We start from the raw sequence: 57,671 nt of genomic DNA, 5'->3' as shown, positions 1-57,671 counted from the left end.
TTCAATGATATATCTGTCTCCGCCGCCAATACCGTCCACCACATCAACAAGGAAAAGGACAGCATCTACCTCTCCAAGGGTGCCATGAGCAACTTTACTCATATAATCACCTAATTTGGAAGTCGGTTTATGAATACCCGGAGTATCCAAGAAGACGATCTGACCATTAGCTGACGTATACACACCATGAATCTTGTTTCTTGTTGTTTGAGGCTTGTCTGACATGATAGCGATTTTTTGTCCAATGATTTGATTCATCAACGTTGATTTCCCAACATTCGGACGTCCGATGATTGCGACAAAGCCTGATTTAAATTCTTTTTTAGCCACTTCTAATTATCCTCCATTTGAATGCAAATCTTTCGTTGTAAAAGCGCCTGGCAATAGAGCGGAAACTGTCGTTTCTGCGAAATCACCTTTGAGATTGCCAAGATAAACGGGCATATCCGGACCACATAGCTCAACCAATACCTGCCGACATACGCCACAAGGCGAAATTGGACCTTCCGTATCGCCCATGACAGCGATCGCCCGGAAGGAACCTGCTTTGTGCCCGTCTGCAATTGCGCGGAAGAGCGCAGTTCTCTCCGCACAGTTCGTAGGACCGTATGCGGCATTCTCCACATTACAGCCGTAATGAACATGACCATCTGCATCCAGAAGAGCCGCGCCTACGTTAAAATGGGAATATGGCGTATAGGCTCTCTTCATCGCTTCTTTAGCGTGTTGAATGAGTTCTTGTTGATTCATGGCCATCATCCTTCTTTCTGTATTAGTAACGTTATAACATGTTTAGACAGGATAAAGCGAGAATTGTGACAACTGTGCCAATGAGTGCACCTAGAAAAAGCGCAGGGAATGGACGAGTCTTTTTGTCGTACAGCATAATAAATATAAGTGCAGCAAGCGTATATGCAAGCAGCGCGACAATCGTCTGTGAGACGAATATAACAATAACCGTCGATATCGAGAAAGCTATTGCCGTCAACAAGCTTGGGCGCACTAACTTCCCTTTGTCCGAGAACCGCGTTTCGATAACAATGACGGTTAAGATAACCAAGGCGATGAGTATCCAAATCGTTCCTGCGGATACCTGCGTATCCTGCGTCCTCGATTCACGCAGAAGCTGATCAATCGGTTCATAGAAAACAATCATCCCAACAATGACTGCAAAACCAGCAGACACCAAGACGGACGCCGCGGCGACGTCCTTTGCGATTTTGGCTAACGGATGGCGGTCCGGCATTGCCAGGTCCACCGTCTTTTCCACAGCCGTATTGATTAGCTCTGTAACAATCATTAAGGTTACGGCTAACAAGATAAACAGGATATCCGTTTTGGGCAATCGTGCAAACAAAGCAGCCAACAAAACAAGAAAAGCAACGCAAAAATGGAATTTCATATTGCGCTGCGTATCTAAAGCATATTTGATTCCTTCGTAGGCATACCGGAAGCTTCTGCGCCATTTACGGAAGCCGTTTGTCATTAGCGCGTTAAACCTGCTTTCTGCAAAATGTCCTCCTGCTTAGCAAACATAATCTTCTCTTCGTCTTCGCTTTGGTGATCGTATCCGACTAAATGTAAAAATCCGTGAACGAACAAGAAACCAAGTTCCCGTTCTACAGAGTGCCCGTAGTCTTCAGCCTGAGCAATTGCGCGCGGAACCGAAATAATAATATCCCCAAGCGGTTCAATGAATGCTTCTGACACCGTCTCATCATCCTGGGGTCCTTCAGCACCATCCTGCTCGTTATCTTCATAGTTAATCTGAATCTCATCTTCGCCGAACTCGCTCATGGAAAAAGACAGCACATCGGTAGGTTTATCCAGATCGCGGTACTGCTTATTTAACTCTTGGATCGCTTCATCATCGACGAACGTAAGGGCAACTTCACCAGCCGTAACGCCTTCAAGCTCGCCGGCTAACTTCAGCAGCTCCTCGATTTTCTCTATAAAAGCAGGTGTAATCTCCTTCACTTCCTGCTCACTGCTCCACTCTAGCGTTAAATCTATACTTGCCATATGCGGCACCCTCCTGTCATTTCGCTATGTCCCTGTTTTCTTAGGGGTCAGTTCGTTTGGATACTCGATCCTTGCATGGAAAATGCCCAGCAAAGTCTCATTCAATGTTTTGGCGATTTTATCCAGTTCCTTCAGAGTGATGTCACATTCATTGAATTGACCATCATCTAACCTGGATTTGATGATTTTGTGCACCATGGAATCAATCTGCTCTAAGGTCGGATTCCGCAATGAACGAACGGCTGCCTCTACACTGTCAGCAATTCCCACAATAGCGGCTTCCTTCGACTGCGCTTTGGGTCCTGTGTAACGGAAGTCCTCTTCGCGTATCTCCTTCTCACTGCCTTCTTCTTCGGCTTGCTTGACCGCTTTATGATAGAAAAAGTGGAGCAACGTTGTTCCGTGATGCTGCTCGGCAATATCTCTGATCGCTTTGGGCATTTTGTAATCCTTAAGCATCTCAACGCCATCACGCGGATGGGCGATAATGATGGATTTACTTAAATTCGGATCAATGCGATCATGCGGGTTCTCAATATTGGTCTGATTTTCGATAAAGTAGCTTGGCCGTTTCGTCTTCCCGATATCGTGATAATAAGAGCCGACTCTGCAGAGAAGTCCGTCTGCGCCGATGGACTCAGCAGCCGCCTCAGATAAATTACCAACCATGACGCTGTGATGGTACGTACCCGGTGTCTCCGTAAGAAGCTTCCGCAGCAAAGGATGATTCGGGTTCGAAAGCTCCACCAGTTTGAGCGGAGAAAGAATCCCGAAGGCTACCTCGAAGAAGGGCAGCAAACCAATCACAAAAACAACCGTTAATAATCCGCCCGCCGCCGCGAAGGAAAGGGACATGATCGCTTCGCGCTGCTGAAAATGATCTTCCATAAGCAGCATGGATGTGATCGTAAGCATTGCGAAAAAAGCGATCATTAAGCCCGCTTTCAAAATTGTAGCGCGCTGACTTGCTCGTTGAATTGTAAATACCGCACTGAAACAAATAACCAGGGACACCAATCCGTAACGGAAATCAAAAAGAAGCGTATGCTCCGCATTAAAGATAATACTTGCCATTAGTGAAAATAAGACCGATGAGATAAAAGCCAGCGGTGCATCCAATAAAATGGCAATGAGAATACTTCCTAATGCAGTTGGAGCCAGATATCCGATAAACGGATAGTCCAAGTTTTGGACAAGTGAGATGATTTTCATACACGTGATATTAATTAAAAAAATCAAGATCAGCATCAGAAGCTGAGAATTATTATATTTAATCGCAAGCAGGCTCTGCCGGACGAACATAGAAACGACAAAAGACAATAAGGCGGAGAGAATCCCAAGACCAATTTGCGGTAAATGATTCGCTTTGCTCTTGAGCAATTCCAGTTTGTCTAATCTTGCATAGATCTCTTCGGTGATGACATCTCCGACCTTGACGAGCACATCATTTTTGTTAATGTACACCGGTTTAACATTTTCTCTAGCTTGTCCTTTGGCATCATCGGTACCTTTCTGATCAAAGAACTTATTCGGCGTGATGACGGCGCGCGCAATCTCAGTAACCATTTCACGCATCGTATTTTTCGCTAGGTTCGAAGTATTCACCATCTCGGCAACTTTAGCCCTTGCTGTCTGAGCATCAAGAATTTGATCGTTCATCAGCTTCGTAACGATATCTTTGGTTACAGGGCGCATAGCCGTCAAGTCTTCTTTGGTCAATCGAGGAAGCTTAAAGTAAGACTCCTCGGGCAGCGGATACTGCTGTTCAGCTAGACCCTGTTGGATCTGCTCAATCAGCGTTTCATTGTACTGAGCGCTAGTGCTGAGCGATTTGATTGATTGATTCTCCAAATCACTGATTAGCTGAGGAATCACTCGACGGAAAATGCTTACTTTGTCATCGAACTTCACTTCTTCATCTGCATTAATTTGTAATAATTTATCATAAATAGCGTCAATCATCGTATCATTTTTGAGATTTACGATGCGATAAACAGGCTGAACCCTCTTGGCCGCATCTTCTTTCGCTTGTTCTGTCGCAATCGCGTTCTCAATTTGTCTTGGCGCATAAATGGTTGTTTCACTAGTTGTTCCTAACTCAATGTCATAAACCTGGGGAACGAGCTTTGCATAAAGAGATATATAGAAAACTAAAGCCAGCAAGAGAAACAACAGTATCCGAATACCCGTACTGTATTTCCATCCGTTCAGCTGGTAATGAAATTTACCTTTCATTTGCACTTCATTTTTCATCACGGAAGGTCATTCCTCTCTACCTGACAAACCAGCACAGTTACTTATCCTTTTCAGCATTGTAGGCCACAATGATTTTCTGAACGAGTGAATGTCTCACAACGTCCTGCTCGTCAAAGTGGATAAAGCCAAGCTCCTCAATTTCATCGAGAATTCGAGCAGCTTCTACAAGTCCTGACGACTTGCCCCGCGGCAAATCAATTTGCGTCACGTCACCGGTAATGACCATTTTGGATCCGAAACCGAGCCGTGTCAGAAACATTTTCATTTGTTCAGGTGTCGTATTTTGGGCTTCATCTAGAATAATAAATGAATCGTCCAGGGTTCTCCCACGCATATACGCTAGAGGAGCAATCTCAATCAGACCGCGTTCTAAAGACTTCGCTACCTGATCAGGTCCCAAGACATCATTAAGAGCATCATACAATGGGCGCAAATAGGGGTCAACTTTTTCCTGTAGATCGCCAGGCAAAAAGCCTAGGCTTTCTCCTGCCTCAACAGCCGGCCGCGTTAAAACAATCCTTTTGACAGCGCCTTCTTTCAGACGCGTAACCGCGAGAACGACAGCCAGATACGTTTTGCCTGTGCCGGCAGGTCCAATACCAAAAACGATATCTTTCTTCTTAATCGTCTCCACGTATTTCCGCTGTCCAATCGTTTTGACGCGAATCGGTTTACCGCGATGTGTTGTCGTAATCTCGCCTTTGAACAAATCCAGCAATTGATCCGCTTTCATCTGCTTAGCGAGTTCAACGGCATATAGCACATCCCTCTCTGTCAACGTGTAATTATTGCGGATGAGCTGCAACAGAACCTCAAAAAGCTGCTGAAGCGAATTCACTTCCGCAGCCGGACCTTGAATCGTTATTTCGGCTTCACGCGTAAAAATTTGCGCGTTAATCTCTCTCTCAATCACATGCAGAAACTTGTCCTGGGGACCAAACAATGCCAGCCCTTCAGCTGGGTTTTTCAATGTTAGCTTTACGGATTGTGCGTTTTCTACCAACAGGTCTCATTCTCCTCGTATGACAATTGGTTGCTCTTCGGCGATATTCTCTTCGACTTCAAAATGCACGTCTATATAAATTTTACCATTCTCTGATTTTTCATGCAAAATTTTTTCACCTACGAGTCTAGCATCAGACCCTAAAGCTCCGAGTAGCTTCACTCTAGCCTGCTCCAGGCCTGTCTTTTTGGCAATCGCGGGATCAATAGGCTCCTGTACGACTTCAACTTCCATAACCTTCTCGTGCAGCCAGCCGATAGGCAGTGTAAAAGAACGCCAGGCCAGTGTTTTACGCTCTGGAATCGTTTCAAAATGCTCGTAACCTAGCTTCCCATAACCGCTTACTTGCAAAGCTCTCGTACCGAAAACAATATAATTGCGATTGGTTGCTTCTCCCGTATATGCTTTATAGGTTTTCGTAAGCGGGGATTCAATTCGGGAGGTGTACCAGACAATACCTCTTACCTTGCCACTCGCAACGACCACTTGGCTGTTCTGCTCATCTCCGATCGTACCTGAGATAAGCACGTCCCCTTTTTTCACATACGTATTGGGCTTCACCATCGGTTTTCCTTTGTCGGATAAAATCTCAGTTACAAGCGCATTTTTGGCTGCAACTAGATTCCGTGGATTCTTGAGATCCTGTCTATCCGGTATTGTCGCTTCAACGACTTTAATCGTAATATGGGTACCGCGAATCTCAACGCCAACCCACGCCGTTCCTGGGAGCATACCTTGAATGTCCCGTGATAGATCCTCAGCCTTTTTCAGTCTGAATTTCCACTGGTACACATGTATGCCTTGTTTGGAGGCAGCCTGTAATATTTCCGCTTCGGAGATGCGGTCATTGCCCTCCACCGTGATTTGCCAAACGAGGGATGTCAATATGTATATTCCGATAATAAAGGCAGCGATCCCACCCAGAAAAACTTTCCTACGCCCCAATCTTTCCATAAAAAAAGGAAGCCCGTACCGCTCTAGAACATGCACCCGGCAGCCTGTCCGTTTGAGCAGCGGCTTAAGTTTGAAGAAATCTTTAATCAACATATTAAGCTCTAGCTTGCCATCCTCGGCAGCTTGAATATCCCAAATGGAGAACGCCTTCTCCATCATGGGATTAATCAACCTTTCACACCCATTTCCCCGAATTTGAATACGCACGTACCCGCGCAAACGGGCAATGAACATCGATTGTTTCATAACCCAGCACCCCTTCCCACACTTTCATCTATGGCATGTATCTGACATCGTCGATCAAGCCTTCAATAAAAACTTCCTCCGAGAGAATTGCTCGAATGACCAAGTTTTTACCGAACACTTCTAGCGTCCCTTTTGTTAATTCAAGCTTTAAGTTTTCACTGGAAAAATGGAGTACGCCCCGGTGATTCTCCACATAAAGCTGTACGTTGCCGATCATCGTGATGCGCGGCAAGTCCTGCACCACATCCTGGGGAAGATCCAGAATTTTGGCCGTGAACTGGTTCCATTTGCGGCTCAAGCGACGCATAGCTGGGCACTACCCCCTCTAACTAGATGATCATAACGACAGAAAAGTCGCATAGCTTTCTATCAAATTATGCGGTTTGCACCGGATTTATGTGAAAAAACTGGAAAACAAAAAGCGCCCTTCCCGATTGCTCGAGGAGGCGCCTGTTTCTTCATGTGTTATCTGCGATAAGGCTTTTTTGACTTGGGAGGACCAAGAATCTCAGCCCACACAACGCCTTGCAGAAGCTGGTCTTGACTAGGTGACTCTGGAAATGGGCGTGCGAGTGTAAGATCGCCTGCGTAGATAGATGAACTATCTAAATTTGTCTGCTTAGAGGAATTGAATGGAGAGACTTTCGCCTTTGGAGTAGAGGTTGCCTTGTACTCCGCGCTAGGACGGCCAAACTCGTCTCGTAAGCCTCCTGATGGTTGGGATGGCTCAACTGTCTTCCGTTCCAGTTCCCCTGCTTCAGGATGCCGCTGAGCTTGGCTAGGCGACTCACCGAATGTTGGCATGCCCATTCGCTGCGCTTTTTGACTCGCTCGGCGCCCTTTGTTCTGAAGTTGATACAAAAAGGTTATGGCTATAATCACTAAATACCAATGTTTAAATAGAAATGCAATAAGCTGTTCCACGCAATCACCTCATGGGCTAGGAGTCTTTCTCGCTCTTACCGTCGTTAGCTTTACCGAGCGTTGAGCGCATTTGAGTGTCCGCTTCAATATTTTTGAGATTCATATAGTCCATGACGCCGAGTTTGCCGCTGCGAAGTGCTTCTGACATGGCAAGAGGCACTTGTGATTCCGATTCAACAACTTTAGCGCGCATCTCTACGACCTTAGCTTTCATCTCTTGCTCCGCCGCAACCGCCATGGCCCGTCTTTCTTCGGCTTTCGCCTGAGCGATGCGCTTGTCAGCCTCCGCTTGTTCCGTTTGCAGATGTGCGCCGATATTCTTCCCAACATCTACGTCGGCAATATCGATGGACAGGATTTCAAAAGCCGTTCCGGCATCCAAGCCTTTGCCTAGAACAGTTCGGGAGATCAAATCTGGATTCTCCAGAACGTCCTTATGCGAGTCGCTGGATCCAACCGTGGTGACGATCCCCTCGCCGACACGGGCAATAATCGTTTCTTCCCCGGCGCCCCCGACTAAACGCTCGATATTAGCGCGTACTGTCACTCTTGCAATAACCTTGACTTCAATACCGTTCTTAGCAACCGCAGATACGTTCGGAGTTTCAATCACTCGCGGGTTGACGCTCATTTGTACGGCAAGCAGCACATCACGGCCAGCCAAATCGATCGCTGCCGCTCGTTCAAACTCCAAATGGATTTTGGCCCGGTGGGCAGCGATCAAGGCATTAACGACTCTGTCGACATTACCGCCGGCAAGGAAGTGGCTTTCCAATTGATTAATACTTAAATCAAGGCCGGCTTTGGTCGCTTTAATCATCGGGTTCACGATTCTGCTTGGCGTAACACGGCGCAGCCTCATTGCGATTAAAGTGATAATGCTGATACGCACTCCTGACGCAAGCGCTGAAATCCACAACATGACCGGAACAACACTGAGCAGTATCGAAAGCACAATAATGATGATAGCAGCAAGAAGTACCAAATATAAACCTGGTTCAATATTCATTCATTTTTCCTCCTAAGAATTATTAGCGCGATTAGCTTCAATCTCTCTCACAACTACACGGGCCCCTTCAACGTCTACAACAATAATTTCTTTCGCGTTCGAAATAAAACTCCCGTTCGTCACGACATCCACGCGTTCTCCCTGAATGATTGCTGTGCCAGCAGGCCTTAATGGCGTTATCGATTGTCCTGTGAGGCCGATTAAATGCGTTCTGTCGGGGCTGGAGGTAAAACCCTTGTCCGTTGTCAGCTGCTCCTTCAAAATAAATCGATTCCACACTCCGCGGTGCTTAAACGTTTTAATGGCAAAAGCAATGACAACAATGGCTACTAATAACGCTATCCCCAGCATGACCGCGGCATCCATCGGGTTCGAAGAAGCGAGCAGCACCCCTCCAAATAGGCATATGGCCCCCAGCACACTAAGAATCCCAAAACTTGGAACGACCAGTTCCAAGATAAGGAGCACTAAACCGATGCTAAACACGGCCAAATCGCCGAACCCAGCAAATCCCGCCAAATAATACCCAAGAAAATATAGTGCAAAACCAGCGACGCCTGCTAATGCTAGTAAACCACCGCTGAAAAAAAGAAGCTCTAAAGCGATTCCAATAATGCCAACCATCAATAACACGGTCGCTGTAATTGGATGGGTCAGAAAGGCCGATAAGTTTTCTGCAAACATCATCTTTCACTCCTTTCCTGATTCTTCCTTATCATTAATATGTACGTCATTCCAAATAAACTGTTTCGTTTTGGAAAGAAAATAAAAAGACCGAGAGGATATCATATCCGCTCGGTCTTGTCATACTAACATATTTAAGTATTATCCCAATAATTGTTGGACCAACTGATTAATAAGTTTACCATCAGCGCGTCCTTTAACCTGAGGCAACAATGCCGTCATCACTTTGCCCATATCCGCTTTGGAAGAAGCACCAATTTGCTGGATGGTCTGCGTTACAATGGCTTTCACTTCTTCCTCAGAAAGCTGTTGCGGCATGTACTCAGCTAGAATGACAAGTTCAGCCTTCAGGCTCTCGGCCAGATCATCTCTGCCGGCCTTCGTAAATTCTTGGAGGGAATCCTTACGCTGTTTGATTTCACGAGTTAGTACGTCAAGCACTTCATTGTCATCTAAGGATCTTTTCAGATCAATCTCAGAATTCTTAATTGTTGATCTAACCATTCGAATTACAGAGAGTTTGAACTTGTCCTGACTCTTCATCGCTTGCTTCATATCTTCGTTCAATCGATCGCTTAAGCTCATATTGCCTCCTAGAACTTTCTCTTGCGAGCAGCCTCAGATTTAAGCTTACGCTTAACGCTAGGCTTGTCATAATGTTTACGTTTCTTAACTTCTGCTAGAATGCCATCCTTAGCGATGGAACGCTTAAAGCGACGAAGTGCAGCATCTATAGTTTCGTTCTTACGAACTCGAGTTTCTGACAACAGATTTCCCTCCCTCCGAACAGACCATCTAGGATCAAACGGTTCATCAAATCTCATTATAGGTGATAGTAATTAGGGTGTCAATCGAATAGTTAGGTTTCCAGAAAGTTAACCCTAATTATGTACGCCTAAAGGAGCTAAACGCGCCCCGCCCATCAAGTGATAATGGATATGGTGAACAATTTGTCCTGCATTTGCACCAACATTCGTGATGACCCGATAACCTGACTCTTCAATGTCTAGTTCTCTAGCAATTTGCGCGGCAGCTGCTTGCACTTGCCCAAGAGTAGCCCAGTCTTCCGCTTTGGCGTCTGCTAATGATGCAATGTGTTTCTTCGGAATGATAAGGACATGAATCGGCGAGGCTGGTTGGATGTCATGGAATGCTAGAATCTCGTCATTCTCGAACACTTTTTTGGAGGGGAGTTCCCCCGCAACAATTTTGCAAAAAATACAATCACTCATAAATGGGCTAGTCACTCACTTTCTAATAAAATCTCTATTTCTAATTTTATCGGAAACGCGTGAAAAAATCCAACCCATTCCGTCCTAATCCAAGGAGCAATGACAAAAAAAAGAAACCCCACACCTAAACAGAGAGGTTTCTTAACAAAAAATTGGATTTCTATTAATAATAAGGTAGTAATGACAAAGCTAGTAAACCTGCTAATGGCAGTACTTGCCTTGCAAACCTGCGGCGTCCAAATCCATATCCATACCCAGGATACGGGTAGCCATAATACGGGTACGGATAACCTCCATAGGGCAGGAACGCTCTCATCTGTTCATGATCCATACCGCCGATTGGCACAGCTAAGTATAAGTTGTCATCATCCACATTTTCGACAATGCCGTCATAAACAGCTCCGTTCGTCATCGTTACACTGACATACCGGTACATATGTTTTTTGCAAATCTCATGAATTTCGGGATGCTTCATGGGCTCATGCCTCCTTTTTTCTACAGCATATTCAGCTCTAGGCAAAAGGCTACTTCAAAAGCACGATTGATTTACAAAGTCATATTAACGATTGATCTGGCTTTTCAAAGACTGATGAATTTTCTTCCACTTCGCCTTCTCGGCAGCTTGAAGACCTTTATCTTCTTTGCGCGCCAAATAAGCGAGCTCCTTCTGCAATTTTACGTAGCTATAAAATCGTTCTTGCGGAAGTGTACCGTTCTCCAACGCGCCTTTGACCGCGCATCGCGGTTCATTCTCATGCTTGCAGTCATGGAAATAGCACTGTGCTGCCAGCTCTTCGATGTCTTGGAAGGACGTGCTCAAGCCTTCAGACGCATCCCAAAGCTGCAGTTCGCGCATACCAGGCGTGTCAATGAGGATACCTCCTCCGGGCAGCGTGATCAACTCACGGTGTGTCGTCGTATGCTTCCCTTTGTCATCGCCTTCACGGATATCTCCCGTTTCTAAAATGTCTTTCCCGTAAATGCGGTTCACCAAAGTTGATTTCCCCACACCTGAAGATCCGAGCAATGCCACAGTTTGACCTGGCGCTACATAGGCAGCCAGGTCTTCTAGCCCTCTGTTTTCGGCAGAGCTGATGATATGAATAGGTACGCCCACTGCAACAGCCGCGACTTCCGCCGCAAGTGCTTCCGGATCCTCACATAAGTCCGCTTTACTGAGGACAATAACAGGATTGGCCCCGCTTTCCCAAGCCAACACCAAGTACCGTTCTATACGCCGAACATTAAAATCCAGATTTAAGGCAGTAACCAGAAATACAGTATCTACGTTTGTAGCTACAATTTGTTCTTCTGTGACTTGACCGGCAACTTTCCGGGAAAACTTACTTTTACGCGGCAAGACAGCATGGATGGTTGCTCGTTGTTCCTCTTCGCGCACAGAGACAACAACCCAATCGCCTACAGCAGGATAGTCTTCGCGGCGAATTGCAAGATGACGCATCTTCCCGGAAACCTCTGCTAGTGCTTCACCAGATTCCGTTTGAACGCGGTACATATGTTTATGTTCCAAGGATACACGTCCAGCCTGGTACCCTTCTTCAAGATAAGGTTCGAATGCTTTTTCGAAAAACAAATTCCAGCCTAATTCTTTTCTAGTCAAGTGTAAAATTCATCCTCTCATGTGGTTCTTATAAGAAGTATAGACTACGTATACCGCCATCACACGGTAAACAATCATTTAGATTATTTTTTCCTACAAACAATTTATACATCGGTCAATTCACTTGTAGACTATCGGTCTAATTTTGCATATAATAGGAATAAATCGATGGTTGGAATGGAGTGAGCGGATGAGCCAATTCATGAGGGCCACCACCCGCAAAAAGCGTGATGTCATGATGGACGTCGCTTTATCGATGTTTATGGAAAAAGGCTACGAGAACGTGTCTGTTGACGACATTATCACAGCAACGGGAACATCGAAAGGAACTTTTTACCACTATTTCAAAAGTAAAGACGCCATCATTGCTGACCTTTACAGCAAACAGATCCAACTGATTCAAGAATGGGTAAAAATGACGCCTTCCAAGGTGCAATCGCTTGAAGGACATATCAACCGCTTATTTTTAGACTTAGCGTCTAACATTCGCTTGATACCTCTTCTAATACGAAGCTTACAAGCCTTATCCTTGCAAAATGAAACCGTAAAAACGGAAGAACTGCGCCACTTGAACGTACTCTCTGAGAGCTTGCTGCATTGGCTGCCTGAACCGAAGAAAGTAGAACTCCTCGTGTGTATGTATAACGGCACGATTCGAACATGGTGCAATCAAGAACACTCAGATTTAGTGGATATGATGAAAAACAACTTAGCTTGGATGTGGGTAGGCATTCGTGGAAACGAGCCTAATGCACCACTGCAAGTAGAACCAGTCCCCAAGGAGGAACACAAAATGAAAGTAGCTATTATTGGTGGAGGCTTAGCCGGATTAACCGCGGCCGCTTATTTATCGGAGAACCCGCATATTGAAGGTATACTTTTTGAGCGCAGTCCGCAGCTTGGCGGCCGTGCATTTACTTATGAAAAAGCAGGATTCACACTTAACTACGGCGCACATGCCATCTATGGAATAGATCGTCATACCATCACGAACATGGAGCGAGAATTGGGATTGTCCTTCTCATCCAAGCAAGTAGATAAACGGAAAGTCGTTTATGCGAAGCACAATCAACTTACGACCGCTCCACTAGATGCCATCAACCTCCTAAAAACGGATTTACTTAGCACAGCGCAAAAAGTCCGATTCGTTGGTGAAATTGCCGCCATTATCGCAAACATCCATAACCTGAAAAATTATGCTACACTAGCTGATTATCTGGCTGAATCCAATGCGGACGAGGATGTTAAGGAACTGTGGGAGCATCTCGTATGCTCCAACTTTTTCATCACCCCTGAAGATGCACGCAATGTATCCGGTGCAGTGATCAGCGAATACTACCATAACCTGTTCCTCTCTTCCAAGCCCGTTAACTATATCCTTGGAAGCTGGGCCGTCATCACCAACCAACTCAAGCAAAAGCTTACAACATCAGGCAGATGGGAAATCGCTATTCAAGAAGGCGTGGAAAGCTTGCGTTATGCAGACCGGAAATTCGTTCTTCAAACGAAGAATCGTGAAGAATCCTTTGATAAAGTGATTTTCGCAATGCCGGTACAACAAGTCGTTAAATTACTCAAAGGCACTGCATGGGAGCCATTCCTAGCACCATATGAATCCAACACGGCTACTGAGGTTATGGTATACGACGTAGGACTTAGCAAAGTGGTTGCAAGACCGTTTAGCTACATTAGCGACATGGACAACAAACTCTTCATCAGTGATGTTTCCGCAACGGATCACACGCTAGTGCCTGAAGGCGGACAGCTGCTGCAGGGTATCGCTTACTTGAGCGATCAATTCGAAAGCGACGAACAACGCAAATCCTATCTCGAAAATAAAAACACGCAGATGGAAGCTTTGTTCGATAAACATTACCCAGGCTGGCGCGACGTAACCGCGGTGAAAAGGGTGTCCAAGAAAGCGATGGTATCCAGCGTGAAAAACATTTCGACGAACCATCTCCTCCCTATCCGCGTCGAGAATGTGCCTTTCTACTTCTGCGGCGACGGTTGCACAGGCAAAGGCGAGCTCGCAGAACGCGCATTCTCAAGCGCACGTACCGCTGCCCTGTCGGTTGTTCAAGAAGTGCAGCAAGCTCTTCAAAGTGTATAAGTTTATATAATTAAAAACGGCTCCAACTTTGACGAAAAGTCAAGGTTGGAGCCGTTTTTGCTGTCTAAAACTATTTGGTTGAAATCGTGACGGTTCGGCTGCTGCCTTCCCAAGCCACTTTGCCGCCAAACGTTTCCCCGACGAACCTGGCAGGAGCAAGTGTGTAACCATTAACGAGCCGGGCTGGCTCTTCCAGCTGCATGGCATTACCATTTACATACACGGTTTTCTGATCAAGCGTTAAGCGCACGGTTGTGTTCCCTTTTTTCGCAGTCACCGTTCTTGTCGCTGCTTCGTACTCCACCTTCGCTCCCATGGCTTCAAAGATGGCGCGAAGCGGTGTTAGTGTTGATCCGTTTACGATGGCTGGAGCTTGTTCGAAAACCTGGTCTTTCCCGTCAATTTCCACGGACACCTGAGACGATACGCCAAAGGTTCGCAGCGAGACTTGCTTGCCGGATTTGTTCAACACACGTATCTGAAGAACAGAGCCTTCAGGAACTTCTCCTGCACGCAGTTCTAGTCCATAGGGCAGTTCAGTCTGAGTCGCAATGACTCGTCCATTCAGGATATACTCGACTTTGCCAATGTACACCTCAGGTATTTTTATAAAAGGAATGAATTTGGTTTTCTTCGTAAATGATTGATGATCTGCATTGACCGGCACATATCCAATGCCATCTGCTGGCTCGGCTGAATCGCTCACTTTCGAGTGCAAATACGGATTTGCAATCAGTTTGGTATAGTAATTTTGGATATCAGACGAGCTGGACAGGGAATAATCGTTTTTGGCGTTATTCATTCCTTGATTCACATTGAAGTAAGTAATCGCTTTTAACCTCGGATATTTGTAGGGCATGATTTCATAAAGACGCTGCAGATTCAGTTTTGCCCATTCTGTAAAATCTTCCCCAGCCGTATGCTGGTAGTGAGGAACTCCCGTTTCGCTTAGCATTAACGGTTTACGATCGGAATACGTTTTGTAGAGCCTTGTCAGCCGCTCTACATTACTAGTAGCTAACATGGATGGCAGCGATGGGTCCCCGTTTTCATAGGGCTCAATATATAAGCTGACGCCAACCCAGTCTACATAGTTATCACCGGGGTAGTACTGGTCGATATCATTCGCAGGTACATCCCCAGGGCTCCATACCATAGCCACATTCGGCGCTTCCACCGCAAATACATCATGCAGCATACGAAATTTGGCGATATATTGAGTAGGGTTCCCGTGCCAATTGACCCAAGCGCCATTCATTTCTCCTGCAAAACGCAAAAAGATTGGGATCCCCGCGGCCTTCGCTTCTTGCGCCCATTTCCGCAAGTACGCGCCGTCAGACACCGGGTCTAAGCCATCATCAGGTTCCCATGCGATTTGCAGCGCACCGCCTGAATCTCTGGCTCTACTCGCATACATTGCCGGAAAACTTTGCCCCCAATGTGCATAGGCCAAATAGATCGCGTGCTTTTTACCGTAAACAGATTCCATCTTGGTAAACATGTTGCCTACTTTGGGATCCTGTTCCGAATAAATCCCCAGATAGGTACCGTATGCAGGTTCAAACTTGGCCAGTTTACCTGTTGGAGGTAAAGCTAGCTCTCGAATGGAGGACTGATCACGCTCCTGCCTATAGAGTTCAACGGTTGTCCGGATTTGATCGGCACGTTGCAGCTTAACAGCCCCCCAATCTCGCCCAGCTTTGACCCAGTACTCATTTTCCAGCTCGTAATAGTGAATGGCTTGCTCATAATCTCCGATCGCATCGAAATAAGCATCTAACTTCCCGTAAAATAGGGCTGCATTCTCCCATTCTCCGATGCTCACATAATGATTCGCAAGAAATTGCCAATGAGTTACAGCCTCCGCTTTATTGCCGCTGGCAGTCAGCGATTCTGCCTTTTGCCAGTGATCCCATACGATATCTGCATGTGCAGGCGCAGGCAAACTAGCCAAACTGGCGGTTAAAAGGCTAACAGCGAGCGATATGATTCCGATTCTTTTATTTATTTTTTTCAAGAAAAAATGACTCCCTTCAGCCATGTGGTAAGTGGTGTGCTTATACTTGATACGTACACATGACCGGAAAGTAGCACCTATTGGCAAAAAAATAAAAAGAGCCGGGTAGGACTTACATCCTGTCCAGCTCTTTTCACCGTAATCTTGGTCTTACTTCGAATTGGCACGCACCGCGCCCTTGCGAAGCCCTTTAATTACGCCAGCTTTGAATGTACCTTTGGCCGCAGGAACAGCTGTATGCACCCCATAGCGGGACATGACGACATCGATTGGGTTACTGATCGAAATCATGCCATTCTCACTCCCGGCGAAATTCAGCCCCGCAGCAAAGCGGTCACTGGAGCGCAGCCATACTGAGCCGGAATCTCCCGGAAGCGAAACAGGTCCTTTCGTACCGCGAATGATCAATTGATTACGGAACGTCAGATCGCCCAATGATCCTCCATAAGTCACACGCACATCCGCATGATTAGCTTCAATCGTTCCTCTGACAAATCCGCTTGTACGGCCTGACTTCATTAATTTTAGCCCGACAGGGTACGTCGACACATGACCTGGAACCGTAATAAGCCGACCGGATGCGCTAATTAAATATCTTGGATTAAGCAAGCTGTTCGAAGTTGGCTTTGCAAGCGCAGAATCCTGGAAATTGATCCCGTTAGGGACTAATTTGTTGTAATCAAAGAGGCTTCCTAATGTATCTCCTGGCGCTTGACCTCCGTCCGCTGGTCCTGATTGTACAATTGAGACCTTCGCTGACGAATTATTTTTGACAAGAACATGGTTATTACTCAGGATATAGAGCTGATTGTTCTTCGTTACGATAAGGCCGCCTGTTCCTGTGGAATCCGGGTCTAATTTACCTAAGCTCACACCTCCGGGTACAGGCCGATGCTTGCCTTGAAAGCCGCCCATTTTCACAGCTTTCGGTTTTGGAGCTGCATCATGCCGCTTGAACCCTCCAGAAGAAACAAAACGAATGGGTATTGCCGAACCCGCTTTGGCGAGCACACCTTTGAGGCTAGTCATACTAGAGGGAACGACTTTCTTCTGGGTGTACACAATGACACCTGAGCCTAGCGCAGGCTTGTTTGGGTCCATATAACCAACACCAACAGCGACAACCTCTGCGCGCTTCAATAAAACAGGTGAAATTCTATTCTTGTGTTTCAGAGCCTCATGAAATGTAGCCATTCACCATTCTCCTCTTCGTAAAAGATGTAGCAGTTTATGCCAACTTGTACGAATCGGCTTGATGATTTTACCCAACACAATGGATTCGGGGCTAAAAAAAACAATGGGCGCAGTGGCCTCTCACCTAAACACTTATAAACACTTAAAAAGGGTTCGTTCGCTATTGCTCCTCGAGCACAATACGGCTCCCACGGCCGGACGGCTCCGCTGGCTGAACAATTAATTTGCGAGCTAGACGAGCACGCAGTTCCGGTACGTGAGAAATGACGCCAACCGCTAAGCTGTCCATATGAAGCTTTTCCAGTGCGCCAATGACCATATCCAGCAATTCCTGGTCCAAAGTGCCGAAACCTTCATCAAGGAAGAAGAATTCCAACGGATATTCACCTTTGAGCTGAATTTGCGCGGAGAGCGCGAGGGCTAGGGCTAAAGAAGTCAGGAAGGTTTCGCCGCCAGATAACGTGCTAACCGGTCGCTTGACGCCTCCATTGGCATCATCACGGATGACGAACCCGCCACCAGAGTCGACTTCAATCGCATAACGTCGCCGCGTTAATTCACCCAGCCGCTCCGAAGCAGCGCGGCTGACCTGCATCAGCTGCTCTTCGGCCAAATACTCGACGAAGGCATTCGCCTTAAGCACGGCTTGCAGCTTGCCAAGCCGCTCCAGCTGCTTCGCCTGCTCGGCGCGCTGCGCCTCGAGCTCGCACCACCGCGCGTGCCGCGCCGCAAGCTCGCCTGCGGCCTGGGCCGCCTTGGCGCGCGACTCGAGCGCAGCCTCCGCGGCGGCCTTCGCGGCGCTCAGCAGCGCCTGCGTCTGCGCCCACGCGTCCGCGCTCAGCACGCGGCCCTGCAGCTTCGCTGCCAGCTGCGCCAGCTGGGCGCGCAGCGCCTGCTCGCGCTCGCGGTGCTCCGCCGCGAGCTGAGCCCACTGGCGGCGCTGCTCAGGCGCCAGCGCCGCAGCTTCTGCGGCTTCGCGCGATGCGAAGCCGTTCTCCGCGAGCGAGCTATGCAGCGCGCGCTCCGTCTGTGCCAGCTGCCGCGCGGCGGCGGCAGCGGCTTCGGCGGCGGCGCTGTAGCGCTGCGCCGCCAGGGACTGCTCGCGCTGCGCCGCAGCGTGCGCGAGCTTGGTTTGCTGCGCGGCGAGACGCAGCAGCTCAAGCGCGGAGGTCGCCTCCGCGATGAGCTGCGGCACAGCCGCGCCGGGCGCGCGCTGCGCCAGCTGCCGCGACTTGTCGGCGGCGAGCTGCGCGAGGCCCTGCAGACGCTCGTGCAGCTGCAGGGCGGTCCGATCTTGCTCCACTGCGGCACGTTGGAGCTCATCGATCTTCGCGATCAGCTCATCCAGAAAGGGGATGCTCTTCTCGATCCGCCCGCGAAGCTCCTCAGCCAGCCTTTCTTTGGCCAGCAATTGTTCCAACTGATTGTCTACCTCATCCCAAGAAAGCTCGGTATACCTAGCTTTCCACTGCTTCATTTGTTCGTTCATTGTTAATTGAACGGCTGTTAGTCTAGCTTCCGCTTCAGTCAATAAACTCGCAGCTGCTTGCTGCTGAGCGGCTGCTTGCACAATCTGTTGTTCATGTGCGTTATGCTCTTTTAATAAGGATTGAAACGACTGTTCGTGCTCATCGGCACGGACATTGATCGCGTCCCAGTCTTTTTCCATATCCATCCATTTCTGCTGTAAATCAGAGAACCCTGATCCTCCATGCGACTCAGTCAAAAGTAAGGGGCCGGCTTCTTCTAGACCTGCCGCTGCTTCCTGCCAAGCTTGAACTATTTCAGGCTCAGCCTGCGGATATCGTGATTGTTCCGACGCCAGTTCAACAGCCTGCTGCCTAACAGCTGCCGTTCTATGTAAACGCTGCTGATGGGTGTAATTGCGCTCCTTCACCCGTTGAAGCAGAGCTTCCCCTTGCTGCAGATGCAGCTCGGTGTCTTCTCCATTTGCCGTTCCTGCCGATGGCGTGAGTTTGGAAGGATGCTCGGTTGCTCCACATACAGGACAATGATCTCCGTCCGCTAACTCACAGGCCAATATAGCCGCCAGAGCATGACGTTCTTGCATTTTCCACCGCAACTTCATCTGTTCTAACTCATCTTGCAAGGCAGGAATAAAGGCATTGAAAGAGGCATTCTGCCGCTGCCCCACCAAGCTAATTTCATTTGATCGTTGAAGCCATACGTGCAGCCTATCCTTCATTGCTTTCTGCTTATCTGCTAGCTGCAATTGATTATGCTCAAATGCAGCATGGGAACGAACTCTCTCTTCGAACGCCTTTTGAGCGCCTTCCATCTGCAGCTGGAGCTGTTCAATCGCCTTTTTCTCCTGAAGTGCTTTATGTAACAGCTGAGTAGTCGCCGTATTGGTTTCCGTCTGCTTGAGTTGTTCCTTCAGTTCCATTTGTTTCAAAATAGCTTTTTGCTTCGTCTCATTGCTTTTCTTAATGTCCAATTGCAGCGCTGCTAGCGCTGTTTTCACTTCATTCTCTTGCTGCTGAGCAAGCTTCACCTGTTGCCCAACGTGATCCAGTTCCTGCTGAATAACAAGCGCTTGCTGCAACTGGTCTAACCGCAGTAAAAGAGGACCTTCCTTCAACGAAAGCTCTTGCTGAGCCTGTTCAAATTGCTCCGTTGCTTGCTGATACACAGCCTCCGTTGTTTGCTGGCTCACATTCGCAGCGACTAGCTTCGATTGTCCGGTTTGTACGTCTTTGGCAGCTATCTTATGCTGTTCCAGATAGGGTTTAACCTTCTCAGCTTTCTCCGCTTGTCCCAAAAGGAGCTCTTTCTCGCGAATTTGCGGCTCTTGCTCCTGCTGTTTTTGCGCCTCCGCTTCGAGCACGGTTTGTTCCTGCTGCCAGTGATAAATCTGCTTGTGCTCCTCGTAACACTTTTCCTGTTCATTCAAATGCAGACGACTTCTTACAGCTTCACTTTCAGCTTCTTGAAGTCTCTCGTTGGCTGCTTGCAGCGCTTGCTCCGAGGCATCGCCTAAGCCCATCTGTTCAGCCGCAAGCTGTTTCACTAGGCTATCCGTTTCTTTCACTTTGGAGCTTACCTTAGCGCTGAGCTGATCCCCATATTGTTCCAGGTGAAATAATCTTTGCAGCATTTGCCTGCGATCCTTGCCTGTCAAGGTCAGAAACTCTGCGAATTTCCCTTGCGGCAGCACGACGGCTCTCGTAAAATCCTGCATGGACAATCCAAGAATGTGCAGCACCTTCTGATTGACTTCACCTGCTTTGTCCGCAAGTACAAGGGTCTCCTTCTCTTGCATATGCAGCAGTCTGGCGATCGTACCGTTAATGGACATTTCGGTGCCCCGCTTGAATTGCCGCTCTACGCGATAACGTTCTGTGCCCGCTGCATTCGTGAGCTCAAAAGTGAAAGAAACGAACAGCGTCTGCTCCGCATGATTCATGATCGCTTGCGTGCCGCCGCTGGCCCGCTCGACTTTGCCGTACAAAGATAGCGTAATAGCATCGAGAATCGACGATTTCCCGCTCCCCGTCGGTCCAAAAATACCGAATACACCCGCTCCTACCAGCCGGTTAAAATCAATCGTTTGCAGCTCTCGATAGCTCTGGAGCCCGGACATTTGCAGCTCAATTGGACGCATATTCAGGTCCTCCTAGTGATACAAGATGTAAAACATACATTAAAATTTTACTGACAGGTGCAATTAAACCGATAATCATGCAAAAAGTACAGTAAAAGTGCCAATTTCGTTGATCAAAGGGGAAAAATTCATCATTTAGATGCACAAAATACATGATCGCTACCTAACCCAGCGAAATTTCGCGAATTTGCTGTATTTTTTACATGTAAATGTCTGAGGTTGGCCCAACGCTCCTTATTCCCCTGAAGCATCCGCCAAATCCTTTGCCTCCAGCAGCTCCAAGAACAGCCGGATCAACTCCGGCTCTGGCTGAGCGCCTCCGGTTTGCCGGGAATAGAAGCGCGTGAAATGCTCCTCCATAGACAGATCCGCCTTTGGCGCTGCAGTCCTGATAGCCTCCATCTCCGGATAAATCGGCCGAATATGAATGAAGCCGTCGTAAGCTTTGCGCAGGGATTGAATTTGTTCAATCGACATGGCTTCCGTCATGTTGATCTCCAAGTCGATCCATGCCGCAGCATCGCGTTTCTCTTCCAGCCATTGATGAACCTGCCCAACACCCTCTTTGGCCTTCCAGCTGACGAGCGGGCGACCCGAGGTCAGAAAAATCTCCTTCGGCTCGGCCGCCTGCCCAGGCTTCAGATCGAGCACAGTTACGGACTTGGCTTGTCCGGCTTCCGAGAAACTATAAGCAATTGGCGATCCGCAATAGCGTATAGGCGAAGCTGCTTTTACATTTTGCGGCCTGTGCAAATGACCAAGCGCCACGTACTGCGCCCCTGCTGTCAGCGCTGTTGTATCCACGGTATACGCTCCGCCCACTTGAATGGGCCGTTCCGACTCTGTTTCGAGCCCCCCCAGCACATAGAGGTGACTCATGATTAAATTAACAGTTCCGGCCTCAAAAGAAGCGGCCTGTTTACGAATAAGCGCTCCAACGCGTTCGGAATATTTGCTCCGCAGCGCCTCCTCCTCCGCAGCTTCCGATAGAAGCTCCTTAAGACGCGATTCCGATGGATAAGGAAGTGCAATAAGACGCGCCAGCTCCCCAGTTCGAGCGATTCCTATGGACTGGATTTCTGGCACAGGCATGCCGATCAATGTAATGCTTTGTTTCCCCGCAAGCGGTGCCGCTGCAGCGACCCGGTCCGGATGATCATGGTTGCCTGCGATGATGGCAACATGACGTTTCCCTCCATCTGCGAGACGCGCAATACTTTCATAGAAAAGCTGTTCCGCAGCTGCAGGAGGATTGACACTGTCATAGATGTCGCCTGCAATTAAGACCAAATCAATCTCTTGGTCTTGTATAATACCTACCAGCTCGTCCACAAATGCAGACTGCTCCTCCAGACGGCTTCGCCCTTCCAGCGTTCGGCCAAAATGCCAATCACCTGTGTGTAATATTCGCATGCTTCATCCTCCACCTTACATTTCGAGCAGCTTCGCTCCATCAAAGAAATACAGAAACTTGCTATTGACCGGACGCTTCCAAATATGTTCCACGGCACGCGTATACAGGGAAATTTGCCGCTCATACCGCAGCTTTAGCTCCATATCGCTGTTACCTTTTGCCGCATCTGTTTTATAATCAACCAAAACGAGGCCAAGTTCATCCTCAAACAAACAATCGATGACTCCTTGAATCAGTACCGTTTCACCGCTCGTGGAACGATCAGTTCCCGTGTAAACCTCATCGGCTTGCAGCCCATAGCTGAAGGGTACCTCGCGTTGTACATTCTTAGCCTGAAGCATCCGCTGTCCAACCTCTGTCTCGAAAAAGCGCAGCACAACCGGAATATCCACAACTTCACTTTGCTCCGTAGTCAACGTTTGCTTATTTAACATATCTTGAAGTGTCCCTCGAATACTCTCTTCTGTCGGTACTTCCAGCAGGGAAAGATTCTGCATGACAGCGTGGACAACCGTTCCTTTTTCCGCTGCTGACAGCTTCTTCTCTTCCATAAATTTAGGCCTGCGCCAAATCATGGATCTTCTGTTGCTGTTGCTGGAAGATGACATCGCCACTCCTGGAGCTGCGACTTCTGTTGCTGCCGGCATTTCCATCTCATCCGCGATTCGATTCAGCTCCGACAACCTCTTCATTTCGGAAACCGTCGTCTTCGCAAAAAGTTTAGGTGCTTCCGGGTACGAGTACGACCATGACAGCCGGTCATCTAACCATTCCTGCCACTCACCCGATGTCGTAACTGTCTCAATTCGGCCAATGCTGTCCATTCGATCTCCGTCAGGGGCCAAGTTATGCTCTTCCAACGTGTCATCCGTCAGCAAGCTTTCTGGCTTAATGACAGTCAGCTTCCATGCGGAAGGATCATCCAATAATCGCACCCCGGAAGAAGCTTCGCTAATGCCGAGACGTTCTCTCCAGAGACTGGCGTGAGGATGCCGAAGCAGGGCTGGACCCACCCAATCAAGATAGCTTTTGGCTTTCGCCAGCTCAAAATCAGGTAAATACCATTCTGATCTGGACAGATGCCTGCCCCATCCGCGCAAGAGCTTATCCAATGATTTGACAGTGCCAAGCAAATAAAGCTTCTCTCTAGCTCTTGTCAGTGCTACGTAGAGGACCCGCATTTCTTCCGCAAGCAGCTCCAGCTTCATCCTTCTTTTAATCGCAAGGGAAGGCAGGGTTGGATAGCTTACACGTAGTGCCGTGTCTACAAACCGCGGACCAAATCCAAGCTCTTTATGTAGAAGAAAGGAGTCGTTCAGATCCCGCTGGTTAAACATTTTGGCCATACCAGCCACGAAAACAACGGGGAATTCCAGCCCTTTACTTTTATGAATTGACATGATCCTTACAACGTCTTCTTGCTCTCCGAGCGCACGCGCAGTACCCAGATCCCCGCCGCTTTCTTTCATTCTTTCAATAAAACGAAGGAAGCGGAATAATCCGCGCAAGGATGTGCTTTCGTATTGTCTGGCACGATCGTACAAAGCTCTTAAGTTAGCCTGTCTTTGCACTCCCCCCGGCAAACCGCCGGCGAAATCGTAATAGCCCGTTTGTCTGTATATATGCCAGATTAAATCCGCCAAAGAGCCTTGTCTGGCCTCGGTCCGCCACGTTTCGAGCAGTTCCAGGAAGTAGTTCAGCTTGTGCAACAAAGCCTCATTCTCTTCGGTCTTCTCTTCGCTAGCAGCCTGCAGCACAGAGTCGTAGAAAGGCACTGATTTATCTGCAATGCGAATCTGCGCTAAATCTTCTGCCGTTAGCTGCACCACCGGCGACCTTAACACTGCTGCAAGCGGTACATCCTGATACGGATTATCGATGACTTTCAGAAGAGATAACATGACTTCCACTTCTGTCGCGGAAAAATACCCTGTACTTAGCTCTGCGTAGGCAGGTATGCCCATCTTTTTAAGTTCTTCAATGAGGATAGGCGACCACATCTGCGTGGCGCGCAGCAGAATGACGATATCCCGGTACGTGACGGGCCGATCACCACCGGTTCTTTTATCAAATACTTGAAAAGCTTCCTTCCCACTGGTACCCATCAGTCCCTGAATTTGACGGGCAATGGTTCGCGCTTCTAATTGTGCGGTCTCCAGCTCCTGCGCTTCCAAAACGGGATCAATTACAGCACCTTCGGGTAAAGCTTCGGCATTCATTTCCTCATTCTCTTCTGAATCAGTCGAATAGGCTTCGCTTGGGTCAGGCGCATCTGTTGCGCGATCGATGACCAGCATCTCTACCGAACAATCCGAGGCAGATGGCGGATAACCCGCTCCATATACAAGCTCAGCCCGCTCATCATAAGCGACTTCGCCGACGGTTTCATTCATCATTTGTTTGAAAATAAAATTGACCGCGTCCACGACTTCGATCCGGCTGCGGAAGTTGCGCGCCAAATCTATTCTGCCGCCTGCGGACGACGCTTCTTGCGGCTCCGCTTTGTTGGAGCGGTATGCTTTATATTTCTCAAGGAAAAGACCTGGCTCCGCAAGTCGGAACCGGTAAATACTTTGCTTCACATCGCCGACCATGAACCGATTGCCAGGGTTTGCGTTCGAGATCAATTCCACAATCGCTTCTTGTACGCGATTCGTATCCTGATATTCATCGAGCAGTACTTCAGCGAATTGCTTCCGATAAGCTTGAGCTGCCTCAGATGGGACCAATTCACCAGGAATGGAGCCTGGCGCGCTCAGAATTTGTAAGCAGTAATGTTCCAAATCTGCGAAATCGATCAAGCCTTTGGATTGTTTACCTGCCTGATAACGATGTCCGAAATCCGCAACCAAATCGACTAAAGTATGCAGAAGCGGCGCCATGTCGGCAATTTCCTGATGGAACTGCTCAGGAGTTCGGCCGAACAGCTCCTCTTGCATTTTGTTAATTTGCTCTTTGACTTTATTGCGCAGTTCTTTTACTTCTTCCTGCAGCGCTTTATCGTAGTCATCGCCTTTGCATGCTTTGAGTTTGCCAAACTCGACAGTTTGAAAACCAAGATACAGAACGGACCACGGATAGGTTGTCGTTTCTAGCAAGTTATTTACGAGCAGTAAGTCCTCTCGTAAGTTGTCCAAATAAGGAGCTGGTCCGCCGGGCGAATCGGCGATTTCTATCGCCTGCCGCAGCAAGTCGGCGGCTCCTTCCAGCTCCAAAGCCAGGTCGCGAATCAGACTTTGCTCCCAGATCGCATAGTCCGCCGGCGCCGACGCAGCGGCAACATAAGGCAGCGCCTCCTGTATAACGGCCGCTGCCTCATCCGGCACCTCCTGCGGCGCAGGCTCCGGCGCCCCGAACATCGAAGCCGTCGCTCTGAGCCAATGCTCCGGCCACGGATGACTGCGCGACACATCATACAGCTTCTGAATAAGCTGCATGATGGCATCGTCGTTCCGCTCCCCGCTGAACGAATCGACCAACCGCCAGAAGGCGCTGTTCTCTCCGCTTTGCGCGTAGTATTCCTCTAACATCTCGCCAAGCAGATCTTGGCGCATGAGCTCCGCTTCCGTCTCATTCGCTATCCGGAAGCCGGGATCAAGACGAATGAGGCTGAAGTAGCGCTGCACAACTTCTAAGCAAAAGGAATGCAGCGTTGTAATCGATGCGCGCCCCATCAGCGCGATCTGCTTACGCAAATGCTGCGAGTGCGGCTGCTTCATCAGCTCTTTCTCCAGCGCTTCGCGTATGCGATGTTTCATTTCCGAGGCAGCCGCTTTGGTAAAGGTTGCGACCAGTAATCGGTCTACATCGATGGGCTCCCACTCATCGGAAATTCGCCGGATAATCCGCTCCACAAGTACGGCGGTTTTACCTGATCCGGCCGCAGCGGCAACGAGCATATTTTGACCTTTGAGAGTAATGGCGTCCCATTGATCGTCTGTCCACGTACTGCCGGGAGGCTTGGGCTGTTGTTGTTTATTCACTTCGTTACACTCCTTTCCGTCTTCATCACGGACTAACATTATGCTCCAAATCGGACCAGAGCTGGTCTTTCCCCCGCTGTTTCAGAACGTGGATTTCATTCCCTTCAAACAACGGATCAAACTGACAAATCGATTTATAAGAGCAATGCAAGCAGGCTGTTTTCTTGCCTAGTCGGTAGGGAGCAATGTCCACATGACCATCGGTAATGCTCGTTCCAATTCCTTTTACCTGCTTACGCACATATTTCCTGAGAGTATCCCACTGTTCATCTGTCGCGACGGAGGAGCTTGAATAGAAGCTTCCGTCCTTCTTCAAAGCAACTGGAATTAATTGAGAATGCCCTGCGCTTTTTAAAAGATCACTATCCATCAAACCAGCAACTTCAGCATCTGCCGTGATTAAACCTTTCATTTTAAAACGTTTCCGAAGCTCTTTCTCTACGGCGGCAGGGTCCAGCGCATTTTTTTGCTGAAGCATCGGATTATGCACATGGAAATAAAGCACGCCTGCGGGCTTCGCCGCAATACCCAGCCAACGTTCCGCATGGGTAATGATGACATCCAAATAGGTGAGCATTTGCAGGGACAGTCCGTAATACACTTCTGACAACTGCAAAGAGGTTGAACTTGATTTGTAATCAATGACTCGCAGCAATACGCCTTGCTCGCCATCCGCCCGATCCACCCGGTCGATTCGTCCAATGATTTCCATGGTGCAGCCATTCTCTAAATCAAAGGTTAGGGGCGGCAGTTCTTTGCCTGGGCCGAAGTCAATTTCCAGACCTAACGGTTCAAACTGACCCTGCTTCGCATGTTCACCTAGCACAACAGCTGCTCTACCCACAACTTGCTTCAATTTTCTCGCTATATAGGCATATCTGCTGGAACTAAGCAAAATTTCCCCTTGCAGTCTTGGCGCAAGTTCATCCACTACCTGAGCGGAACGCTCCATGCACTCCTCTGCCGACAGAGACCCCCAATCAAGCTGATCCTGCTGCAGTCTTTGAACAAACTGGTTCAATGCCGCATGAAACAACTGCCCGATATCCGGGGCATCCAGCCGGTAGACTCGCCTTTCCTGCAGCCTTAGGCCGTGGGATACGAAGTGAGAGAAAGGACACGCCACATATTTCTCCATACGAGAGACACTCGCCCGCAGATTATGTCCATATAACAGCTTGCTTGTTTTGGAAGATATTTTGTTCTCTTTATTCGTATAGCGCAGCGCTTGAACCACGGATTGCATTTTCATCTGCCACTCAGGCTTATCTGCATACCAGTTGTAGGTCTCCCACCATAGATCCGCCATGCGGCCGCCAAGCATCCAGTGCTTCATGCGTACGGCCAAATAGGAGATCGCCTGGTTCGGGTGCGCCATATAGGCTGCCTGCTCTTCTTCCGGAGATTCAGCAGCCGGCTCAGCAAGCAAAAGCGGGGTCTCCGTCCCGGGAAATAGCTGACGCATTTGTTTAATCAGCTCGGATGGGAGGAGCGATTTGCCTTCTTCATCAGCTAGCGGATAGCTCATCCACAGTCTTTTACCCGGTACAGTTAACGACGTATAGACGATAAACTGCTCATCCAGCAGCTTGCGCCGACTTCCATCCGCCATCGGGAGACCAGACTCCATCAGAACACTCCGTTCCGCTTCTGTCAGGACCCCTTTTTCCGGCATTTGTGCAGGAATAACGCCATCATTAACACCCAATATGTAAGCATAACGAATACCGCTTGAGCGAGTCCGATCCATGCTTCCGATCAATAATTGATCCATCGAGGGAGGCACTAACCCTAGCTTCATGCTCTCCATGCCCGTCTCAACGAGACTGTTAAAAATCTCAAGGGACAGCTCATCGTCCCCCATCGTCTCTACTAACTGATCCAGCATCTCCATAACACTGTTCCACATTTGGCCATGCTCACGTGCTTTTTCCGGTTTGCCGTCTTGAACTGCTTGCTGACTCCATGTTTCCAATTTCTCTGGAGCCTGTACAGCAATCAACAGTTCATAAAGGGCTTCAACTTGCTCTTTAACGGAACTTGCTTGCTGTAGACGTTTGGCAAAAGCGAGAAGCGGCCTCACCACCCACTCTTTGCTTCTATTCAATGCAGCTAATTCAGCCGTTTGCTCCTCAACACCTTCATCAGCCTGCTCCAGGTTGGCCCGGAATTTGTAGCTCCATGGCTTGCCGTCCGTCCATCTGTAGCCTTGGATACCGAATGCAAGCACATAGTTCTCCAGCTTATCGAGCTCCGTTCTCTGGTCGGCAGCTTCACTCGGCAGCAACAAATCCGTTTTGACACAGCGGAATACGGCATCATAATGCCAATTATGCTGAACAACCTCCAGCGCTGAACGAATAAATTCAATGAGCGGGTGATGCAGCACCGTCCTTTTTTGGTCAAAAAAGTGCGGAATTTCATAATCAGTCAGTACAGCTTTTAATAAATCCTGATAGCCTTCCATATTTCGAACCATGACGGCAACTTCACGCCAACGTACGCCATGCTCACGAACCAAATGCAGCATATCCCTCACTGCGCCTTCTACCTCTGCACGGCGGTGGACAGCCTCTGCAATCACGAGCTGATCGCTTATATTCTCATTTGCTGCCGGTTTATAACGCTGAGCTCCACCGCCAATTCGGCGGTCAAAATTGCGCTCCAAATACCCGAGTACCGGGCTATCGTCATAACGTGGCGAACGGTCCGGCGCCAATAGATGAACCTCAGCTGACGGCAATCCGAGCTGCCAAATAAGCTCCTGCAGCCGAACCATCGTCGTCGCAGTAGGATGAAATAAATCCAACTCATCCGGCGCATCCCCGGCTTGCAGCTCCCGGTCGAGGCACAGCGTAATTGTCACCTGTTTACAGGTCGAAAATAACGCGCCAAGCACGGCAAACTCCTGCGGCGTAAAACCGTGAAAACCATCAATCCAAACCGATGCAGACCGCAAATAAACGGAATTCGGAATCTGCTGCGCGAGCAGCGTCAAATAGTCCTCGCCATCCAAATACTGCTGGGATAGTTCAGATTCAAATTGGCGATAAATCAACTGAATGTCATGCATTTTATCTCGCAGCAGACCGCTTTCCCCTAGTACGGAAGCCCGTTTCTGCTCATGCTCTTCGAGCTGCTTAGCCGTTACGCAATACCTTTTCATCTCCGTAAAAAGCTGGTTTAACCGATCTACAAAGCCCATTTGCTCAGCCGAGTGGCCAAATAAGCGGAGCTTTTCTTTCTGTTTATGTAAAATGCTTGTAAGCAGCAGTTTCTTACCCATATCATCAATCGGCAGTCTCGCTGTGCCGCCTTCTTCTTGCATGACACGCCATGCCAAGCGGTGAAAGCTTAACACCTGAGCGCGAATCATTCCCCGAATACCGGGATCTGACACAATGGCATGTTCGGCCTGAAAGGTCGCCTGCTCCGGCACTAATAACACAAGCGGATCACCCTCTGGCTCAGCCGCCAACTGCTGTTTCATTTCTATTAAACAACGTTCACTTTTTCCGCTGCCGGCTCTGCCGATCACGAAACGAATAGACATACAGGGCCTCCTTCAAGCTGATCTCAAAAGATATCAATCCTTTCTATTCTATCATACTTTTGGTAGAAAAGAGGCGTGGCAGATGATGGGCTTAAGTTGGCATGACAAAAAGCCTATCCTCGCTAACATGAACATTCATGATAGAGAAGATGGCCTTAAATTTACAATCATTAGCTGATTAGGAACGATTTCGAAGCGACATCGGCAGCTCGCCAATGTAGACCGACTGTGGCCGAAAAATACGATTACAGCTCGATTGCTCCAACAAATGAGCTGTCCATCCTACCATTCTGCTCAGCGTGAAGCTTGGCGTGAAAAGGGGTGACGGAAGCGCAATCGCCCGCATCACGGCTGCAGCATAAAATTCCACATTTACATACAATTTCCGTCCTGGCTTATATTCATTTAACAGCTCGACAGCTACCTTGTCTACGTGGATGGCCAAATCGAACCATGGATCTTCAGCTGCTAGTTCGGTCATGAGCTGCCGAAGCGCTTCCGCTCTAGGATCGTTAGTTTTGTAAATGCGGTGACCAAAGCCCATGAGCTTTCTGCCAGCCTTCAGCTCTTCACGCAGCCATGCCTCCGCATTCCCTTTGTCTCCAATCGCATCCAGCATATGAAGCACTTCCGATGGTGCTCCTCCATGCAGTGGCCCTTTCATTGCTCCTATGGAAGCACAGAGTGCAGAAGCAATATCTGATTGTGTAGATAACACAACGCGTCCGGCAAATGTGGAAGCGTTCATCCCGTGCTCCATAGCTAGAATCAAATAAGCTGTTAATACCTTCACATGTACCTGCTGCGGCACGGAACCTGTCAGCATGTACAAATAATTGGCAACATGATCTAACTGCGGATCAGGCTCAATTGGCTGTAACCCTTGCGATCGTCGGTAATGATAAGCAATGATTGTTGGCAGCATCAGGGTATTAGCGAGAATCCCCTCCAAATGCAGGGGCCATACAGCTTCCTGATGACTGATTGTACCTAGAACTGAAGTAGCTGTGCGAAGCACGCTCATCATTTCACTTTCTTTTGGCAGCAAATCCAGTACTGCCTTCAGCGCAGCAGGTATGTTGCGCTGTTCCGCCCATTGCTTTTTGGATGCGACGAGCGTCTCCTTGGATGGAAGTTCCCCATGCCACAGTAAGTAGGCAACTTCCTCAAAGCTGTTGTGCAGGGCAAGATCCTTCGCTTCGTATCCGCGATAAACCAGAACCCCGTTTTGTCCATCGACCAAGGATAATTCTGTTTCTGCTGCTACAATGCCGTCCAAACCAGTTACGGATGCCATATCGTCATTTTCCTTTCGATGTGAAGTGTGAAAGTGCTTTTCTTCATCATATTCGGAAATGGCATAGTCATCCAATTAGCGTTTTCTTTCGTTGTGATAAGTAAAATAATTCACCGTCGGTATAGTGATTATATTTGTTTATGCAGATAGTCGTGCCGTCGCTTGGTGTTATTGGATTGATCCACTGGGTGAAATCAGATTTCGTCCAATGAGACTACGTAAATCGTACAAAAAACGTCATTCTCATACTTTGGATACATGCAGCTTAGCCTCCTAATTTTCACATGAGAACTGTGGCGAAACTGTAGAATCTTTAGTGGCTTCACTAAAGAGAACTGGAGTCCGCTATTTGGAGAAAAACAGGCTGAATTCTCTCTAAGCGGAACTACAGGCCCTTAATTGTCCTTCAGAGCCCGTTCTTCCGATAAAATCAACAAAATAACGAACTGTAGTTCCCCAACTATAGGAAAATGTGCTTTTTCAAGCAAATAACGGACTATAGTTCCCTAAAAGTCTATCCTTATAAAAAAACGAGGCCACAATGGCCCCGCTCTTCTCTACTTATTTGCTTCTCACTTCAAAAATAGCAAATTTCAAGTAATGCCCCTCATCCACGCCGAGAATGCGCGGATGATCCATACCCGCTCCGCGGAACTCAACTAAACGCAAGAGCTTGCCTGCATCTGTCGCCGCCGCATGAATCGTCTCCAGGAAAAGCTCGGGATGCATGTGATACGAGCAGCTTGCCGTAACAAGGTACCCGCCTTCATTCACAAGCTTCATGCCGTGCAGGTTAATATCTTTGTAACCACGACATGCGCCTTCAACTGCGCTTTTGGTTTTTGCAAAAGCAGGAGGATCCAGAATGACGACATCCCAAGTCCTGCCGCCCTCAGCAACCGGCTTGGACGTATCGATCTTCTTCCCTTGAGCCGCGCTGCCGGCATTGGCACGCACTTTCCGTTCATCCAAGCCTCTAACTTGGGTCCGCAAGTATTCAAAGGCATCCGCGACAACGAATTCGACACGGTCTTGGAAGCCATTCAAACCAACATTCGTTCTCGCGCTCTCAATGGCATGCTCGGAAATGTCCAGGCAGGTCACTTTCTTAGCGCCGAATTTACACGCATTGAGGGTGAAGCTGCCGGTATGGGAGAAGCACTCCAGCACAGAAGCGCCATCCCAATAAGGGAATGTCACGACTTTGCCGTTTGCATTGACTGGCAGCGTCTGTACAGCTCCCTCATGCTCAACTTCTTGAAGCTCGATGCCGCTGCGATGGCCCCAGCCTGTCATCAACGGAGCAATGGCTGCCCGATTTTCTCGCTGATCGAAGAAATAGCCGGTTTTTTGGCCTTCCTCGATATCCACTCGGATGCGCAGGCCATTTTCAAGAATATCCACATGTTTGGGACATTCGCCGTACAATAAGCCTCTGGTTTGCTCCAAACCTTCCAACTCACGGATCGACACGTCGCTGCGCTCATAAATGCCTGTAGGCTTTACAACCTGTACCAATGCAGCAACAATCTGCTCACGGCAGCGATCCATCCCCAAAGTAAGAATCTGCACAACAAGCGTATCCTCGAACTTATCTACAATAAGCCCCGGTAAAAAGTCTGCCTCACCATAGACCAGCCGGTATGATTTCGCCTCTTTCACAAAGCGGCTGCGATGCTGCAAACACCGTGTGAACCGCTCGACAAAAAAGTCCGTCGTCATTGCTTCAAGCGGCTTATACGAGACAATTCGGACCGTGATTTGCGAAGCTTCATTGAAATAGCCCGTCGCCAAATACTGGCCAAGATGCGTTTGCACGGGAACAAGCTGACCCGGCACTACTTCCCCATCTACTCGCTCAATTTCACTTTTGTACACCCATGGGTGACCTTGCTCTAAACGAGCTTTACGTTTTTTATGTAAAAATACTGCTGCCATATATCAATTAGCCGTCCTTTGTGTGATACCGTTGTGTCTCTCTGGTGCTTGTCATGCTTGTCTGTACGGTCACATATATTGAGTGATAATGAAAAGTTCATTTGCGAGGGAGAATGCTACGATGATGAATACCATTATCCTACCCGTAGTTGCAGGGTTAATTTTATTTCTCTTCGGCATGAAGCTCATGGAAACATCGCTTCAAATGTGGGCAGGCCCCCGCCTCCAGCTGTGGCTGGAGCGGTTTACCCGAACGCCGGTGCGCGGCCTCATCACCGGCACCGTGCTCACGGCGGCGCTGCAAAGCAGCACCGCCATTACAGTCATCGCCATAGGCCTTGTCGGCGCTGGCGTCCTGACCTTCCCGAGAACGCTCGGCGTCATTCTCGGCACCAACATCGGCACTTGCCTCACCACCGAGCTGATCGGACTCAGCCTCGGGGGGATCGGCGTGCCGATCCTGCTTGTGAGCGCCGCCATCTGGATGGCGAGCTGGCTGGGAGGCCACTTGCCGCCATCTGCGGCGCGAGGGCAAGAACCGGCCGCTCCTGCCAGCGGCCGCGAGTGGCTGCGCAGCGTCCGCTACGGATCGCTGGCGGTGGCGGGCTTCTCGCTCGTGCTGCTCGGCATCGAGATCATGCAAACGATCGGGCCTGCGCTGCAGTCCCGCGGGCTCTTCGCTTGGTTTGTCACGGAAGCCAGGCAAAGCTTGCTGTGGGGCATCATCGCCGGCGCAGCCGTTACGGCTCTGGTGCACAGCAGCGCTGCTGTTATCGCGATGGCCATGGGCCTGGCCGCGATTCAAGGCATCCCCGTCGAGCTGGGCATTGCCATCACAATCGGTGCCAATGTAGGCACCTGTGTGACGGCACTGATCGCCGGGATGAGTTCCTCCCGCGCCGGGCGCTACGTCGCCTGGTCGCATATCCTGCTCAATGTTGGCGGAGCGATCCTCTTTTACCCCTTCATCCATCAGCTTGTCAGCCTTTCAGCACTGCTTGCGGATGATGCTTCGTCACAAATTGCTCGCTCGCAGACGATCTTCAATGTCGCCTGTTCGCTGATCGCCTTACCTTTTTGTTATCTTAGTATGTGGAAGCGCCTTGAGTTCCGTTCACAATAGCAACGCCTGAGCTAGTGCCCAAACGAGTTGCTCCAGCTTCAATCATCGCGATTGCCGCTTGCAGATCTCTGACGCCACCCGATGCTTTGACACCAATCGTATCAGATACGTTTGCGCGCATAAGACGTACATCTTCTACCGTAGCACCGCCAGGACCGAAGCCTGTGGATGTTTTTACAAAGTGAGCGCCCGCTTCTTCCGAAAGCTTGCAAGCCGCAATCTTTTGTTCATCGTTCAAAAAGCCTGTTTCCATAATCACTTTAACAATCGCTTTTCCTTTGACAGCATCAACGACCTGTTTAATGTCCGAACGAACGGCTTCATATTGACCTTCAAGCAACAGACCAATCGGAAGTACGGTATCGATTTCCGCCGCACCGTTTTCGACTGCCTTGGCAGCCTCAAATGCTTTTACTTCGCTCAAACTTGCGCCAAGCGGGAAACCTACAACGGCTGCAATTTTCACGCCGGTTCCTTCTAGCGCCTTGCTAGCCACGCCAACAAACTGAGAGTTCACACAAACACTGAAAAACTGGTGTTGAGCTGCTTCTTCACACAGTTTGTGGATAGCTGCCGTACTTGCATCTGGTTTCAAAAGCGTGTGGTCGATATATTTGGCAATTTCTTTCGCATTCAAAGTCATTTAGATGCACCTCATCATAAAATATGTTTTTTGGTTCAGATCCTACTGCTAATAGAGAAAACCTCTATCGCGGCCATATCAGGATGAGCGACCGCGCTTAGAGGTAGATGTTATCGACTTCAAATATGGCTACAGGTTTACAACGGTTGCTGCCTCTAAAACTCGTACCAATTGACCTTTGCTTTCATTGACGCCAGCTTCCGTAACCTTCACGCGGCAAACTTGGCCAATCATGTCTTCCGAACCTTGGAAAACAAGTTGTACATAATTATCCGAATAGCCCATGTACAAACCGCTGTCAGGCGCGCCTTTGTAAGCTCGTTCTGGAATTACTTCCAGCACTTGGCCGATAAACTGCTGTGCATAAGCAAGCTGCATTTTCTCAGAAAGATCGATCAGTTCGTGAACGCGCTTATTTTTGATCTCCTCATCCACTTGATCTTCCATCCGAGCAGCTGGCGTGCCGGTCCGCTTGGAATAAGGGAAGACGTGCATCTCAGAGAATTTCATGCGTTCCATGAATTCTACGCCATTACGGAACATTTCTTCGGTTTCACCCGGGAAGCCCACAATCACGTCCGTCGTAATCGCAACATCCGGCATAATTTCGTGCAGACGCTCAATTTTGCTTGCAAACTCAGCTGTCGTATATTTTCTGCGCATACGCGCCAATACACGATCATCTCCCGCCTGCAAAGGAATGTGAAGATGACGGCACATTTTGTCCGAGGATTTCAGAACTTCAATGACTTCGTCTGTAATTTGGCTAGCTTCGATCGAAGAAATACGAATACGTTTCAAGCCTTCGACTTTGTCCAAATCCCAAAGCAGCTTAGCCAAGCTGTAATCCTCAATATCTTCGCCATAACCGCCGGTGTGAATACCCGTCAGAACAATTTCCTGATATCCAGCAGCCACTAACTGCTCCGCTTGCGCGATAACGCTTTGAGGCTCACGACTACGCATTAGCCCGCGAGACCACGGAATGATACAAAACGTACAGAAGTTGTTGCAGCCCTCTTGAATTTTCAGAAAAGCTCTCGTCCGATCGGCAAAATCAGGCACATCCAGTTCTTCGAACTGACGTGTTTTCATGATGTTGCGAACCGCATTGATCGGTTGACGATCCGTTTCAAATTGCTTCACGATCGGAATAATTTTGTCGCGGTCCTGTGTACCGATAACCATATCGACACCCGGAATCGCCATAATTTCAGCCGGAGAAGTTTGCGCGTAACAGCCTGTTACGGCAACTATCGCCTCCGGATTGCGGCGAATCGCACGGCGAATCATTTGGCGACTCTTTTTATCCCCCGTATTCGTTACCGTACAGGTATTGATAACGTAAACGTCTGCCGTTTGCTCGAAATCAACCTGTTCGTATCCCTCATTTTTGAAAAGCTGCCAAATGGCCTCTGTATCATAGAAATTAACTTTACAACCTAATGTATGAAACGCTACCGTTGCCATAACGCTTATCCTCCCATCTCTCCGGTTTCATAGAAAAGACACGTAAGACCCACCATAGCAGCAGTCTCCGTGCGTAAAATACGAGCCCCTAGCGATACGGAACGGAAGCCAGCCTCTTCGGCCTGCTTAATTTCTTGCTCCGTAAATCCGCCTTCCGGCCCTACTGCAATAACGACTTTGCTTCCTTGTCCCAATTTACCCGCGGCGAGCGCTTCCTGGATGGATGGCTTCAATTGCTGCCCATCTTCCTTTTCATAACAGATCCACGCAGCATCCGCTTCTTTGACTTGCTGCAGCAGCTGCTTCCACGAATAAACGGCTTCTACCTGCGGCACACGATTTCGATGCGCTTGCTCTGCGGCTTCTTTGGCAATCTTCTGCCAACGTTCTGTTCGCTTCGCTTCCTTCTTGGCATCATACTGTACAATCGTACGCTCCGATAAAAAAGGAAGAAACCGGGCTGCCCCGATCTCGGTCCCTTTTTGAATGATCGTTTCCATCTTATCGCCTTTGGGCAGGCTCTGAGCAATCCAGACCTGAACCGCCGATTCAGCGTTCATTGGCAGCTCCTCCACGATCTCCGCGGTCACCAGCCCTTTATCTAACTGAGAAATCCGGACGAGCACTTCGCGATCCGAGCCATTGCTGCAAATGACCTCGTCTCCGATAGCTGCCCGCATCACCCGCATCAGATGATGTGCGTCGTCTCCCTCGATGGTGACGGTCTGATTGTTAAGGTGGAACTGCTCCGGCGGGAGAAAATAACGCTGCATAGTCAAAGCCTCTCTATCTTCGTTCATTTCCATGTAAATTGGATTCCATAGTGAATCTTCCACTCACCATCATACCTTTTTTGGATCAGAAAAGCTACAAAGGGATGAAACTGGCAGCTACACCCCAAGGATAAACGCGATTGGCTTGGCAAATAGCTCGATGATGTTATTCCCTAATCCTAAATAAGGATCTAATGTAACCTGGCGCAGCGGCCTGACGAATACAACAAGCAGGAAAATCACCGATGCCCACTGCTCAAACTTTTGCAAAGACTCCGTGTATCTCAAATCCACTAAATCTTGAATAATACGGTACCCGTCAAGCGGCGGAATTGGAATGAGGTTAAACAAGAACAAGGTCAAGTTCGTACTCACCATTAATCTTAAAAAGATTAGAATGGCACTGGAGCTTCCCGTCGACATGCCTTCGAGCCAGCCGTATTTTTGAAATAACACAAATACAAATAAACTGATAAATGCAAGAATCAAGTTACTTATCGGTCCTGCGGCGGTAACGATGATCCCCATTAAACGAGGTCTTTTGAAGTTCCCGCGGTTGACAGGCACCGGTTTCGCCCAACCGAACCCGGCAATGAGCAGCATGATGGTCCCAAAGAGATCCAAATGAACCATCGGATTCAACGAAACCCTGCCGAATTGATAAGCCGTAGAGTCTCCTAATTTATAAGCGCTATACGCATGTGCGAATTCATGAATCGTAAATGAAAGCACGAGGACCAGAATAACGAAAGGCAGCGTATTCCAGTCATAAAACAATAATCCTCCCATGGATGAACACCTACAGCTTTCTAGCTACGATTACAACCCAATTCGAATCATAGTTTTTCTCTACAATTGTGAATTTGGCAGCAACCAGCGCTTTTTCGACAAGCTCTTCCTTAGCGGTAATGATACCGGACGTTATGTAATAGCCACCTTGCTGCAGAACTTCATAAACATCATCAACGAAAGTAACAATAACTTCTGCCAAAATGTTGGCGACAACCAGCTGCACAGGAATTGTGACGCCAAGCTTGTCAGCGCCTTCTGTTTCGCTTTCTTTCAGGACGCCAAGCAAATCACTCAATTTCACCGTAATATTAGTCTCGAGTCCATTTTGTTTCGTATTATCCTCAGCACTAGTAACAGCAACAGGATCTAGATCTACAGCAAGGACATGCTTAGCCCCAAGCTTTGCAGCTGCAACGGATAAAATCCCGGAGCCCGTACCAACATCAATGACATCATCCCCAGGCTTAAGCACTTTCTCCAGTGTTTTCAAGCATAGTGACGTTGTCGCGTGTGTGCCTGTTCCGAAAGCCATACCGGGGTCAAGCTCCAAAATCAGTTCACCCGGTGAAGCCGTGTACTCTTCCCATGTCGGTTTAATCGTTAAACGGTCCGTGATGCGAATTGGTTTAAAATACTGCTTCCAGGCATGCGCCCAATCCTCATCATCCACTTCTTTTAATTCATACGTTGGATTGCCTGTATCAATATCGTAATCGCTTAGCTGTTCAACTGAAGCCTTTAAATTAGCCATAACTGGCTCCATGTCTGTCCCGTGATAGAAGTAGCCTTTGATCACAGCTCTTCCTTCCGGAATATCATTAAAAGGCGTTTCGTACAGCTGGCCAAATGACGTATCCCGCTCTTTGTTTAATGTCCCTGATTCTTCAATAGAGACGCCCCCAGCGCCTAATTCATGAACAAAGTTCGTAATCATTTCTATTGCTTCTTCTGTCGTATGTACAGTTAATTCCTGCCAAAGCATCGGTAGAGCTCCTCCTATCGGTTATCACCTTCGCGAAAATAAGCCCATCAGGGCTATTTTCACAAGGATCATTGTACTACACTTCGCTTCTTGGGTAAAATAACCGAAAATGTAAACGCTATTTTTTTGTTTTCTTAACAATCTCCTAATACATCCATGATACATTAAAAGAAAAGGTGGACATCAGTCATCAATGGCCAGTACCGCCCTCATACTATCCTAGAATGGAGTCTTTCCATGGTAAGAACTTTACTTATTTTTCTTATTATTATCGGGTTGGAACTGACAGCACCTTTTGCTAGTGCCACCCTGCTGGCTGACAACTACAGCCAAGTGACCGCTCACCGCGGCAGCTCCAAGAAAGCGCCTGAGAACACGCTGAGCGCCTTCCGCCAAGCCATTGCGGATAAAGCTGGATTCGCCGAACTAGACGTGCAAGAAACGTTAGACGGAGTCGTTATGCTCATGCATGATGACAGTGTCCAACGCACGACGGGAATCAATAAAAACATGTGGGAAGTCACCTCATCTGAGCTCAAAACCGTCAGCGCCGGCAGTTGGTTCAGTCCCAAATATACAAGTGACCGCGTCCCCACCCTCGATGAAGTGATCGAGCTGGCCAAGGACCGGATCAAGCTTAATATAGAGTTAAAAAACAATGGGCACGGGGTACAACTCGCTGAGAAGACGGTTGATATCATCGGCGCTCATGGGTTTGAGAAGCAATGCACCGTGACATCCTTTGATGCCGGCTTACTTCACACCGTTAAAAAAATGAATCCTCATATTAAAACAGGTCTCATTATTAGCCAGAAATCAGAAACACCTTCCCTTTGGGAAAGTCAAGATTACGATGTTGTTTCTGCGGCATACCCGCTAGTCAATGATGAATTCATGAATGAAGCGGCTTTACACAACAAAGAAGTTTATGCTTGGACAGTCAACGACAAAGCCGTGATGAAGCGTATGCTTGCACTCGGTGTCACAAGTATTATTACAGATGCTCCAGATCAGCTCATTCGCTTAATGAACGTCCATAATTAAGTTAACTATTCAAAAAACTACAAAAGCATCTATTACTCGCGTCATACACGGGTAACAGATGCTTTTGTCAGCTTATATGGAACCGCCGGCACTCTCAATCACACGGCATGCTTGATCATACACAGAGTCGTCAATAACAGCAGCTAGAATGATATCTAGGCCTACTGATTTCATATCCCCGTCGCTTAACATACTATCCGACATGGCAGATTCAAAACCGCGTCCAATATCATTATTGAACCGGTCCACCTGAACATCAGCTGCCCTGAGTGCTTTTAGCTTGGCTGCCGCACCTTCGGCTTGTTCAGGAGAATGAAAATAAGCAAGAATTGCTTTTTCCGCCATATTAACTCTCTTCCTGTCTATGATCCGCGGCTTTTGCCCGCTCGGCAGCCTCGAAATCGTCCCTATCGGCAACCTCAGCTGCAAATTCTACATCCTCGTTCTTGGCAACTGGCAAATGACTTTGCTTCTCTTGGTTTTCCTTCGCACTCATCGTTGAACCTCCTAAAAGCTATCATAGTAAAATCCAGTTTTTAGTTTGCCAAAACGAGTCTTTATTATGCGAAGCAAGCTAGGCTATTCCTTAATTTTTTCGAATGAGGCATCATAAAGCCGGAACATCGTCTTGTAGCCTGATTCGTCTAGTTTTACACCGACATCCAACTTACCCGTAATGAGCAGCGGTCCCGACGTATATCGAAGTTTGACATCATCCGGTACAAATACGATCATGATCTTATTCCAATAGGTTTCGTCCCCATTGTCAAAAGGGCATTCTGCTCCTGGTTTTGGAATCAGCAGAAACCAATGCTTGTCAAAGGAGAGGACCTCACCCATAAAGCCTTTAATCTGCACCGTTTTACCGCTCATATCCCAGAAGCGATCCGATGGTGTATCCTGCTTCTCATTGTCAAAAAACTGGTCCCAGTTTATTAAGTTAGAAGCTGTTGAAGCTGGCTTCACAGTTTTGCTTGGCTCAGCTCCTGCAGGCTGCGGGTTGGGCGACGGAGGAGCCTCCGTTTTCACAGCGTCAACTTTGGGAGGCGCGCTTTGCACGGCTTTTGGCGACTCCGATACTTTTGGAGAAGGAAGCGGTGTAGCCTGCGTTTCTTTAACGGTTGTCGTCTCAACTGCTTCTGCAGTAGGCTTTGGCGATGCGGACGGAACTACTTTGTCAGGCGCAGAAGAAGAAACTGGCTGTGTACTTTCAACAGGAAGAGGAGAGGGCACAGTGCTTTGAATCGTTGTCTGATCTATACTGCCGAACGATTGACCTGCCGTTTCTATTTTCTTTTGACCACATCCTGCAACGAGCATGACGACAACCAAAACAGATGTGAACAGCATTTTTCTCATTTTCATCACCTCAGACTTCATGACTTAAATAATTGCAATGGGTCTACACGATAGGCCTGCAGTGCCGGGCCGGCTGAAGCAAGAACGCCAATGCCTAATGTTCCTGCAATTAATAGCCATTCTCCCTGCATGAACTGCCAGGATTGCAGCTGCAGCCCTGTGTATTCAAATACAACTTCGCGGCTCAAATAACCGCCCAAATGGCCTGCAAGCATGCCGCAAACAAGACCAATCACCGTCAGTAACAGTCCTTCTCCGATCAGCGAGGACCAGATGAATCCTTTGGATTTTCCAATTAAGCGCAGTAAAGCTACGTCTTTCTTCCGTTCATTCACAGCTGCAACAAGCGAAAGAAGGATGGTGCCAGCGGCAAGTAAAATACAGATTATCGTTACAACCGTCAGCGCCCCAGTTCCTTTATCAATGACGTTCACAACATCAGCTACCGCTTTACTCGTATAAATCGCCTGAACATTGTTCATTTGTCCGTATTTCGTTTTGATCGATTGTGCGCCAAGCAGCGTCTTTGGCTTAATAAGAATCGAGGTGACTTCCCGATGCTCAGCATCCTGCCCCTCGTGCACAGCCCAAGCATAATCCAAAGTTGTAAAAACAGCTCTATCATCAGAAGTAAATAATGGCGGCAAGATGCCAACTACGGTATATGTAAAGTTGTGATGATGCTCCTCTTCAGCCGACTCATCTTCGTGATCTTCGCCTTCTTCTTCCTCCAGCCCTTTAATCAAGCCATGTGCGCCTTGGAATTTATCTCCGATATGCAGGCCTAGCGAGCTTGCAATGTGTGATCCAACAATGGTTTCGCCAAGCTTCCCATACATTCTCCCTTCAGCCATTTGCTTCTCAGTACCATAGCGGGAAGCGAAATAGCCAGGTTCTATCCCTACGATAGGAAATCCGTTATAGTTATCCCCCGTCGTCATCGCGTACGCGCGATCAACGGACTCATCCTTTTGAAGCTCGCCCAGCAGTGTAAACGGTACATTTCCTGTAGGAGCGCCTACATGATAATAAGTGTTCAAAGCAAGCTGTGACGCGCTGCCTTTGGCGCCGATCGTTACCTCGAAGGGACCATAACCCTTCTCAGCTCCCTGCTCCAGCCCTTCGCTGCAAAGTAGCAAAAAGACGACCAAAGCTGCCGTAATCGTTACCGATAAAATGGTAAGCAGTGAGAGTGTTTTTCGGTGAAGCATATTTCTCCAGACTAAAGCTACTAATCTCATACGGCACTTCTCCTTGATACCTCATTAATCTCCCCGATATGAACACGTTTCGGGTACATTTCTGCCAAATGCAAATCATGAGTAACGGTAACAAGCGTGAGCTTCTCAGTCTCACAAATGTTCAGCAATAGCGACATAACTTCGCCGGCCGTTTCCCAGTCTAAACTGCCTGTAGGCTCATCGGCCAGCACAAGCTGCGGCTTAGTCAGGATGGCACGAATAATGGCGGTTCTCTGCTGCTGCCCCCTCGACAGCTCATAAGGCATATGATGCTGGCGATCCTTCAAGCCGACTCTTTCAAACCATTCATCAAGCTGGTCTTTTGTCTGCTTCTTAGTCCAGGTATGCGGGACAATTAACTCCACGTTTTGTCTGGCCGTCAATGACGAAATTAAATGAAAATCTTGAAAAATGTAACCGACATGCTCCGCACGGAAACGGTCTCTTTTACTTTGCGAAAACGTATGGAGCGATGAGCCGTTCACACGTATTTCACCTTCGTCAGGAACCATGACGCCGCTGAGCAAATGCAGCAAGGTGCTTTTTCCGCTCCCGCTTGGACCGAGCAAAGCAATCCGTTCTCCTTGTTCAATGCTCCACGAAGGAACGCTTAGTATCTTCAGCTGTTGCCCATGCATCGTGAATGACTTTGAAATATTATTCAACTCAATCATAGCTGTCCTCCAAATTCATAGGTCCAAGATAGGAAAAGAGGACAAGGGAAGCGTGATCCCCTGTCCTTTCTTTGCCATGGCTTTTAGTTTTTCACGATGCGCTCGTTGAATGAATCCCATGTCATTGTTTTGCCAGTCAGCTTATTGAATGCTTCCAGCGGCAGGTATAGCTTGCCATTGTCTACATTGCCAACAAGTGTGCTTGCACTGCCATTTTCTGTAATAGCACCAGTTTCAACAAGTACGGACAACTTTTGGCTGTCTTTGGAAAGTGTAACGGATTTCGTTGCCTCGTCCCAAACAACTTGAATGTCTAATGCTTCAGCAAGTGATTTCGCAGTAAACAATGTTTTGTTATCGCGAGTCACTTTGAACAATGGGTACAAGTACTTATCTTGCAATTCTTTTGTTGTTGCAGCTAAGTCAGCGCCAATTACTTTAGCACCGCTTTTTGCAATGTCCGTGTTATCGATGTCGCCTTTAACTAAAGAAGCGATTGGTCCGTATGCCCATACACCAACGTCTACGCCAGTATGTCCATGTCCCGTCCAGCCAATAGCCAAACGCTTGGATACAACAGCGTTGTAACCGCCAGCGCGTCCGTAAGAAGATCCGTCACCTTTCAAAATCAAGGCAATTTCCTCGTCAGACAAGTCTGTGAAACCAACGTTATCAGCAACGATTTTACGAACGTCGTCAGCTGTTTGAGCTGTTTTCAAGATAGCATCCAAATACTCGTATGAGTGCTTTTGCTTATTAAACAAATCTACGTTCAATTCGTACACATTGTTAATCCCCAAGGATAATCCGCCTGTTTCATGGTCAGCGGAGACAACAACGGATGTATTTCCGTCTTTTTTCGCGAAATCAACTAATGTTTTGAACGTTGCATCCAGCTCCAGCATTTCTTGAATGTTGGATGGCAGGTCGTTAGCGTGGCCCGCGTGATCGATACGTCCTTGCTCAACCAATAGCACGAAACCATCTTTATCTTGTGACAAAATATCAAGCGCTTTTTGCGTCATTTGCGGCAAGCTTGGTGTATTCGCATCGCGATCCAACACGTATGGAACTTCATTCATTGCGAAAAGTCCAAGAGCATGGTCAGCTGTAGCTGGAATTGCATCCAAGCCAGCTTTATCAAACGCTGTTTTGAAGCCTTTTGCTTCATAATCAGGAATGATATTTTTGTCAGTGCGCTTACCTTTTTCATCTTTTGTTACAAAGTTAGTTTTACCGCCACCGAAAATTACGTTAACTCCGCTAGCTAAGTATTGAGAAGCAATTGCGTTTTGGTTTCCGCGTTGGCGAACGTGGGATGCCCATACCGCTGGTGTTGCTCCAGTAATATTGTCTGTCGAAACAAGTCCAGTTGCTTTGCCTTGCTTCATTGCTGCTTCGATAATCGAACCATAAGGCTTAGCTACATCGCCGTTAGACACGCTGATTGCATTGTTGTAAGTTTTGTTACCTGTCGAGAAGGCAGTTGCTGCTGCTGCTGAGTCAGTTACAGCACCGGATTCCGACGTGTATGGACCTGGTTGCGAGTATGTAGTTGCTTTACCAACATAGTATCCGCCATCAAGCTCTAAGCGGTCTTTATTTAGGAACTTTTTGGAATAGTATCTTGCTGCTGTTACTTCAGCTGGACCCATTCCGTCACCGATAAGTACAATCAAATTTTTTGATTGCGCTTGCGTCGTTGGTTCAGTAGTTGGGGTTGTTTCAGCAGCTGATGCTACACCTGCTACGTTTAAGGCCAGTAAGGAAAGCGCTAGACCAGAACCCATGATTTGTTTTAAGCTTTTTTTCAAGGTGTATTCCCTCCAAATATTAAGTATCTCACATGATCTAGCATAACTTTCATAGATTAAGAGGAAGTCATCCTTACGTATTCGCTATGTAAAAAATTCCATATACTGTTTGCTGAATGTAAACACGCTAACAAAAAAACACTCCTCTTTGACACTTCAACAGATCAATGATCTGTGAAAACGTCAAGGGAGTGTTCTAGTTCCTATATGGGAAAATACGAATCTAGTCGCCTAAGAAGGCTCTTTTCATACGTTCGAAAATCGATTGATTCTGCTCATGCGTATGCTCACCCGTTTGCTTCCCGAATTGGCGCAGTAAATCCTTCTGATCATCGCTCAAATTCGTAGGTGTTACTACAATCACCTTCACGTGCTGGTCACCTTGACCGAAGCCGCGCAGGTGAGGAACCCCTTTTCCTTTTAGGCGGAAATAGGTATCGGTTTGAGTTCCTGCCGGAATTTTGAGCTTCACTTTCTCTGTCAGCGTCGGGATTTCGATCTCATCTCCTAGCGCCGCTTGCATAAAGGTTAATGGCACTTCGCAATAAACATCATTGCCTTCACGCTCAAAGAATTCATGAGACTTCACGCGAATAACAACATAAAGGTCACCAGACGGGCCTCCACGAGTTCCGCCTTCACCTTCGCCTGATACGCGAAGTTGTGCGCCGTCGTCCACGCCAGCTGGAATCTTGATGTGAATGGTACGTTGTTTCTTCACTTTTCCTGCACCATGACAGGTTCCGCATTTGTCTTTGATGATTTTACCAGAGCCATTACATTGTGTACATACGCGGCGATTCACAATGCGGCCGAACGCCGTATTTTGTACAACTTCCTGCTGACCGCTGCCGTGACAACCGCCGCAAGTTTCCGGCTTCGTTCCCGGCTTCGCGCCAGACCCATTACACGTATCGCAATTTTCAGTTCGCGGAATATGAATATCGGTTTCTTTGCCGAAAATTGCTTCCTTAAACTCAATTGTCATCGTGTATTGCAAGTCATTTCCGCGCTGCGGCGCATTCGGATTACGACGGTTTCCACCGCCCCCACCGCCAAAGAACATATCAAAAATATCACCAAAGCCGCCGCTGAAGTCTTGGCCTCCACCCATTCCTTGGTTCGGATCAACGTGACCAAAACGGTCATATTGCGCTTTCTTCTGATCGTCGCTCAGCACATCATAAGCATCTTTTGCTTCTTTGAATTTATCTTCCGCATCAGCAGCTTTATTCACGTCAGGGTGATACTGACGCGCCATTTTACGGTAAGCCTTTTTGATGTCTTCTTGCGAAGCATCCTTGCCGACCCCAAGCACCTCATAATAATCACGTTTACTCATTGTTCCACTCCCATGTTCAAGACTACAAACGGAAAGTCAAAGCCACGGGGAACCCCCTTGGCTTTGACTCACTCGTTTCTACACATCCAGCATTACTATAGGATATGTTTATTTTTTTGGTTCGTCAACAACTTCGTAGTCTGCGTCAACAACATTTTCTCTGCCTTTAGGAGCTTCGCCTGCGCTTCCGCCTGCTGCACCGTCGTCAGGACCTTGCCCCGCAGAAGCTTGCTCATACAGCTTCACAGAAAGCTGTTGGATCACTTCTGTAAGCTCTGCAGTTGCTGCTTTGATGGCTTCGAGATCGTTGCCAGCTAGAGCAGCTGTTACTTTCTCTTTGGCAGCATTTGCTTTATCGATCTCGCCTTGGTCTACTTTGTCGCCAAGATCTTTAATCGTTTTGTCAACGGAATATACGAGTTGGTCGGCTTCGTTGCGAGCTTCTACAAGCTCTTTACGAGCGCGGTCTTCCTCAGCGTGCGCTTCCGCGTCTTTCACCATTTGTTCAACTTCTGCATCGCTCAAGCCGCTAGAAGAAGTGATCGTGATTTTTTGGCTTTTGCCAGTTCCTTTATCCAAAGCGGACACATTCACGATACCATTGGCATCGATATCGAAGCTAACTTCGATTTGTGGAACGCCGCGCGGAGCCGGAGGAATATCACCAAGCATGAAACGGCCCAGTGTTTTGTTGCCGCTAGCCATGGAGCGCTCACCTTGAAGCACGTGAATCTCAACGCTAGTTTGATTATCTGCATAAGTGGAGTACACTTGTGATTTCGTTGTAGGGATCGTCGTGTTGCGATCGATCATTTTCGTGAACACGCCGCCTGCTGTTTCGATACCAAGGGAAAGCGGTGTTACGTCAAGAAGAACAACGTCTTTTACTTCACCAGTCAAAACACCAGCTTGAACAGCTGCTCCTAGAGCAACGACTTCGTCCGGGTTAACGCCTTTGTGAGGCTCTTTACCAGTCAACTTTTTGATTGCTTCTACAACCGCAGGAATACGCGTGGATCCACCGACAAGAACAACTTTGTCGATTTGGCTAGTGGAAAGCCCTGAATCTTGTAAAGCTTGACGAGTTGGTCCAAGCGTTCTTTCTACCAAGTGAGCGGAAAGCTCTTCGAATTTCGCGCGAGTAAGGTTAAGCTCCAAATGCTGTGGTACGCCGTCAGCTACTGTAATGAACGGTAGGGAAACCGTCGTTGTCAGTACGCCGGAAAGCTCTTTTTTCGCTTTTTCAGCAGCATCTTTCAAACGTTGAACAGCTGCTTTATCTTTGCTAAGGTCAATGCCTTGCTCTTTTTTGAATTCAGCTACGAGGTGATCGATGATAACTTGGTCGAAATCATCTCCGCCTAGCTTGTTATCACCACTTGTTGCTTTAACTTCGAAGAAGCCATCGCCGAGTTCAAGGATGGATACGTCAAACGTACCGCCCCCAAGGTCATAAACAAGAATCGTTTGATCTTCTGTTTTCTCCAAACCGTAAGCAAGCGCTGCAGCTGTTGGCTCATTGACGATACGAAGCACTTCAAGACCAGCAATTTTACCAGCATCTTTCGTAGCTTGACGTTGGCTGTCGTTGAAATAAGCCGGAACTGTGATAACAGCTTGTGTTACCGTTTGGCCCAGGTAAGCTTCTGCGTCAGCTTTCAGCTTTTGAAGAATAATAGCCGAAATTTCTTGTGGTGTGTAGTCTTTGCCATCGATGTGTTCTTTGTGGTTCGTACCGATGTGACGCTTGATGGAGCTGATTGTTTTGTCAGGGTTTGTGATCGCTTGACGCTTAGCTGTTTCACCAACAACGCGCTCGCCATCTTTCTTGAAACCTACAACGGACGGCGTCGTGCGGTTACCTTCCGGGTTAGGAATTACGACGGCTTCTCCGCCTTCCATAACAGCTACGCAAGAATTTGTAGTACCTAAGTCAATACCAATAACTTTACTCATGTTAAAGCTTCCTCCTTTTGTTCCTAGGGAACATTTGAATAGATTTAGATTGAAATATTTTTATTTTAAAAAGATAAGATCTACACGCTAACTTTCACCATTGCTGGTCGGATGACTTTGTCTTTAAGAATGTAGCCCTTTTGAAGCTCCTCAACGACAATGCCTTCCTCGTGCTCGTCAGATTCAACCTGCATAACGGCTTGGTGGAATTCCGGGTTGAACGGCTGTCCAACGGCCTCGATCGGCTTAAGCCCTTCGGCTGTAAGCAGTTGATCCATCCCGCGATACGTCATATCCAATCCTTTTGCCAATGCGTCGAAATCTTTCGTCTCTTTGCTTGACGCTAACGCGCGATCGAAGTTGTCTACAATCGGCAAAAGCTGCTCAATCAATTTAAGTGAAGCATATTTAGCAAAATCTTCCTTCTCCGCTCTAGCGCGGCGGCGGAAGTTGTCGAAGTCCGCTTGAACGCGCAATAAACGTTGGTAGTTTTCTTCGGCTTGCACACGCACCTTCTCTAGTTCACTCGCTTCCGCAGAAGCATCCGCTTGAGTGTCTTGAGCTGCCGCATCTTCTTGGTTTTCAGCGGTTTGCTCGTTGTCGGCTGCGTATGTAGTGTTCACGTCTTGCTCATCTGTTTTGTTATCAGTACTCAATTGTCCTTCACCTCCTCAACATAATACAACAAAATTCCATTATCGTCAGTTTGCCCAGCTTTACTCTTCTTCAAAAGGCTGCTTCATCTTAATAACTGTATGAATACGCAGTACAGCAGCAGCAACCTCTCCTGCAGCCTGCAACGCGTGAATTTTCACATCTGCAGGGTCGACAATGCCGGCTTCGACGAAGTCGGTGACCTGCCCGGTGTCGCAATCGATTCCGAGGCTGTCGGTTTCCAGCGCGATCTGCGCCGCTTTCAGCTCTTCAACCTTCTCAAGCGGATTGTAACCCGCGTTGACGACGATCTGAGCCAGCGGCTTGCGCAGTGCTCCCGCGACAGCGGCCACACCGAAGCCCTCCATGCCCTTCATCGTCTCGCGAACGCGCTCAAGATCATGAGCGACCGCCATCTCCGCGGCTCCGCCTCCGGGCAAGTAACCGCCGCGCACGGCGGCTTGCACGGCCGACGCGGCGTCCTTGGCGATGCGCGAGCGCTCATGCGCCGCTTCGCGCGTCGCCGCGCCGACGATCACGGTCACGTGCTGCTCACCGTGACCACCGGCTACGCGCACGCGCCCCAGGCGCTCGTCGTATGCAGCGTAGCCCGCGCGGCCTAGCGCCGCGTCAAGCTCCGGCGCGCTCTTGCACAGCGCAGTGCGACGTAGCGGCCGAGCGCCGGTGTGCTCGCTCAGGTGCTGCAAGTCCCTGCGGGACAAGCGCTGCAGCACGATGATGCCATGGTCGGAGCAGAACTGCTCCGCCTCGGGGTCAACCCCGCGGTCGGAAGCGATGAGCCCGACCCCAAGCTCCAGCAGCGACGCAAGGTTGCTGCGGAAGAGCTCTCTCAGCTGCATGTAGCGCTGGAAGCCTGCCTCGGTGACCAGCGATTCCTCGCTGACCGCCTCAGGCTCCAAAGCATCATGCAGGACAAGAATGCGGGCATCTCGCCGCTCTTGGTCGAGATGAAGGTTCATCGGCTTCTGGTTCAGCAGAATGCCGGTCCAGACCTCGCTGCTCGCCTCTTCATGGGCGATCACGCTGTCTGCGAAGCGATAGCCGTCTTCGCGAAGCTTCGCCTCGCCGACCGCTTCGGCAGCTTGAGCGATGAGCCTCGCAATATCCGTCTGCTCTCGGCCTGCCGTGATCGCGATGCGCTTCAACGCTTCATCGCTTAGCCCCGTGATCGCGCGGCTTCGGCGCTCCAGGCTTTCTACCGCCAGCTCGATGCCTTGCAGCATCCCGCTGACGACCTTGGCAACCGGTACGCCGCGCGTTACTTGCGCGACACCTTCTTGCACGAGCGCACCGGCAAGAACTGTCGCTGTCGTTGTTCCGTCGCCAATTTGCCGCTGTTGGCTCCGCGCAACCTGAATCATCAATCTGGCAGCGGGATGGGAGACGTCCATTTTTTCTAAAATGGTAACGCCGTCGTTGGTGATGATCACTTCACCCTGTCCACCAACCAACATAGTGTCAAGTCCCTTAGGACCCAGTGTGCCCTCAACCGCAGAACAAATAGCCCTAACGGCTGATGCATTATTAACTAATGTAGAGTAACGCTCTTCGCCCTCGCTGAGTCCCGTCTTGATACCGCTCATTTGCCGTACCAACGTCCCAGCACATCTTCCATTTGCTTCGATAAATGATTCATTAAACTAATGACCCTGCCGTATTCCATTCGCGTTGGCCCCAAAATGCCTATGGTACCCAGAGGCTGACCGCCTATCGAATAGGAGGCCGTAATTAAACTGCAATTATTAATGGCTTCAATACTATTTTCAGCACCGATTTTGATCTCCATGCCTTCATTTGACGGAGTAAACAATTTGATAAGTGTAGGTGCTTCTTCCAATAGATCAAAAATACTTTTCACCTTGTCAACATCTTTAAACTCAGGCTGTGTCAGCATATTGGTCATACCGCTAAGAAACACGCGATCCTTCTCATCGCTTTGAAGCACACTTTCCACAACGGAAAGAAGCTCCTGATAACCATTCACATATTTGCCCAGCTCGCTGGCAACTTCATTATACAGTCGAGATTTAAACTGAATTAACGGTACATTCTTCAATTTGGCATTCAGTATATTGACGACCTTCTCAATGTCGGACATCCGAATACCTTCAGGAATTGTAATCGTTTTGTTCTCTACATGGCCTGTATTCATGACAATGATGGCGACAGCGGACGTCTCTGTAAGAGGGATGATCTGCAAATGCTTCAGTGTCGTACTGAATACCTCTGGCCCAAGCACAATCGACGTATAATTCGTCAGAGAGGACAGCACACCAGCGACATGCTGGATGACTCCTTCCATCTCTTGAATGCGCTGCGCAAAAGTGCCCTTCATTGAATTCAAATCATTCTCATGCAAAGTTCCATGCTGGAGCAAATGATCGACATAGTAACGATAACCTTTGTGTGAGGGTATACGGCCTGCGGACGTATGGGGCTGCTCCAAGTAACCCATCTCTTCGAGATCGGACATTTCGTTACGAATCGTAGCCGGACTAAACCCGACATTGCCTCGTTTCGAAATACTTCTTGAACCAATTGGCTCTGCTGAACGAACATAATCATCTATGATAGCACTTAAAATCATGCGTTGCCGATCCGTCAACATCAAGTACCCCTCCTCTTCACAATCGCTCTATGATCACTTTCGTTAGCACTCGTATTTAGTGAGTGCTAAATCCTAATACAAAAATAACAGACCCTAAGGTCTGTTGTCAAGTCAATCCAATCGTTTGAGTACGGCGATTTCATCGCAGCAATACTGTTTTTTGCAATGCATGCAATCTTTCCAAACCTTCTCCGGAAAAATCTCTTTTGGCACAAGCGTAAAACCATTTTTCTGAAAAAAAGCAACTTCGTACGTTAGGGCCATTACTTTCACAATGCCTTGGCTTCTTGCTTCTTCGACCAAGAAATCAACCAACTTGCCGCCGATTCCTTGTCCTTTGAAGCCTGGGGTCATACCTAGTGAGCGAATCTCAACAAGATCTGGCCCAAGCCTTGTAAGGGAGCCGCAGCCTATTAATATACCATCGTGCTCAGCAACAACGAAAGAGTCAATTTGCTCCTCCAGCATTTCCTTCGTACGCGGTAACATAATGCCCTGCTTCGCATAGCCTTGTATAATTTCATAAAGCTTATCGATATCGATTATCGATGCTTTCCTAACGGACACTGTCGTTGATGAATTCACTGTCATCCCACCAATCATAACAAAAATGCACAAAACCCACGCTAGCGTCGTCACAGCCGAACCGCTGAAACGCTTGTGGATTCATGTATAAATATACAACATACCGTATATTTGCACAAGGGATTTTTTGCCCGATTCCTAGTAAAGCCCGAGAGTAACCTATGTTAAGAATGAAGCAAACACTTCATTGCCCAGCAATATGCCATGTTTGGACAATCGATACCCGTCCGGCGTTTGTTCCAGCAATTTTTTCTGTTCCCAGCCTTTAATTGTTTCTCCGAAATGCGCTTCGATCGTGTCTCCAAACTGATCTTGGAAATCGACATTCCGAACGCCTTCCAACAGACGCAGGCCGACCATCATGAAATCCTCCATAGCCTCTTGCCGCGTCACTTCAAATTGCTCTGTTATCGGCAAGCCAACTTTTGTAGCATCGATGTAAGGCTGAATCCCTTTCACATTGACATGGCGCTGTCTATTCATATAGCCATGCGCACCTGCCCCAAGCCCGTAGTAGGAGCGATTACGCCAATACATCGTATTGTGCCTGCTTTCTCGCCCCGGCTTCGCAAAATTGCTAATCTCATATTGCTTGTATCCTGCTGCTTCCAAACGCTTCATGATGAGCTCATACATATCGACTTCTTCATCTTCACTTGGCAGCGGCAGCTGATTTTTGTTAAACAGCGTATGAAACAGCGTGTTCTCTTCCACTTTTAAACTGTAAATGGAATAATGCTGAAGATCCAGCGACAAGGCTTCATCCAAGGTCGCTTGCATGATCTCGACAGTTTGTTTGGGCAAGCCAAACATTAAATCGATGGACAAGTTGTTAAACCCAAGCTTTTTAGCATTTTCAATACTTCTATGCACGTCATCTGTATTATGAATGCGGCCGATCGCCGAAAGCAGATCATTGTTAAAAGACTGCACGCCAAAGCTAATGCGGTTAACGCCGCCTTCTTTCATAACTGCAAGCTTATCTTCATCCGTCGTTCCCGGGTTGGCTTCCATCGAAAATTCGACTTCTGCCGGATCAGCCGGAAAATAGGTGCGGACCATCCGCAAGAAACGTTCCATTTGATCAGGCAGCAAAACAGTCGGTGTCCCTCCACCTACGAAGATGGTTTCTACCTTAGCTGGCGGATTATTTTTTACGGTAAGCTCCATTTCACGTTCCAGCGCATCTAAATATTCCATGACGGGCTGGCCCTTGAGCACATAGGAGTTAAAATCGCAATAATGACATTTATTTGTGCAAAACGGGATATGAATGTACACAGCAGTTGGAGCTGCATAAGAAACTAACATAGGGGTATTTCCTTTCTATCCTGGACAGACGATTTCGTCGTCCTTTTGGACGGGCACGTTTGTCTAGGTTATCAACTGATAAGAAGCCAAGGGGCAGAGTAATCTGCCACCCCAGCTTCTTATTCATTGCAAACTATTCGTCTATTTTGAGTACGGCCATGAATGCCTCTTGCGGTACTTCAACGCTGCCGACCTGCTTCATACGCTTTTTACCTTCTTTTTGTTTATCGAGCAATTTCCGCTTACGCGAAATGTCACCGCCGTAACACTTGGCAAGGACGTTTTTACGCATCGCTTTAACGGTTTCACGGGCTACGATCTTCTGTCCGATTGCCGCTTGAATCGGCACCTCGAACATTTGGCGAGGAATCAAGTCCTTCAATTTGTCGCAAATAATTTTGCCGCGGTGATACGCGGTATCACGGTGAACAATGAAGGAGAGCGCATCGACCTGCTCGGAATTGAGCAAAATGTCCATTTTCACGAGGCTCGACTTCTTGTATCCAGATAACTCGTAATCAAAGGACGCGTAACCTTTAGTTCTGGACTTCAACATATCGAAGAAGTCATATACGATTTCGGACAATGGAATATCGTAAGTCAATGTGACACGATTAGTATCTAAATACTCCATGTTCAAGTATTCGCCGCGCTTGCCTTGGCACAGCTCCATGATGGTACCTACATAATCATTCGGTACAATGACGGAAGCTTTCACGTAAGGCTCTTCAACGAAATCGATACGCTGCGGATCTGGATAATTCGATGGATTATCAATGTCCATCACATCGCCATTCGTTAATGTGATGCGGTAGATAACGCTTGGCGCCGTCGTAATGAGCGGAATGTTAAACTCTCGTTCAATACGTTCCTGAATGATCTCCATGTGCAGCAGTCCCAAGAATCCACAACGGAAGCCGAAGCCTAGCGCTGTCGATGTTTCAGGCTCGAAACGAAGTGAAGCGTCATTGAGCTCTAATTTCTGCAAAGCTTCTCGTAAGTCATTGTAATCTGTTGTTTCAATCGGATACAATCCGCAGAATACCATCGGGTTGATCCGTCGGTAACCTGGCAGCGCTTCTGGCGCTTGACGATCTGCCTCGGTTACGGTGTCCCCGACACGTGTATCTCCCACATTTTTGATGCCGGCAACGATAAATCCAACATCTCCGACTTCGAGCGATGGAACCGAGGACATTCTTGGCTTGAAAGCTCCAACCTCTATCACTTCGAAGACTTTGTTGGTTGCCATCATCTTGATTTTGGAACCCGCTTTGATCGAACCATCCACAACACGCACATACACGATAACACCTTTGTAAGCGTCATAGTGGGAGTCGAAAATCAACGCTTTGAGCGGATTGTCTGGATTGCCCTGTGGAGCAGGCACCTTTTGACAAACTTGCTCGATGATTTCCTTGATGCCAATACCTGCTTTCGCAGAAGCGAGTACTGCTTCACTAGCATCAAGCCCGATCACGTCCTCGATTTCTTTCTTCACTTTGTCAGGATCTGCGCTAGGCAAATCGATTTTATTAATAACAGGTAGTATCTCTAAATTATTTTCCAGTGCCAGGTAAACGTTAGCCAGCGTTTGAGCTTCAATTCCCTGCGCAGCATCTACCACCAGTAAAGCCCCTTCACAAGCCGCAAGGCTTCGGGATACTTCATAGGTAAAGTCGACGTGTCCTGGTGTATCAATCAGATTGAGGATATAATCTATGCCGTCATCCGCGCGGTAACTCAGCCTTACCGCCTGCAGCTTGATTGTAATCCCGCGTTCCCGCTCCAGATCCATTTGGTCAAGCACCTGTTCCTGCATCTCACGGGACGACAGAGCACCTGTATATTCCAAAATGCGGTCAGCAAGTGTTGATTTGCCGTGATCGATATGAGCGATGATAGAAAAGTTTCGAATTCTTGATTGTCTTTCGCGAATGTCAGTCATGCTAACGTAATAACCCCCACAACATGCAAATAATTTTCATTATAGCAGTTGTGGGAAGTTGCAGCAATGTACACCCTTATCCTTTGCCCAATATAGCGTCAAATATCGACACGAACAGTCTAATGCCATGATGCGATGCGATCTGCAGCAAGTCTCCGAGTTTGTTGCCCACATGATTCAGAGAATTATCGTGATCGGCTACGGGATCTGCATTCTTGTCGGTCTCAGGCTTCGCTGTTGCACCTGCATTTGTTTTTGCTCCCGACTCACCTTTGGGAGCAGCCGATGGGGTTGGCTTCCCGGCATTCGCGGCTGTCGAAGTTGTCGTAGCAGCTGCAGCAGCCCCTTTCCCAGCTGACTTCACTGGCTCTTGAGAGGCGGCTTTAGCAGAAGGCTGAGGACCTTGTATTCGTTCCATCCCGCTGGATGCTAAGCTGACACCGAATAAAATGCAGAACAGCAGCAGCAATCCGAACAAGCTCACCTTGATATAAAAGTTCCTCAGCTTCATGATAAAGCCTCCTTTAAAATTCTTTAAAATTAAGATTGCTTAGGGCTCGCAGCAGGAGCATCTACTTTCTTCGCATTCAAAATCACTTCCGAGATAGCTTCGGCCAGCCAATCCGTTGTACGGTAGCACTCCTCCAGCGAATTGTAGGGACCGCCTACCTCAATCAATATATTGTTTGGCGAAAAGTTCTGATTGTATAAGCCATTGCCTTCACTAGCTTCCTTCGCATGAATCCCTTTGGAGATGCCAGGATGTTTAGCTTCCAATACTTGATGAATTTTATTGGCAAATTCCTCATTCTTTTTCCAATTAGGATTCTTTCCCCCGATTATGAAATACACCTGTGCGTAATCCTTACCATCGATTGTAGCGGTAGTTTTATTACGGGCAGCGGAGTCGCGATGAAGATCGAAATAATACTGTAAGTCCGGATGCTGGACGACTGCTTCCTGCAAAGTCTTTAAAGAATATTTATAAGAGTATGGATATTCGAAGTTTTTAACCGTACTTGGATAAATGGTTTGTGAATGCACGGCTCCAATTCCGTCTTTTTCAAGATTCTGCGCTAGGCGTTGACCTACTGAAATGATATTGACTTTATCGCTGTAAGCTTTATCCGGATCCGTAACGCCCCTCAGCTCAGGCAGGAAAGATTCATTGCTATGGGTTTGGTAAATGAAAGCTACATTGTCACCTGCTGATTTAGGCGGTTGACCTGTTTGACTGACAACTGGCGTTGTAGTTCCAGTTGGTGTAGGTTCAGGCGTTGGGCTCGGAGGATTTATGGCCTCTGCTTCCAAATCCGAGGAAGTGGGGTTGTAATCAACCGGATCACTTGGGTTCGCTTCGCTTCCTTTGACCAGGACTGTTGATTTGTTGGCATCCATGCCTGGAACCTCACTGGCCACCAAACTCTTCGGATCGCTTGGATTAATGTCCGTCAGGAACTGGAAAGCAAAATGGAAGACATTATGCTGAGAGAACGTAAATTTCTTCTGGTCTTTATTTAGATGAGGCACTTCCATGCCGAGCATATCGATAAAAAACTGATTCGTGACAGACGCGGCTAAACTTTTCATCGACGAAACCGGCGAGGTCGTTATGGCTCTATTCTGCAGATAGCCACCTACGCCAATGAGAACAAAAATGGCTAAAGTTGATGCGCTGAGAATAAAGAACGTTTTTCCGACGGAACTGGCGCTCTGAAACGTTTTTCGAACTTGGCTGAGATTGAGTGTGGCTGAAGTCCATTTCATAGTCTGATTCCTCCTAAACTATCTTAATTCAATCTATGAAACGGGCCTCTTCGATAGAACCCGAAACGATAGAATTTTTTGATAGTCTAGAAAATAGGGAATGAAAAAAGCGTCAGCGATTGAGTCGCTGACACCTTTTAGGTGATCCTGCTATGACATAAAGGTGATTTGAGTAAAAGCAGCACATTCGCAGAAATTAGCAGGAGAAATCGGCGATACTTAAAAGTAATCCATTCTGCAACTCGCTCAGATCAGCGTGATCGCTCCATTGCTGAGTTGCCCAGTACCGCGAAGACGCTCCATTAAGCCTCATCTGCCGAAATAACTGGAAAATCTACCGTTAATCGGAGCTTCTCAGTGGCGGGGAAGACGGTGTAAAATTGTTTGTGTACCAAGATTTGGAGCCTAGCCAGGCAGCAAAAAAGTAGGGTATTCTCGGGATTGCGACACCACCAAGAAAGGAACCCTACTCATGCCTA

Annotated in this window: 47 protein-coding genes and 1 pseudogene (1 of these 48 running past the window's edge); 3 read left to right on the top strand and 45 right to left on the bottom strand. The window is 48.1% G+C overall.

Annotated elements, in window-relative coordinates; all coding sequences use genetic code 11:
* The 16 genes and pseudogenes from era to rsgA all read right to left on the bottom strand — a co-directional run.
* A protein-coding gene (gene era / locus AC58UW_RS03640) for a GTPase Era (RefSeq protein ID WP_497419370.1) crosses the window boundary here: on the bottom strand, window positions 1-330 show its beginning. 570 nt of this gene lie to the left of the window's left edge; the window shows 330 of its 900 coding nt (coding positions 1-330); its start codon is at window positions 328-330; the stop codon falls past the left edge of the window.
* A 6-nt stretch (window positions 331-336) separates the two neighbouring features.
* A pseudogene (locus AC58UW_RS03635) lies at window positions 337-768 on the bottom strand (cytidine deaminase); the annotation flags it as partial.
* 13 nt (window positions 769-781) lie between these two features.
* A complete protein-coding gene (locus AC58UW_RS03630) occupies window positions 782-1,486 on the bottom strand; it encodes a diacylglycerol kinase family protein (RefSeq protein WP_497419369.1) in 705 nt (234 codons plus the stop codon).
* Window positions 1,486-2,013: an rRNA maturation RNase YbeY gene (ybeY, locus tag AC58UW_RS03625; RefSeq protein WP_497419979.1), complete on the bottom strand. Its 528-nt coding sequence runs from the start codon at window positions 2,011-2,013 to the stop codon at window positions 1,486-1,488. The genes AC58UW_RS03630 and ybeY overlap by 1 nt, the downstream gene beginning before the upstream one ends.
* A gap of 33 nt (window positions 2,014-2,046) precedes the next feature.
* The gene (locus tag AC58UW_RS03620) at window positions 2,047-4,275 is read right to left on the bottom strand and encodes an HD family phosphohydrolase (protein ID WP_497419978.1); all 2,229 of its coding nucleotides are present in this window, start codon (window positions 4,273-4,275) and stop codon (window positions 2,047-2,049) included.
* Window positions 4,276-4,315: 40 nt separating this feature from the next.
* Entirely contained in the window at window positions 4,316-5,281 is a 966-nt protein-coding gene (locus tag AC58UW_RS03615; protein ID WP_497419368.1) for a PhoH family protein, read from the bottom strand.
* A 6-nt stretch (window positions 5,282-5,287) separates the two neighbouring features.
* A complete protein-coding gene (gene yqfD, locus AC58UW_RS03610; protein WP_497419367.1) occupies window positions 5,288-6,481 on the bottom strand; it encodes a sporulation protein YqfD in 1,194 nt (397 codons plus the stop codon).
* A 28-nt stretch (window positions 6,482-6,509) separates the two neighbouring features.
* Window positions 6,510-6,788 carry a sporulation protein YqfC gene (gene yqfC / locus AC58UW_RS03605; RefSeq protein ID WP_157321660.1) on the bottom strand — a complete coding sequence of 93 codons (279 nt, stop codon included), beginning with the start codon at window positions 6,786-6,788 and terminating at the stop codon, window positions 6,510-6,512.
* Window positions 6,789-6,946: 158 nt separating this feature from the next.
* Window positions 6,947-7,405, bottom strand: coding sequence for a YqfB family membrane protein (locus tag AC58UW_RS03600; protein ID WP_497419366.1), 459 nt, complete (start codon window positions 7,403-7,405; stop codon window positions 6,947-6,949).
* Window positions 7,406-7,421: 16 nt separating this feature from the next.
* Entirely contained in the window at window positions 7,422-8,414 is a 993-nt protein-coding gene (gene floA / locus AC58UW_RS03595) for a flotillin-like protein FloA (protein ID WP_497419365.1), read from the bottom strand.
* A gap of 12 nt (window positions 8,415-8,426) precedes the next feature.
* Window positions 8,427-9,098 carry an NfeD family protein gene (locus AC58UW_RS03590; protein ID WP_497419364.1) on the bottom strand — a complete coding sequence of 224 codons (672 nt, stop codon included), beginning with the start codon at window positions 9,096-9,098 and terminating at the stop codon, window positions 8,427-8,429.
* 141 nt (window positions 9,099-9,239) lie between these two features.
* Complete coding sequence (locus tag AC58UW_RS03585; RefSeq protein WP_497419363.1) at window positions 9,240-9,683, bottom strand: GatB/YqeY domain-containing protein; 444 nt, start codon at window positions 9,681-9,683, stop codon at window positions 9,240-9,242.
* Window positions 9,684-9,691: 8 nt separating this feature from the next.
* Entirely contained in the window at window positions 9,692-9,865 is a 174-nt protein-coding gene (gene rpsU / locus AC58UW_RS03580) for a 30S ribosomal protein S21 (RefSeq protein WP_029195880.1), read from the bottom strand.
* A 114-nt stretch (window positions 9,866-9,979) separates the two neighbouring features.
* The gene (locus AC58UW_RS03575) at window positions 9,980-10,330 is read right to left on the bottom strand and encodes a histidine triad nucleotide-binding protein (RefSeq protein WP_497419362.1); all 351 of its coding nucleotides are present in this window, start codon (window positions 10,328-10,330) and stop codon (window positions 9,980-9,982) included.
* Between the two features lie 163 nt (window positions 10,331-10,493).
* On the bottom strand, window positions 10,494-10,805 hold the full coding sequence (locus AC58UW_RS03570; RefSeq protein WP_145656995.1) for a hypothetical protein: 312 nt from the start codon (window positions 10,803-10,805) through the stop codon (window positions 10,494-10,496).
* An 84-nt stretch (window positions 10,806-10,889) separates the two neighbouring features.
* Complete coding sequence (rsgA, locus tag AC58UW_RS03565; protein WP_497419361.1) at window positions 10,890-11,951, bottom strand: ribosome small subunit-dependent GTPase A; 1,062 nt, start codon at window positions 11,949-11,951, stop codon at window positions 10,890-10,892.
* 190 nt (window positions 11,952-12,141) lie between these two features.
* On the opposite strand from rsgA, the gene AC58UW_RS03560 reads away from it, so the two are divergent.
* Complete coding sequence (locus AC58UW_RS03560) at window positions 12,142-14,064, top strand: FAD-dependent oxidoreductase (protein ID WP_497419360.1); 1,923 nt, start codon at window positions 12,142-12,144, stop codon at window positions 14,062-14,064.
* Window positions 14,065-14,134: 70 nt separating this feature from the next.
* Here AC58UW_RS03560 and AC58UW_RS03555 read toward each other — a convergent pair whose 3' ends face one another.
* The 8 genes from AC58UW_RS03555 to AC58UW_RS03520 all read right to left on the bottom strand — a co-directional run bounded on the left by AC58UW_RS03555 (window position 14,135) and on the right by AC58UW_RS03520 (window position 33,085).
* The gene (locus AC58UW_RS03555) at window positions 14,135-16,081 is read right to left on the bottom strand and encodes a stalk domain-containing protein (protein WP_497419359.1); all 1,947 of its coding nucleotides are present in this window, start codon (window positions 16,079-16,081) and stop codon (window positions 14,135-14,137) included.
* A 150-nt stretch (window positions 16,082-16,231) separates the two neighbouring features.
* Window positions 16,232-17,275: a chymotrypsin family serine protease gene (locus AC58UW_RS03550; protein WP_497419358.1), complete on the bottom strand. Its 1,044-nt coding sequence runs from the start codon at window positions 17,273-17,275 to the stop codon at window positions 16,232-16,234.
* Window positions 17,276-17,435: 160 nt separating this feature from the next.
* A complete protein-coding gene (locus AC58UW_RS03545) occupies window positions 17,436-20,900 on the bottom strand; it encodes an SbcC/MukB-like Walker B domain-containing protein (RefSeq protein WP_497419357.1) in 3,465 nt (1,154 codons plus the stop codon).
* Window positions 20,901-21,134: 234 nt separating this feature from the next.
* The gene (locus tag AC58UW_RS03540; protein WP_497419356.1) at window positions 21,135-22,313 is read right to left on the bottom strand and encodes an exonuclease SbcCD subunit D; all 1,179 of its coding nucleotides are present in this window, start codon (window positions 22,311-22,313) and stop codon (window positions 21,135-21,137) included.
* Window positions 22,314-22,328: 15 nt separating this feature from the next.
* Window positions 22,329-26,297, bottom strand: a complete 3,969-nt coding sequence (addA, locus tag AC58UW_RS03535; RefSeq protein WP_497419355.1) for a helicase-exonuclease AddAB subunit AddA — start codon at window positions 26,295-26,297, stop codon at window positions 22,329-22,331.
* A 25-nt stretch (window positions 26,298-26,322) separates the two neighbouring features.
* The gene (addB, locus tag AC58UW_RS03530) at window positions 26,323-29,850 is read right to left on the bottom strand and encodes a helicase-exonuclease AddAB subunit AddB (protein WP_497419354.1); all 3,528 of its coding nucleotides are present in this window, start codon (window positions 29,848-29,850) and stop codon (window positions 26,323-26,325) included.
* A 178-nt stretch (window positions 29,851-30,028) separates the two neighbouring features.
* Window positions 30,029-31,147 (bottom strand): citrate synthase, encoded by a 1,119-nt coding sequence (locus AC58UW_RS03525; RefSeq protein WP_497419353.1) that lies wholly within the window; start codon window positions 31,145-31,147, stop codon window positions 30,029-30,031.
* A 561-nt stretch (window positions 31,148-31,708) separates the two neighbouring features.
* The gene (locus AC58UW_RS03520; protein ID WP_497419352.1) at window positions 31,709-33,085 is read right to left on the bottom strand and encodes a class I SAM-dependent rRNA methyltransferase; all 1,377 of its coding nucleotides are present in this window, start codon (window positions 33,083-33,085) and stop codon (window positions 31,709-31,711) included.
* Window positions 33,086-33,206: 121 nt separating this feature from the next.
* Between AC58UW_RS03520 and AC58UW_RS03515 the strand changes: the two genes are divergently transcribed.
* Window positions 33,207-34,208 (top strand): Na/Pi cotransporter family protein, encoded by a 1,002-nt coding sequence (locus tag AC58UW_RS03515; protein WP_497419351.1) that lies wholly within the window; start codon window positions 33,207-33,209, stop codon window positions 34,206-34,208.
* Here the strand turns inward: AC58UW_RS03515 and deoC are convergent.
* From deoC to prmA, 5 genes are all read right to left on the bottom strand, one after another.
* Entirely contained in the window at window positions 34,171-34,851 is a 681-nt protein-coding gene (gene deoC / locus AC58UW_RS03510) for a deoxyribose-phosphate aldolase (RefSeq protein ID WP_497419350.1), read from the bottom strand. The two genes, AC58UW_RS03515 and deoC, sit on opposite strands and share 38 nt — an antisense overlap.
* A gap of 129 nt (window positions 34,852-34,980) precedes the next feature.
* Window positions 34,981-36,321: a tRNA (N(6)-L-threonylcarbamoyladenosine(37)-C(2))-methylthiotransferase MtaB gene (gene mtaB / locus AC58UW_RS03505; protein ID WP_497419349.1), complete on the bottom strand. Its 1,341-nt coding sequence runs from the start codon at window positions 36,319-36,321 to the stop codon at window positions 34,981-34,983.
* Window positions 36,322-36,326: 5 nt separating this feature from the next.
* On the bottom strand, window positions 36,327-37,094 hold the full coding sequence (locus AC58UW_RS03500; protein WP_497419977.1) for a 16S rRNA (uracil(1498)-N(3))-methyltransferase: 768 nt from the start codon (window positions 37,092-37,094) through the stop codon (window positions 36,327-36,329).
* A 117-nt stretch (window positions 37,095-37,211) separates the two neighbouring features.
* Entirely contained in the window at window positions 37,212-37,883 is a 672-nt protein-coding gene (locus AC58UW_RS03495) for a site-2 protease family protein (protein ID WP_497419348.1), read from the bottom strand.
* Window positions 37,884-37,893: 10 nt separating this feature from the next.
* Window positions 37,894-38,868 (bottom strand): 50S ribosomal protein L11 methyltransferase, encoded by a 975-nt coding sequence (gene prmA, locus AC58UW_RS03490; protein WP_497419347.1) that lies wholly within the window; start codon window positions 38,866-38,868, stop codon window positions 37,894-37,896.
* A gap of 237 nt (window positions 38,869-39,105) precedes the next feature.
* Here prmA and AC58UW_RS03485 point away from each other — a divergent pair, with 237 nt between their 5' ends.
* Window positions 39,106-39,912 carry a glycerophosphodiester phosphodiesterase gene (locus AC58UW_RS03485; RefSeq protein ID WP_497419346.1) on the top strand — a complete coding sequence of 269 codons (807 nt, stop codon included), beginning with the start codon at window positions 39,106-39,108 and terminating at the stop codon, window positions 39,910-39,912.
* A 72-nt stretch (window positions 39,913-39,984) separates the two neighbouring features.
* Here the strand turns inward: AC58UW_RS03485 and AC58UW_RS03480 are convergent, their stop codons facing one another.
* The 16 genes from AC58UW_RS03480 to spoIIP all read right to left on the bottom strand — a co-directional run bounded on the left by AC58UW_RS03480 (window position 39,985) and on the right by spoIIP (window position 57,192).
* Entirely contained in the window at window positions 39,985-40,257 is a 273-nt protein-coding gene (locus tag AC58UW_RS03480) for a hypothetical protein (RefSeq protein ID WP_497419345.1), read from the bottom strand.
* A gap of 1 nt (window position 40,258) precedes the next feature.
* The gene (locus AC58UW_RS03475) at window positions 40,259-40,408 is read right to left on the bottom strand and encodes a YfhD family protein (RefSeq protein WP_497419344.1); all 150 of its coding nucleotides are present in this window, start codon (window positions 40,406-40,408) and stop codon (window positions 40,259-40,261) included.
* A gap of 83 nt (window positions 40,409-40,491) precedes the next feature.
* Window positions 40,492-41,271 (bottom strand): hypothetical protein, encoded by a 780-nt coding sequence (locus AC58UW_RS03470; RefSeq protein WP_497419343.1) that lies wholly within the window; start codon window positions 41,269-41,271, stop codon window positions 40,492-40,494.
* A gap of 17 nt (window positions 41,272-41,288) precedes the next feature.
* Window positions 41,289-42,512, bottom strand: coding sequence for an ABC transporter permease (locus AC58UW_RS03465; RefSeq protein ID WP_497419342.1), 1,224 nt, complete (start codon window positions 42,510-42,512; stop codon window positions 41,289-41,291).
* The gene (locus tag AC58UW_RS03460) at window positions 42,509-43,186 is read right to left on the bottom strand and encodes an ABC transporter ATP-binding protein (RefSeq protein WP_497419341.1); all 678 of its coding nucleotides are present in this window, start codon (window positions 43,184-43,186) and stop codon (window positions 42,509-42,511) included. Before AC58UW_RS03460 ends, AC58UW_RS03465 begins: the two co-directional genes overlap by 4 nt.
* A gap of 83 nt (window positions 43,187-43,269) precedes the next feature.
* Entirely contained in the window at window positions 43,270-45,000 is a 1,731-nt protein-coding gene (locus AC58UW_RS03455) for an alkaline phosphatase (RefSeq protein WP_497419340.1), read from the bottom strand.
* Window positions 45,001-45,223: 223 nt separating this feature from the next.
* A complete protein-coding gene (dnaJ, locus tag AC58UW_RS03450) occupies window positions 45,224-46,342 on the bottom strand; it encodes a molecular chaperone DnaJ (RefSeq protein WP_497419339.1) in 1,119 nt (372 codons plus the stop codon).
* Between the two features lie 108 nt (window positions 46,343-46,450).
* Complete coding sequence (gene dnaK, locus AC58UW_RS03445) at window positions 46,451-48,298, bottom strand: molecular chaperone DnaK (RefSeq protein WP_497419338.1); 1,848 nt, start codon at window positions 48,296-48,298, stop codon at window positions 46,451-46,453.
* Window positions 48,299-48,378: 80 nt separating this feature from the next.
* The gene (gene grpE, locus AC58UW_RS03440; protein ID WP_497419337.1) at window positions 48,379-48,954 is read right to left on the bottom strand and encodes a nucleotide exchange factor GrpE; all 576 of its coding nucleotides are present in this window, start codon (window positions 48,952-48,954) and stop codon (window positions 48,379-48,381) included.
* A gap of 60 nt (window positions 48,955-49,014) precedes the next feature.
* Window positions 49,015-50,556 (bottom strand): TCP-1/cpn60 chaperonin family protein, encoded by a 1,542-nt coding sequence (locus AC58UW_RS03435; RefSeq protein ID WP_497419336.1) that lies wholly within the window; start codon window positions 50,554-50,556, stop codon window positions 49,015-49,017.
* On the bottom strand, window positions 50,553-51,581 hold the full coding sequence (gene hrcA, locus AC58UW_RS03430) for a heat-inducible transcriptional repressor HrcA (protein ID WP_497419335.1): 1,029 nt from the start codon (window positions 51,579-51,581) through the stop codon (window positions 50,553-50,555). The genes AC58UW_RS03435 and hrcA overlap by 4 nt, the downstream gene beginning before the upstream one ends.
* 111 nt (window positions 51,582-51,692) lie before the next feature.
* Window positions 51,693-52,172 (bottom strand): N-acetyltransferase, encoded by a 480-nt coding sequence (locus AC58UW_RS03425; protein ID WP_497419334.1) that lies wholly within the window; start codon window positions 52,170-52,172, stop codon window positions 51,693-51,695.
* A gap of 153 nt (window positions 52,173-52,325) precedes the next feature.
* Window positions 52,326-53,477 carry a radical SAM family heme chaperone HemW gene (hemW, locus tag AC58UW_RS03420; protein WP_497419333.1) on the bottom strand — a complete coding sequence of 384 codons (1,152 nt, stop codon included), beginning with the start codon at window positions 53,475-53,477 and terminating at the stop codon, window positions 52,326-52,328.
* Window positions 53,478-53,610: 133 nt separating this feature from the next.
* Entirely contained in the window at window positions 53,611-55,425 is a 1,815-nt protein-coding gene (gene lepA, locus AC58UW_RS03415) for a translation elongation factor 4 (protein ID WP_497419332.1), read from the bottom strand.
* A gap of 76 nt (window positions 55,426-55,501) precedes the next feature.
* On the bottom strand, window positions 55,502-55,936 hold the full coding sequence (locus tag AC58UW_RS03410; protein ID WP_497419331.1) for a DUF3679 domain-containing protein: 435 nt from the start codon (window positions 55,934-55,936) through the stop codon (window positions 55,502-55,504).
* A 29-nt stretch (window positions 55,937-55,965) separates the two neighbouring features.
* Window positions 55,966-57,192 carry a stage II sporulation protein P gene (spoIIP, locus tag AC58UW_RS03405; protein WP_497419330.1) on the bottom strand — a complete coding sequence of 409 codons (1,227 nt, stop codon included), beginning with the start codon at window positions 57,190-57,192 and terminating at the stop codon, window positions 55,966-55,968.
* Window positions 57,193-57,671: the final 479 nt, after the last annotated feature.

Source organism: Paenibacillus sp. J22R160 (assembly GCF_059692135.1).
This window is presented reverse-complemented; position numbering and strand designations above follow the sequence as displayed.

Excerpts from the sequence above, each read along its gene's own strand:
- AC58UW_RS03630 (WP_497419369.1), bottom strand. The coding sequence starts at position 1,486 with ATGACAAACGGCTTCCGTAAATGGCGCAGAAGCTTCCGGTATGCCTAC.
- AC58UW_RS03620 (WP_497419978.1), bottom strand. The coding sequence starts at position 4,275 with ATGAAAAATGAAGTGCAAATGAAAGGTAAATTTCATTACCAGCTGAAC.
- yqfD (WP_497419367.1), bottom strand. The coding sequence starts at position 6,481 with ATGAAACAATCGATGTTCATTGCCCGTTTGCGCGGGTACGTGCGTATT.
- yqfC (WP_157321660.1), bottom strand. The coding sequence starts at position 6,788 with ATGCGTCGCTTGAGCCGCAAATGGAACCAGTTCACGGCCAAAATTCTG.
- floA (WP_497419365.1), bottom strand. The coding sequence starts at position 8,414 with ATGAATATTGAACCAGGTTTATATTTGGTACTTCTTGCTGCTATCATC.
- AC58UW_RS03590 (WP_497419364.1), bottom strand. The coding sequence starts at position 9,098 with ATGTTTGCAGAAAACTTATCGGCCTTTCTGACCCATCCAATTACAGCG.
- AC58UW_RS03585 (WP_497419363.1), bottom strand. The coding sequence starts at position 9,683 with ATGAGCTTAAGCGATCGATTGAACGAAGATATGAAGCAAGCGATGAAG.
- AC58UW_RS03575 (WP_497419362.1), bottom strand. The coding sequence starts at position 10,330 with ATGAGTGATTGTATTTTTTGCAAAATTGTTGCGGGGGAACTCCCCTCC.
- AC58UW_RS03570 (WP_145656995.1), bottom strand. The coding sequence starts at position 10,805 with ATGAAGCATCCCGAAATTCATGAGATTTGCAAAAAACATATGTACCGG.
- AC58UW_RS03560 (WP_497419360.1), top strand. The coding sequence starts at position 12,142 with ATGAGCCAATTCATGAGGGCCACCACCCGCAAAAAGCGTGATGTCATG.
- AC58UW_RS03550 (WP_497419358.1), bottom strand. The coding sequence starts at position 17,275 with ATGGCTACATTTCATGAGGCTCTGAAACACAAGAATAGAATTTCACCT.
- AC58UW_RS03545 (WP_497419357.1), bottom strand. The coding sequence starts at position 20,900 with ATGCGTCCAATTGAGCTGCAAATGTCCGGGCTCCAGAGCTATCGAGAG.
- AC58UW_RS03540 (WP_497419356.1), bottom strand. The coding sequence starts at position 22,313 with ATGCGAATATTACACACAGGTGATTGGCATTTTGGCCGAACGCTGGAA.
- addB (WP_497419354.1), bottom strand. The coding sequence starts at position 29,850 with ATGTCTATTCGTTTCGTGATCGGCAGAGCCGGCAGCGGAAAAAGTGAA.
- AC58UW_RS03525 (WP_497419353.1), bottom strand. The coding sequence starts at position 31,147 with ATGGCATCCGTAACTGGTTTGGACGGCATTGTAGCAGCAGAAACAGAA.
- AC58UW_RS03520 (WP_497419352.1), bottom strand. The coding sequence starts at position 33,085 with ATGGCAGCAGTATTTTTACATAAAAAACGTAAAGCTCGTTTAGAGCAA.
- AC58UW_RS03515 (WP_497419351.1), top strand. The coding sequence starts at position 33,207 with ATGATGAATACCATTATCCTACCCGTAGTTGCAGGGTTAATTTTATTT.
- deoC (WP_497419350.1), bottom strand. The coding sequence starts at position 34,851 with ATGACTTTGAATGCGAAAGAAATTGCCAAATATATCGACCACACGCTT.
- mtaB (WP_497419349.1), bottom strand. The coding sequence starts at position 36,321 with ATGGCAACGGTAGCGTTTCATACATTAGGTTGTAAAGTTAATTTCTAT.
- AC58UW_RS03500 (WP_497419977.1), bottom strand. The coding sequence starts at position 37,094 with ATGCAGCGTTATTTTCTCCCGCCGGAGCAGTTCCACCTTAACAATCAG.
- AC58UW_RS03495 (WP_497419348.1), bottom strand. The coding sequence starts at position 37,883 with ATGGGAGGATTATTGTTTTATGACTGGAATACGCTGCCTTTCGTTATT.
- prmA (WP_497419347.1), bottom strand. The coding sequence starts at position 38,868 with ATGCTTTGGCAGGAATTAACTGTACATACGACAGAAGAAGCAATAGAA.
- AC58UW_RS03485 (WP_497419346.1), top strand. The coding sequence starts at position 39,106 with ATGGTAAGAACTTTACTTATTTTTCTTATTATTATCGGGTTGGAACTG.
- AC58UW_RS03480 (WP_497419345.1), bottom strand. The coding sequence starts at position 40,257 with ATGGCGGAAAAAGCAATTCTTGCTTATTTTCATTCTCCTGAACAAGCC.
- AC58UW_RS03475 (WP_497419344.1), bottom strand. The coding sequence starts at position 40,408 with ATGAGTGCGAAGGAAAACCAAGAGAAGCAAAGTCATTTGCCAGTTGCC.
- AC58UW_RS03470 (WP_497419343.1), bottom strand. The coding sequence starts at position 41,271 with ATGAGAAAAATGCTGTTCACATCTGTTTTGGTTGTCGTCATGCTCGTT.
- AC58UW_RS03465 (WP_497419342.1), bottom strand. The coding sequence starts at position 42,512 with ATGAGATTAGTAGCTTTAGTCTGGAGAAATATGCTTCACCGAAAAACA.
- AC58UW_RS03460 (WP_497419341.1), bottom strand. The coding sequence starts at position 43,186 with ATGATTGAGTTGAATAATATTTCAAAGTCATTCACGATGCATGGGCAA.
- dnaJ (WP_497419339.1), bottom strand. The coding sequence starts at position 46,342 with ATGAGTAAACGTGATTATTATGAGGTGCTTGGGGTCGGCAAGGATGCT.
- dnaK (WP_497419338.1), bottom strand. The coding sequence starts at position 48,298 with ATGAGTAAAGTTATTGGTATTGACTTAGGTACTACAAATTCTTGCGTA.
- AC58UW_RS03435 (WP_497419336.1), bottom strand. The coding sequence starts at position 50,556 with ATGAGCGGTATCAAGACGGGACTCAGCGAGGGCGAAGAGCGTTACTCT.
- hrcA (WP_497419335.1), bottom strand. The coding sequence starts at position 51,581 with ATGTTGACGGATCGGCAACGCATGATTTTAAGTGCTATCATAGATGAT.
- AC58UW_RS03425 (WP_497419334.1), bottom strand. The coding sequence starts at position 52,172 with ATGACAGTGAATTCATCAACGACAGTGTCCGTTAGGAAAGCATCGATA.
- hemW (WP_497419333.1), bottom strand. The coding sequence starts at position 53,477 with ATGTTAGTTTCTTATGCAGCTCCAACTGCTGTGTACATTCATATCCCG.
- lepA (WP_497419332.1), bottom strand. The coding sequence starts at position 55,425 with ATGACTGACATTCGCGAAAGACAATCAAGAATTCGAAACTTTTCTATC.
- AC58UW_RS03410 (WP_497419331.1), bottom strand. The coding sequence starts at position 55,936 with ATGAAGCTGAGGAACTTTTATATCAAGGTGAGCTTGTTCGGATTGCTG.
- spoIIP (WP_497419330.1), bottom strand. The coding sequence starts at position 57,192 with ATGAAATGGACTTCAGCCACACTCAATCTCAGCCAAGTTCGAAAAACG.